The organism is Chryseobacterium populi, from assembly GCF_000282115.1.
Taxonomy (GTDB): Bacteria; Bacteroidota; Bacteroidia; order Flavobacteriales; family Weeksellaceae; genus Chryseobacterium; species Chryseobacterium populi.
Genome location: NZ_AKJY01000021.1, coordinates 57,672 through 113,092 on the forward strand (window position 1 = coordinate 57,672; position 55,421 = coordinate 113,092).

The following is a 55,421-nucleotide window of genomic DNA, read 5'->3' on the forward strand; positions in this document are numbered from 1 at the left end:
TGAATAAGCTGATGCAGATAAAAGGCACACCAATCCCAGCATGATAATTTTCTTGATCATATTATTTAATTTTTTATTGTTAAAAGCTTAATTATTTATTTTCCGTTCAGATCTATCGTTGCAACGTTGCTTTCTTTTGTTTTTTCAATAACATCTTTATGCTCTACTGAAAAAAGCAGTGTGGAAGGATCTACATATTTTTTCTTCTTTGCAGGAATCTTTGAAGAATCCGATTGAGCAATGATTTTCTCGGCAGGAATCTGAGAAATATCGTGACCAATCACCGATGCGGTTTCTTTTTTGGAAAGCTTCTCGGTTTGTTCTGTCAAAACTTTTTCACTGGAAACCTCATTTATAATTTTAGCCGGAGCTTTAATATTTTCCTGAATGATTTCTTGCTTTTGATTCGCATAAACAGGTTTGGATTCTTCATCTGAACTTTCCGGAATATCTTTTTGAGGAATTTTAATATGGGTTTCTGTCACTTTAGGTTCCTGAATAGTCTCTTTTTCAGAATTAAAAAACAAAACAAATCCTAAAGAAAGGGCAAGCACAATACATGCTGCCGTCAAAACCCAGCTTATACGGGATTTTGATTGGGTATTCTCCGTGTGCAATTCAATCTCAGACCAGAGATCTCTTGAAGGAGCAATCTCTCTTTCCTCGATCTGTTTTTTTATCTGATGTTCTAAATTATCTTTGAATGTGTTCATTTCTCATTGTTTTTTGTTGTTGAAGGTAAAGTACTCTCAGCTTCTCTTTTGCCCGAAACAGCTGGGTCTTACTCACCGAAGTTGAAATATGCAGGGCTTCGGAAATTTCCTGATGAGAATAGCCTTCCAAAACATACAGGTTGAAAACCATTCTGTACGCATCCGGAAGCTGGTCTAACAGTTCCTGGGCATTAAAATCAAAAACGGCTTCTTCTTCCTGAACCTCAACGATAAAAGCCGGATTGATGTCATCAATATAAAAAACGGTTTTATGGCTTTTTATAAAGTTGAGACATTCATTAACGACAATTCTTCTTGCCCAGCCTTCAAGATTTCCCTCGCCCCGGAAGCTTTCAATGTGTTTGAAGATTTTGCAGAAAGCTTTGATCACACAATCTTCTGCTTGGTACAAATCGCTGATATAGCTTTTCCCTACACTCAGAAATTTCTTAACGTTCTGCTCATAAAAAATTTTCTGAGCAACCGGATCCTGTTTTTTAAGACGGCTCAGCAAATCTTCTTTTTTATTTCCGAACAAAAGTTTCATTCTTAATCTGTTTCTATTGTAAAGACAACAAAAGTTTAAAAAGGTTACACAAAAAAAAAGATTTTTAAAAAAAAAGATAATTTATACTAAAAAAGACAGAGATATATTCTGCCTTTATATTTTTTATCCTGAAAATTCATCAAGCATATTCCGGGTAGGAACAAAGAAAAGAGTTCCCGTCATTGCCGTGCTGAAATCTAAAATACGGTCATAATTTCCGGGCGGATCGCCAATGAACATATTGGTCAGCATTTTTTTAACTGTTGTAAATGTGCTTGCGTAAGCGATAAAATAAGTTCCGAATTCATTTGTTGAAGGGTTCCCGAAAGGCATATTATCCCTCACAATTTTTAATTCTTCTCCGTTTTCCCCTTCAATATTAGCTAAGGCGATATGCGAATTGGAAGGTTTCACCTCATCAGACATTTCAATATCATTTTCTTTTGATCTTCCGATCACTTTTTCCTGCTCATCGGTTGAAAGCCCTTTCCATGCATCCATGTTGTGAAGGTATTTCTGAACAAAAAGATAGCTTCCGCCTTTATATTGCTTATCTTCGTCCCCGATCTTTGCAAAATAATCTCTATCGCTTCCATGAGGGTTTTCAGTACCATCTACAAATCCTAAAATAGAACGGGCATCCCAGTATTTAAATCCATGAACCTCTAAAATACTTTCGGCTACAGAACTTATCAGCTTTGAAATTTCAACGGCCATATCAAAAATCAGGCTTTGATTATCGGCTCTCAAATGAAAGTGCAAGTCTCCGGGGGTAGATACTGCTGTATGCTTTACTCCTTTGATCTCTTCAAATTCTGCCAGCTCTTTGGGTAATGGCTTTGGAAGCTCCAGCTTTTTCCATGCATCATATCCGATTCCCATCACACAGCTTACCCTGCTGTCCGGAAACCGGTTAAAAGCAGAATTATTAAGATTTAAAATCAAAGCACAAAGTTGCTGAAATATGGTTTTCAATTGAGGATCATCTTTAAATGTCCACACCATAAAAATGGTATTGGTATTCGGATAATCTGTAACGTTTTGAGATTCTATGCTCATGAATTCGTTTTTAACTTAATTTACTCCGCCAAAGACACCTGATCCGCAAAATACTGCTCCAGGTCTTTTAACGTTTCCGGGTTGGTCTGGATATCTTTAACCATCGTTCCTTTATTGACCACCACTATTCTGTTGCATACTTCTGTTGTATGGGAAAGGTCATGGCTTGAAATAAGAAATGTCACTCCATCCTGTTTTGATAATTCTTTGATTAAATTTTTCAGTTTAATCTGGGTTGACGGATCAAGATTGGCAAAAGGTTCATCAAGGATAATAATATCCGGATTTCCGATCATTGCTCCTACGATTCCCACTTTCTTCTGGTTTCCTTTTGACAGATCACGAACATACTTCCCTGCATTAAGGATTTCACCGTTAAACAAATCATGGAAAGGTTTCAGGAACTCATCTACAGATGCTTTATTCTGCCCTCTCAGCTCACCGATAAAATAGAAATATTCTTCCGGCGTAAGGTAGCCGATCAGAAATGTATCGTCTACAAAAGCGGAAACTTTGCTTTTCCAGGCTTCAGATTCGTTGACTTTAATCCCATCAATGCTTACATATCCTGTAGTAGCCTGAATCAGATCAAGCATGAGACTGAAAAGAGTGGTTTTTCCTGCACCATTATTTCCTACCAAACCGAAAGTTTCTCCTTTCGGTATTTCAAGGTTCTCGATATTAAGAACTGTAGCTGTTCCATATGTTTTGGATAAATTATGTATCGTAATCATTGTATTAATCTTTTGATTTGAATGCATCTAATGTGCTGTATTTTTCTCTTTTATAGTGCTTCACAATAGTGTCGAAAATCTTTTCTCTGAACAAAAAGCCTATTAAGCCCAGAATGGCAATACTCATCACTCCTGCCGTCATTCCGAACAGGTATTTTGTCAATCCGAAAACCACCATTGGTAAAAACATCTTCGGAATCAGCAGCAACAAAGCTTTAAAATTAAAACTGGTTTTCTGCCCGATTCTTTTTTCTTTGGAATTCAAATCGATCTGAGCTTTATTAAAAGCCCCTGACCAAAGCGTAAACTGAGAATTTACCCCAATATTATACAATCCTGCAGCAAAAAAAGTAATATACATTTCCCAACCGAAATAGACATAAAATAAAGCAAGCAGCATAGAAACTGCAGTTACGATATTCATCAGCCACCATTTTGCTTTCAGGTATTCTTTATACGGAACATTGAGAGTCATCATTAAAGAATAGTAGGAACTATCGAATGCAGGAACCCGCTGCCCAAACATAAACTGAAAACCACCTGTCACGAATAATCCCATAAACATCATCATCGTCGGTGTTTTGTAAATCGGTGACGTAAACATCAGCAATCCATAAAAAAGAAACATGAAGCTTCCCAGCAAAATTCCTTTTGTCACCTTATTTCTCCGCAGCATTTTAATATCATTGTTAATGAAACTTCCAATCGCTCCGTATTTATTTAAGAAGGCAATATTTTCGGTCTTTCCTACATCTTTTTTGGCTTCCAGACCCTGATCAAGATAGAATTCTTTACGGATATATCTGAAGCAGATCCACCATAGTCCCACAAACAGAATCACCGGTAATATCACCAGATATGGCTTATTGTAAAAAGCATAAAAAAACGACTCTGAGTAGGACAGTAACGGTATAACTTTATAATACGTCAAAGCTCCCAACGCCGCAAAAACACAACCAATAATTATAACAACCGTTTCTTTGCTATTAAAAAGGATGTTGATAAAGTTATTGAGATAGAATAGCAGCGAGATTCCGATCAGCCATGATAAAATTCCGAAAAAGCCATATCCGTTAAACAGGCAGATAATGGAAAATGTAATCAAAAAGAAGGAATTCAGCCAGCTGAAAGCTGATAAAAAGGTTTTCGACAGCATGTAGTTGATCAGGGTTTTCTTAGGAATATTCAGCGTAAGGAAAGGCTTGATATTCTGTGTAGGCATTTCCTGCCAGATATATTTGCAGATCAGGTCTATAGCCCAGGCAGCAAGAAGAAATCTTGAAACGAGCTTTAACGGATCTTCTCCGGGCATTTCTTTCGTTACGTAGAAAAAAGCCAGGAAAGCACCACCTACCAAACATCCTGTAAAATAAAGAATTCCCATAAAACGGAAAATCTTCATAGCTAGATTAATTCCAACAGAAGAACCACGGAAAAAACTTTTGATTTCCAGTCTCAGGAATTTTAAAAACATAGTTTATTTTTTTACATTAGTAAATATAATGCAAAATATGTTACAAAATTTTATCCTATAAGCTCTTTTGCTTGTGCCAAAGCCGCTTCGGTGATTTTACTTCCGGAAAGCAACTGGGCAATTTCGTTGAGTTTTTCCTCGGTGTTTAATGTGATGATTGTGGATTGTGTTTTTCCTGAAACGTCTTCTTTTACCACTTTATAATTGTTATTTCCTTTTGCCGCGACCTGGGCAAGATGAGAGATCACAATAAGCTGCATATCTTCCGACATTTCACGCATCAGATTTCCGATTTCTTCGGCCACCTTTCCGGAGACCCCGGTATCGATTTCGTCTAAAATAAGGGTAGGAAGCTCATCGCTTTCGGCAATGATTTTTTTTACAGCCAGCATTACCCTTGACCTCTCTCCTCCGGAAATAGCAGTCTGGATCGGCTTTAAAGGAAAGCCCGAATTGGCCTGGAATAAAAGCTGTATATTTTCTTTTCCGAATGGATTAAATTCCGGGGTTGTCTGTAGCTCTATATCTACTTTAGCTTTTTCAAGCCCCAGTTTTTTCAGCAGTCCTTCAGCTTTTTTTACAAAAACAGGAATACTTTCTCCCCTGTTCTCAGAAAGCTTTACGGAGAGTGACTGAAGTGTTTTTTCTTTTTGGGAAATGCTTTCTCCGATTTCAGCAATATTAGATTCAAGCTCTGATGCATCTTTCTGCTCACCGGCCAGCTGATCCCTGATTTCCTTTAATTCAGCAATATCCGAAACATTATGCTTTAGAAAAAGAGCATTGATCCGGTTGTTCAGCTCTGACAATAATTCTAAGTTTTCAGGATTAATTTCAATTTTTTCCGCTTCATTTTCCAGTTCGGAGATAATATCTTTCACTTCAACGAAGGATTCTTCCAACCTTTGATCAAGCTCAGAAAAGCTACCAGAAACCTCTGAAATTTTCGAAAGCTTATTTTTAGCTTCATTAAAGAAAGACAGAATTCCGATTTCTTCCTGATGAAACCGGGATAAAACCTGGCTCAGGTTTTCAGAAATCATTCCTGCATTTTCCTGAATAGAAAGCTGGTTCTGCAATTCTTCATAATCTACATCATCCAGGTGCAGTTCTTCCAGCTCACCCAATAAAAATAATTTATAGTCGCTTTCTTTATTATTTTCGGAAAGCTGGGTCTGAAGTTTTTTAAGCTGGGTTTTCAGGTTCTGGAATTCTGAAAATTCATATTGGTATTCTTCTATGATCTGTTTATTTTCAGAGAGCCCGTCAATAATTTTAAACTGATATTCTGAGGTAAAAAGGTTTGAAGTTTCAAACTGGGAATGAATGTCGATGAGTTGGGAAGACAGTTCTTTTAAAACATCCAGTGTTACAGGAACATCATTTATAAAAGCCCTTGATTTTCCTGATGGCAGGATTTCTCTCCGGATAATTGTCTGATGCTCATAATCCAGGTCATTTTCAATAAAGAATTTTTTGAACCTGTTATTTAAAGCAAATTCTGTTTCTACAATACTTTTTTCTTCGGCATTTGAGATCGATTTTGCATCAGCCCTTTCGCCTAAAATAAGCCTGAGGGCTCCTAAAATAATAGATTTTCCCGCTCCGGTCTCACCGGTAATTACCTGCAGACCATTATGAAGCGATACATCAAGCGTATCGATTAAGGCAAAATTTTTAATATAGATTCTCGAGAGCATGGATCAATAGCTGATTACTTTAGTACTGCAAATATAGAACTTTAGAAGTCAGAATTCAATAGCAGGGAAATTAAGCTTTTACTATTTCCATTTGCTCCACTTGGACTCACTGTTTTTCGGGGATAAAACCATCAGAAGCTGTCTGAGGTCATTCATAACAAGCCCGCCATTGTTATTTGAATCGAAAATGCTGAAAATTTCGCTGCTTTTATTATCTATAAAAAGGTTGAAGAAATAATTCTGCTGGAATGAGTTTTCATACATTTTCAACTGCATCAGAGCATCAAAAATGATTTTCTTCCCGGCTGACTGATCCTGATTAAACAAATTATCTAATCCGGCTCTGTGGTAAGTATAAAATGTAGAACGCAGCTGTGCCATATTAGGATTTAAAATTTCCCCTATTAAGATCATCCTGCTTTTCGGCTCATTAAGCGGAGCCCAACCTTCATATCCTCTGTTTTGTGAATTCTGGGCAATCTGCTGTGCTTTTGAAAACCACTGCGTTCCTCCCATAGATTGAAAGCTGTCAGCATCATAACCCAATATCAGATAAACATAGAAGCTGATAACATCAATCAGGTTTTTTCCTGAAAACTGTCTTTCATTAAAAATCAGATTTTCATTTTCAACATATTCAAAGGCGAATCTCTGATCCTGCAGGTTGATCAAAGGAGATTCGTAGGTTGTATTATAAACCGGGCGAACGGCCTGAACAACAATAGTACCTTTGTATTTGTTTCCATCTTTTTCAGAGATGACAATTGCAAAATTCGATTTGACCTTTTCAAAATTCTGAAGTTTTTTTCCAGTCCAGCTTGTAGTATTGATGAAATCTTTAAGACTTTTTTCCAAAGCTTTGTAGGCCTGCTGATTGCTTCCGCCCAGCTGTTGTGAGTTGACCTGAACAGTGGCCAACAATTCCTGTGAAAAGCTAAGGGTATATATAAAAAGCAGTAAGAATAAGCTTATTGTTTTTTTCATTATCTATTAAAAATTGAGAACGGAAATTTATTAAATTTATTTTAAAAGTTGGTGTTCAACAAAGTCGAGAATATCTTTTGCCACTTCATCTTTAGATTTCAGGTCAAATTCTTTTTTCCCGGTCCTGGTGAATATCCTTATTTTATTGGTGTCATTTTTAAATCCTGCCCCTTCATCGCGGAGAGAATTCAGAACGATCATATCCAGATTTTTCTTTTCGAGCTTGGCTTTTGCATTTTCCTCTTCATTTTGTGTTTCCAGGGCGAATCCTACTAAAAACTGGTGTGTTTTTTTCTCACCCATTGTTTTGAGAATATCAGGATTTTTAACCAGTTCCAGTGTCAGCTGATCTTCATTTTTTTTGATTTTCTCCTTCGCAATTTCTTTGGGAGCATAATCTGCAACGGCCGCACTCGCGATACCTATATCTATTTTATCATAAAACTGAAATACTTTCTCCAACATTTCTTTTGCAGAAGTAATCCTATGTAAATCAATATTTCCACGATGGATGGTTTGGGAGCTTGGACCGGAAATCAAGATCACTTTTGCCCCTCTTTTTGCCGCTTCTTCTGCTAATGAAAATCCCATTTTTCCGGAAGAATGATTTCCGATAAACCTCACCGGATCAAGGGCTTCATAAGTTGGACCGGCTGTAATTAAAACAGTTTTTCCATCCAATGTTTTCTCCTGATCCTGGGTTTTAAAAAATGTTTCGACCGATTTTAAAATGGTTTCGGGTTCTGCCATTCTTCCCTGCCCGATCAGTCCGCTTGCCAGCTCTCCGTTTTCAGCAGGAATAATAAGGTGTCCGAAATCTTCAGCAAGTTCTAAATTCTGTTTTGTGGACGGATGCTGATACATATCCAGATCCATCGCAGGAGCAATAAAAACAGGGCATTTTGCGGACATATAAGTTGCCAGCACAAGATTATCACACATGCCATGTGTCATTTTAGCCAATGTATTGGCCGTGCATGGAGCAACAATCATGACATCTGCCCATAATGCTAATTCTACATGGCTGTTCCATGTTCCGTTATCGCCATAAAAGCCGGTATATACAGGCTTTTTTGATAAGGTGGAAATACTTAGCCTGGTTACAAAATCTTCTGCATCGGGAGTCATTATTACCTGTACTTCCGCACCTTTCTTCACAAAATCCCTGATCAGAAAATGAATTTTATAGGCCGCAATTCCTCCAGAAATCGCAATAAGAATTTTTTTCCCGGAAAGGCTCATCTAGTTTTAATTTTTTAAAATACTAAATTACTTATTTTTTCTCACAAAAGAGGAGATGAAATAGCAAAGGTCATAAAAGAACTGATTCCTTTATGACCTTTGCATATATAAAAAACACAAATGGTTTTTATTTTCTTTCTTCAGTTTTTCTGAAGTAAATATCTTCATTCAACCATTCTTCGATTGCAATAGAAGTTGGTTTTGGAAGTTTTTCGTAATGTTTAGAGATTTCTATCTGCTCTCTGTTTTCGAAAACTTCTTCTAAGGTAGAATTGTGAACAGCAAATTCGTCTAATTTATTGTGCAATTCTGTACGAATTTCTGCGTTGATCTGCTCTGCTCTCTTTCCCATGATAACAATAGCTTCATAGATTGAGGCTACTTTATCTTCAATCTTATCTTTATCGTAAGTAATGGTATTTACTTCTGCTTTTGTATCTTTTACACTCATTTTGAGAAAATTATTTATTTATAAGATGGCAAATTTACGAATTATCTTTGAATTTTGAAAGTCGCTGCCGGAGGAGGTGTCTGTAACGCAGCACTATCCCTCTGGATCTGCATTGCTTTCTTTTCTACATTTACCTGATCCTGGATCTGCTGCTCCGTTTTATTTTTTTCTGCAAGCTTATCAGCCTCTTTCTTTTGCCTTGCCGTGAAAACAGCTATTCTTGCTTCTGTCTGCTTTTTAATAACTGCAAAATCCTTCTTTTCTTTCTCCAGCTTCTCTCTTATGTCTACTGCAGTTTTAGAATATTCGGTATTAGGAAGTTCTTTTTCTACCTGTCTGGTAAATGCAAGAGCACTTTCTATACGTTCTTCTTTAAGGTCATAAACCGAATTCTGCGCCAACAACTGACGGGATTTCATGATATAATCATAGATTTTCGGACGGAGCTTGGTACTTGGAAAATCATCCAACACATTTTCTAAAGCCACATTAGCCGATTTATAATCTCCCATTTTGAAATATTGCCTTGCATTTTCGTAAGCTTTAAATTCTAACTTATAAGACAATTCATCAATAAGCTGGCTGATATTTTTCGATCTTTCGGAATTAGGATAGTTATTCAGGAAATCCTGTAACTCGTTAACGGCAAGTTCTGTACTCGACTGATCCAGGTTATAATCCATAGATCCTTCATAATAACATAAAGCTGACATATAAGCTGCTTCTTCCGCTCTCGGATCTTTTGGAAAGCTGACTGCAAAGTTTTTAAACTGATGTCCTGCCAACTTATAATTTTTATCATAATAGTTAGCATAGGCAGTATTGAACCCCACATTCGGAAAATCATCTGTACCCGCCACCAGGTTAGCAAGCCTGTCATAAAGAGCTAACGCATTTTTCCATTTTTTCTTAGCAAAATTTTCGTTGGCTGCTTTTAGGATAAAGTTTTTATCAGCACTCTTCATGGCTTTTTCCTGCTGGCTCACACATGATGAAAGTACAGCTAGCGCAAAAAGACCTAAAATATATTTTTTCATATAAAAATTCAACAGTTCCCGGGAAATACCCATCTATTAATTTGCAAAAATATAACTTTTTTGCCAATACATTTTTTTTTATGATTATTTAACGTAATTTTAGTCTGCAGCGTATCCCAAAATTGCAAAAACACTGAGTAAGAGATTCATTCTTACTTTTTTTTCGGCTTCTCTGGTATAGGTTTCTTCATTCTTACTTGGAACATATAATTCGTAAAAGTTTTTATTACGGATTACAAATAAGGTAGAACCAATAATGGTTGTAAGGATATCTTCAGGTTTTGGGGTAAAGGTAAATACACCGGAAGCTACTCCTTTCTTTATTACATCGTCAAGTTTCTTTACGAATAACTGGTAAAAATCCAGAAGCTCTCCTTTTAAATTATCTGTATGTCTGAGCTCCTGAGTAACAAACCCATGAAAATAATTATATTTAAACAGTTGGGAAACAATATATTTAATGATCTCTTTCAACTGCATTTCAGGTTTCCCGTCTTTAATTGTATCTGCAAATTCGGAGAAATTCTCCCTGGTTTTCAATACCCTGTACTGATAGAGATAAGACATCATTTTTTCTTTGGATCCGAAATAATAGGAGATCATAGCTACATTGATATTGGCTTTGGAGCAGATATCCCTTACCGAAGTTCCTTCATATCCTTTTTTTGCAATTAATTCTTCTGCAATATCCAGAATATGGATCTGTTTTTCTGTAAATTTTTTTCTCATGGAGTGTCGCTTTCAGTAAAGTTAAGAAATTTTTAACACAATTATAAACGTTTGTTTAAGAATTTACATTAATTCTAAATTAATAGTATTTTTGACCATGGATTATTTTGATTTTCACCATCATAAAAAAAATCTTCCTTACGGAATCTATAATGTAGATACAGAAGGTATTCCGCCGGATTTCTTATATTCTGTCGGCATTCACCCAAAAGACATCCGACCGGGGTTTATTGACAATCAACTGTGCTGGTTAACATCCAATATTTCCGAAAACTGTTTCGCAATCGGAGAATGCGGCCTGGATTCATTGGTTTCCATTGATCCGAAAATACAGGAAGATGTTTTTTTAAGACAGATCGAAATTTCCAACGAAGTGAAAAAGCCTTTAATTATTCATTGTGTAAGAAAATTCTATGAGGTAATTTCTTTCAGAAAAAAAGCGGAACAGGCTATGATTATTCATGGTTTTAATAAGAAACAAAATATTGCTGAAGATCTCCTTAGAAATAATTTTTATTTGAGTTTTGGGAAAGCTGTTTTGTATAATTTATCTTTGCAAAATATTTTAAAAACAGTTCCTTCAGATAAATTCTTTTTAGAAACTGATAATGATGACTTTACCCTTAAAGAATTGTATCAGAAAGTTTCGGAAATAAAAGGAATTTCTTTGGAACAGCTTAATAAACAAATTTCAGAAAATTTAGAGACGATAAAAAATGGATAAAAACTGGTTGGAAAGAACGGAGCTCCTGATCAAGGAAGATGGAATTGATAAATTGAATACAGCTTCTGTTCTGGTTGTCGGTTTAGGTGGAGTTGGCTCTTTTGCAGCAGAGTTTCTGGCCAGGGCCGGAGTGGGAAATATGACAATCGTAGATGGTGACACTGTGGATATTACGAACATCAACAGGCAGCTTCCTGCCTTGCATTCCACAGTAGGAAAACATAAGGTAGAAGTCGTAGCTGAAAGGCTTTTAGATATAAATCCCAACCTTAATTTAATTAAAATCAATGAATTTCTAAATCCGGAACGGATGAATGAGGTTCTGGATGAGGGAAAATTTGATTATATTCTCGACTGCATCGACAGTGTGACCCCAAAACTTAAATTGTTAATTGCAGCAAAAAGAAAAAAAATAAAGGTGGTAAGCTCTATGGGCGCCGGAGGAAAGTCTGACCCGAGTAAAGTGATGGTAAGGGATATCAGTAAATCTCAAAACTGCTTTCTGGCGAAACAGGTGAGAAAAAGACTTAAAAAAGAGAAAATTAATAAGGGTATCAGATGTGTATTTTCTAATGAGCTGCAAAGTGAAGACAGCCTGAAAATGACTGACGGAACCAATTACAAGAGGTCATTCTACGGAACAATAAGTTATATTCCTGCTATTTTCGGTCTTTATGCTGCTGCAGAAGTGATTAATTATTTAGTGAAAAAAGATTCAAAAAGTGTTTCAGCGCTGTAAAAATGGGATGATCAGACTCAATAGAGTCAAAGCATTCATAAAAATATACACTATATTTACGTCCTGTAAATGAATAATTTCAAATATTCCAAAGAAGAAAAACTCAAAAAAAACAATGAGATTACTTTACTTTTTGAAAAAGGTAAATGGAGAACCTGCGGACATTTGAGAATCATTATCCTTAAAAATAAGCCAACACTTCCTGTGGAAAACACTAAGTTCGGGGTTTCGGTATCTAAAAAATATTTCAAAAGAGCTGTACACAGAAACAGGATCAAGAGATTATTACGGGAGTGTTTCCGGCTTCATAAAGATGTATTCAAAGAGGCTTTCGGAGATAAAACTATTGTGATGCTGTTTTGGGCTTCTCCTGAGATGCCTGCAAAATTTCAGGATGTGGAAACTGAGTTTATTAAGCTTTGTCAGGCTCAGAAAAAACCTTAGGATTTTACTTTAGCTTTGGATAGCTGTCAAGATTATTGACCACAGACTTCTCAGGTTGACACAGATGATTGTGGATATTTTTTGTTTGGGCATTACTGCAATTGATCCAAATTCCGGGTGAATAAATTTCAGAAAAATCTTTGTCTATTTTTTGTAACTTTAAGGAAACAATAAATCTGAGAATTAAAATGTTAGACCATGTTCCTTATCTTCCCTATATCCTGAGTGCATTTATCGGCATTGGCCTGGCTGCTGCATCGGGATTCAGAGTATTTCTTCCGATGTTTGCCGTAAGTTTAGCTTCTTATCTTCACTGGATTCCTATGAATGAGCAGTTTGAGTGGCTTGCAGGGCTTCCGACACTTATTACAACAGGTATTGCAACGATCGCTGAAATTTTAGCCTATTATATTCCTTTTATTGATCATATTCTGGATACTCTTTGTGTCCCGATGGCTACTGTTGCCGGATCGATATTATTTGCCAGCCAGTTTGCTGATCTAGGGACTTTTCCGCAGTGGGCATTGGCTTTAATTGCCGGTGGAGGTACTGCCGCAACCATAAGCTCAGGATTTGCAGGAATAAGGGCTGCTTCAACGGCAACGACGGGCGGACTTGGTAATTCTGTTGTAGGAACCACCGAAACTGCCGGAGCAGGAATCATGTCAGTTTTAGCAATGGCTGTACCTGTTGTGGCCGCAATTTGCGCAGTTGTTTTAGTAATCCTTGTGTTGGTTTTAGGACGAAAAGCATGGAGAAAGCTGAGACGAAGTAAAGATGTTGTTTCATAATTTAAATTTTATTCCATCTAACTTTTAAAAACTATATTATTATAAAATCTGAGCGGCTGAAAATACATTTTCAGCCGCCCAGATTTATTTTATTTTCTTCATATAATTTCCAAAAACAATTCCCAGAGGCCCTAATATTGGAAATAGAATAAGCACAAGATAAGGTAAAATGCCTGATTTATTTTTAAACAATGTAGAAATCGCTACAATATATAACACAGCATGCAATAACTATAAATAAAATTTCAACCGGAGTGATTACAAGTAAGCTCATACAAAATCTAGTTTTTACTGCGGAATTCTTTTATTTCCTGAATTTTCTGTTCAAAATAATCTTTCTTTTCAGGATGTTTATTGATTAATATTTCGAAAGCCTTTATTGCTTTGGTATATAATTTTTGCTCGAAATACAGATTGGCAAGCGTTTCAGTCATCAGATGTGAAATATCATCTGTCTTCTCCTTCACTACAAAGCTGCTTTCTTCTTTCAACTGGGAAATCTTTGGATTATTCTCGATAAAAGAATCAATAACTTTAGTCTTGTTTTCCGGTTTTGCTTTGCCATTTTCTTCTGTGCGGTCGATCTTAAGCCAGCTTTGCCATGTATTGATAAATCCGGGCACATTGCTGTCGGCAGGATGAGTGGCGGCTGTTGTTTCTGCTGAAGCTTCAGACTCTTCAATTTTTTCTTCAGCAGATTTTTCCTCTGTTTTATTTTCTTTAAGATTCCATTGTGAAATATCTGAGCCAAAGAAGGAAACATTCAATATCGGAGCTTCTCCGTGATTTTTTTTATCCGTGACATCCGGCTCCTGGTTATCTGTTACAAGTTCTTCATCAACTGTTTCAATTGCTTCAGGTTGAACTTCAGCCGCCATTTTTTCAACTTCCGGTAAAACTTCTTCTTTTAGGGTTTCTTGTTGTACAACTTCAGATTTCAATGGAGGAGTTTCCGCAGGCGTATTAATCAATGAATCCGGAACGTAGGACTCAAAACTCATCGGTTTCCACGAAGATTTAACTTCTGCAACCGGCTCCTCTGGCTTTGCTTCGTTAGGTATTTCTGCTTCAGGCAGTTCCGGTTGTTTTATTTCTTCTTCTTTTATATCAATCTCAGGATTTTCTTCTTCAATTTTCTCATCAGCCAGTGCAGTATGGAAATGTTGAGTTTCAGCAAAGCTGATATCATGGCTTACAATTTCAGGCTCTTCTTCTGTTTTTTCAACAGATTTTTCCTTAGCTGCCTTCATTTTTTTCTCAACTTCTTCAATCAGGCGTCGCATTTCATCTTCATGCTTGTTGAGATTGGGCTGAACTTTGGGTTGAGCCTGCTCTTCAGTATTTCCCGATTGAATTTTAACATCAGGCATGAATGAATCCATCCCATGGAAACTCAACTCTGCACCATCATCAGCCAAATCCGATTCTTCAATCGGAGAAACCTCATTTTCGTCAAGGATCTTTTCAGGAGTAAATTCCGCAGCTGCCTGATTTTCGTCTGTTTTGACATCTTCTGCAACCTCTTCCACTTCTTTCTTTTCCTCAACCGGATCAAGAGACTGAACACTTACCTCAGGCACAAAAGCTTCTGTTTCATGGAAGCCGACATTTTCTGAAGCTTTTATTTCTTCCTTTTCCTCTTTTGATGAATTTCCTTCTTTATTTACAATAATTTCTGGGGTAAAACCAGATCCATCAGCAACATTGTCCTTTTCTACATTTGAAGTTGTTTCTGCCTGATTGTTCTCTTCCTCTTTAACAGGCTCTTTCACCTCTGTCTTTTGGGTAACCAGAGTTCCTGACTCAAGAGTAGATTCAATGTCTATCTTTTCTGCATTTTCCTCATCAAGAAAATTTTCTTCGTCTTCAAACAGAATTCTGTTTCTTTCTCCGTTCACATAAACAGGTTGGGTTTCCGGAGCAGAGGTTGGTAATGGATATGAGAATACGATTTTATTTTCTACTCCATTCTCCTGCTTATCTTCTCTTTTTAAAGGAAAGCTTTGGGTCTGATAAACATATTTGGTAACTCTTTCTATACCTTCAGCAGGTTTTTCATTCCTGAATTCGGGTTTTGGTATTTGCTGGATTTTACCGTTTATCAGCTGATAAAGAATCTTTTTATCTGTAGTGTAAGCTGCCGTAATAGAAAGCTCTTTCTGATAGTTTTCTTTATCAAAAAGATGAATTCCATACAAATGCAGAGCTCTGATATTTTGAATATAGGGAAAAGAATTAATTTCCTCTTTCAAAAGACTTAAGTCTTCTGACTGAATATTTTTTGGATTTTTTAATAATTCTAAAACTCTAGCATTCATCATCTTACCAATTCGCTACAATATCGTTAAATATCTTATTAATAATTCTTTCGTTTACAATCTTCACCTGGGAAGCTTCTATATCACTTTGTGAGAGGCTGCTGTTGAATACAGCTTCATCAGAATAGGTTCTGTCAAAACTTATATCAGGATGAACCTTATTCTCATAATGCACTTTAACTGTAATGGTTAATTTATTTTGAGATTCCTGCACTACTCCGCCTGTTGTGGTAGTTTGTGTATTGGAACTAATGGTGGTAGGCGTAATGGAGTAATCTGTGATTTCACCTTCTATCAGGATATCCGGATTTTCTTTAGTTCCTTTCAAAGTTGTTCTCTGTAAAAAACGGTTCTGAATATCTGTTGAAAACTGCTGTGATAAGGTAGGATTTACTAAAGCCGCATTGTTCGGGAACTCATTGATCTGTACTGTTTTTTCATCTTTCAGAGACGAGCCTGTAAAACTGTAGCATGAGTTCAGCATTCCTAAACAAAGGAATAACAAACCGATCAGCCCTGATTTCTTTATGGTGATATTTTCGATTTTAAAATTCATTTTTTATTCCTATTTCTTTTATTTCGTCGTATTCTATCTGCTGAATGGCATCTTCAAAAGCAAAATAATGGGTTGTATAAAAATAAGGCATTGTGATCAGAATTCCAATACCGCAAAGAAGTATTCCGAGCTGGGAAAGAAAACCTACCACAATGGCAAATAAGAAAATGGACAGCAAATTGTTTTTTGTCATTATTCTGGACATCTTCCAAAGCGTTTTCAGGTCATAAATCTTTTTCAGTGAGATCAATCCCGGAATATAAAAACCTATTAAAGCAATAATTAAAATAGCAACTGCAATCATAAACACATAAGGTACAAAAAATATCATAAAGGCTGGTGAAGGATCATCTCCGCCCACTATTGCTGCAAAAGGGATGACAAAAGCCATCGGAATATAAATTGCAAATACCGCAGCAAAAATGATTAATTGTATCACAAAATAAGGCACAAAATCATCAAAATTAAAAATCTCTCCTATACTGGCAGGTTCACCTTTATTTACTTTTCTGCAGTATCTGTAAAAGTTTCCCATTGCTAAAAAGCCGCAGAAAGGGATAATTGACATGATCATGCAAAAGAGATAGGCTACTAAAAAATTACCGAAGTCTTTTTTTAAAAGCTCTAATCCCTTACTAAGATATTCATTGAGTTTAAAATCGATTGATTTTGCTTTGATATTCATAAATTTTAGTCTTCCAGGTTATATTGCTTTATTTTTCTGTATAAAGTTCTTTGTGAAATTCCCAGTTCATCAGCAGCTTTGTTCCTGCGTCCCTTGTGCTTCTCCAACGCTTTGATAATCAGATCTTTTTCATTATTCTGCAATGATAAAGATTCCGGTTTGTCTTCTTCTATTTCAATATCCTCGATGTCTTCATAACTCTCATCCGGATTGGAAATGATAGTTGGGGTCTGAACCTGATTATTATCTTCAAAATACAATAAAGAGCCCGGAGCTGCATTCTGCTGTGGTTCCGGAGTATATATTCTGTTGATCAGATTTTTCTCCTGATTGCTTAATTCTGCAGTTCCCCGGTTTTTTATCAACTCTGAAGTTAACGATTTTAAATCATTGATATCATTTCTCATATCGAAGAGAATTTTATACATGATTTCCCTTTCGTTTCCGAAATCACTTTGCTTTTGAGTATTCGGAGTATTGACTACCATTGGCAAATGCGTCTCCATTGGAATATACTCTGCAAGCTTTTCAACGGTGACATTTCGGTCTCTTTCAACAACGGTCATCTGCTCCACCAGATTTCTCAGCTGACGCACATTTCCCGGAAATGTGTAATTTTCTATATAATGGACAGCTCCCGGCTCCAACTCCAATTCAGGCATTCTGTATTTCTCAGCAAAATCTATTGCAAATTTTCTGAACAGTAAATGAATATCTCCTTTTCTTTCTCTTAAAGGCGGCATATCGATCTGCACGGTATTCAAACGATAATACAAATCCTCACGGAATCTGTTATCATGAATTGCCTTCATCATATTCACATTGGTAGCAGCAACGATTCTTACATTGGTTTTCTGTACCTGTGAAGAACCTACTTTCATGAACTCACCGCTTTCCAGCACCCTTAGTAAACGTACCTGTGTCTGCAAAGGAAGCTCTCCTACTTCATCTAAGAAAATGGTTCCGCCATCTGCCACTTCAAAATACCCTTTCCTGGTAGCCGTTGCTCCTGTAAAAGCTCCTTTTTCATGCCCGAATAGCTCGGAATCAATGGTTCCTTCAGGGATTGCCCCACAGTTAACAACAATATAAGGCTGATGTTTTCTTCTGGATTCTGAATGAATAATTTTAGGGATAAATTCTTTTCCTACTCCACTTTCCCCTATTACCAAAACGGAAATATCGGTAGGCGCTACCTGAATTGATTTTTCCAGGGCACGGTTTAAAGCCGGAAAATTTCCAATGATTCCAAAGCGGTTTTTTATATTTTGTAACTCGACACTCATAAGTAAAATTTAGATTATTGATTTAGACCATCTACGGTTTCAGATTTTTTTCCGTAGATTTTGTTAATTTGAAATAATGAATATTAACTTTTGCTTGATATTCATGTGATTTAATTCTAACTTTTTAAATCTAAATAATCTTTGTTTCTGATTTTTGAAACTTTACTTTTAAAATATATATTTCCGGCAAAGCTGTATTTTTTGCCTTGTCTTTCAAAATTTTTTAAAACTATATTGTACTTTTCAGTCTCAGGATAGTTTTCTCCGGATTTGTCATCAGGAGAAGCGGTCTTATGCCCTGTCTCAGAAAAAGCTTTTCCTATTACATGAATAGCTTTTTGTTTCTGATTTACGGTACAATAATGATCAGAATTTTTGCAGACTGAAAATACCAGTGATTGCTGACACTGTTGAGATCCCAGAAATTTACTGTATACTTCACACAGTTTTTTGCAATCTTCACTTTCGAGAGTACCGTTGCTTACATGTGCTGAAATATTGTTGTAAATGATTACCAATAAAATACTAAGGCAATATTTCTGAAATTTTTCCATTGTCTGTTTTATTGTTTATTACTGATAATAATCGGTTTCTAATATCTGTTTTTTACTCTGAAGAGCAAATTTAGTTCATTGTATGTTCTGATTTTCTCCCTAAAAGTGTGCCTTGCGTGTTATCATAAACAAAAACATCCACAATGTCACCTATTTTCTGTCCTTCCTGCTGATCAAAGACACAAACTGCATTCTGGGAATTCCTTCCTTTCCACTGATTTTTATTTTTTTTGGAGATTCCTTCAATCAAAACCTGATGTATTCTTCCTACATAGGATTTCATACGGTTTCTTGATAGCTCCCCCTGAAGTGCAATAACCTCAGCCAGACGTCTTTGCTTAACATCTGCAGGAATATTGTCTTCCATTTTTTTATGAGCCGGAGTTCCCGGTCTTTCCGAATAAGCGAACATATAGCCGTAGTCATATTCCACCTCTTTCATGAGACTCAGTGTATCTTGGTGATCTTCTTCTGTTTCGTTACAGAAACCGACAATCATATCCTGAGAAAAAGCAATTTCCGGAACGATTTCCTTCGCTTTTTTAATTAAATCTAAATATTCTTCGCGGGTATGTTGTCTGTTCATCGCCTGCAACATATTATTGCTTCCGCTCTGAACGGGAAGGTGTACATATTTACAGATATTATCATGTTTCGCCATCGTTCTGAATACATCCAGGCTCATATCCTGAGGATTGGAAGTAGAGAATCTGATTCTCATTTCAGGAACGGCTTTAGCAACCTGGTCCAGCAATTGCGAGAAGTCAACAGCAGTAGCTTTCTGCATTTCTGATGCTTTTGTAAAGTCTTTTTTAGGCCCCCCACCATACCAAAGATAAGAATCTACGTTTTGACCTAATAAAGTAATTTCTTTATAGCCACTGTTCCAAAGGTCTTTACATTCTTCAAGAATAGAATGCGGGTCACGGCTTCTTTCTCTACCTCTGGTAAACGGAACTACACAGAACGTACACATATTATCACATCCCCTTGTAATGGTAACAAAAGCTGTAACACCATTTCCACCTAAACGTACAGGATTGATATCTGCATAAGTTTCTTCTTTTGAAAGAATTACATTGATGGCATCTCTTCCGTCTTCTGTTTCTTTTAAAAGGTTGGGTAGATCTCTGTAAGCATCTGGTCCTACCACTAAATCAACCAGCTGCTCTTCTTCTAAAAACTTTGTTTTTAACCTTTCAGCCATACATCCCAGAACACCTACCGTCATATTCGGCCTTTCTTTTTTAAGATTTTTAAATTGGGAAAGACGCATTCTTACGGTCTGCTCAGCTTTCTCACGGATTGAGCAGGTATTTAAAAGAATAAGGTCGGCTTCTTCTACTTTCAAAGTAGTATTGTAACCTTGTTCATTAAGAATAGAGGCAACGATTTCAGAATCAGAGAAATTCATCTGACAGCCATAGCTTTCTAAAAACAGTTTTTTAGAATTCCCGGCTTTCTCAGCAATAGCAAAAGCTTCTCCTTGTTTGGTTTCGTCAATATATTTTTCTTGCACGATTGTCTGTTTAAGGTTCAAATGTTAAAGTTCAAGGTTTTCGACTTTGAATTTTAAACGCTGAACTTTTGAATTAATTTGCAAAGATACAAAATCTTGTGACAGAATGGCAGGAGTTTAATGAGATCTGTAAAATCCGTTTTGATTCAAGGGATTATTTAATTTATTGTGTTCAGTTTTTATATCAAACTGTTGAGTTACACTTTGTCTAAGTGTATATTTTCTTGGAATTCCATTATAACTTGCGGGATTCCATTCTCCTTTTATCTTTGAAAGATCGGAAGCAAGTTGTTTTTTCTCCTGATCGGTATATTCTCCTTCAACTTTAATATCCTCCATAATACCCTTTTCATTAATTGTAAAACTGAACGAACCATACCTATCTTCATTTTTTCTTATTTTCTGTTCAAAAATTCTTCTGACTTCGTACGAAAAAGCAGGCAGCCCTTTTTTAAATTCGGGATATGTAAATATATTATCTTTAGGATCATCCTTCGAATAATATAATAAAAATGGATTAATTTCCACATTGGCTATTGCTCCAACAAATTTATCATCTTCTTTAGCAGGTACCCAACGCTTTAAATAAGGAATCAATTTACGCCCAAAATCAAAGGCACATTTCTTTTTTTCAATATTTAATGAATCAAAATCTTTGACATAACTAATTGATGCATCTGCATAAACCAGAATCTTCATAAAATATTTCTCGTCGTGATCCGGGCATGGCAACAACCCCTTCTTTTTTACAATCTGAATCATCTCCATTGTCATAATTCTTTCTCCTCCTGCATAAAAGTGTTGCTTTGGAGGATAATGATCTAACACCTCTAATTGTGAATAAAAAATATTAAATAGAGAAATAAAAGCTAAAAGTAAAAATTTCTGAAACATGGTAAAAACACTTGAGATAAATTATAAATCAGCAGCGATAGATGAAAAACTCATTTTCAGTTTCATTTCAGACGGTATGGGTTGTCCGTTGCATGTTGCAGGAGCCCAGTTTTTTTTAATCCTTCTCACCACATACTGCATATCATCAAAAAACACTTCGCTGTTTAATACTTTGGGAGAGCCTTCAGTATCAGTCACTTTCCCTGTTGCGTCAATCGTTAAGGTAAAAGTAAAATCTCCGGTTAGTGTATAAAAATCTGAATTAAGAAAAGTATACATGTATTTTTTAAGGGTTTCTTTATAGGCAGCAACTCCACCTTCAAAATTTGCAGCTTTAAAATCATTACAGTTCTTGGCGGCAACCTGTAAGAACGGTTCTTTGATGTCTATTTTCAGGAGGTTTTTATTATTTTCTACAATAAATGAATCATCCCTGTCTTCAAGGTCCTGTGCAAACGAAAAATTCGCTGCAAAAAATCCTATAAAAAGCAATATTATTTTCATGAATGTATGCTTTACATTATTATGAAGCAAAATTACATCAAAAAGAAAAAAAACTTTACACAAAAGTGCAAAGTTTAATGGTTATTTGACTGAAAAGATCATAAGAATCTCCTGATATTTGTTACAGCAATCCTTTAATATGCTTATAATTGGTTTTTACAGTTTCCAGCACTTCATCCATTTTACCACCTAACATCAGCTGAGCCATAGACTTTGTCATTCCTAATACCTGGTCAAAGTCAATTTTCGGAGGTAAGGCTAAAGCATTTGGATTGGTGAAGATATTCAACAGATAGGGGCCGTCGTGATTAAGACATTCTGTAATTGCGTCAGCAACTTCTTCCGGTTTATGAACATTCTTTCCCGGATACCCCATTGCCTGAGCTACCATGGCAAAATCCGGATTAATCATATCTGTTTCATTATCTGGCATTCCACCCACTTCCATTTCCAGCTTTACCATTCCCAATGTTCTATTATTGAAGACAATTAGCTTTACAGGAAGTTTGTATTGAAAAATGGTTGCCATATCTCCCAGCAGCATGGAAAGTCCACCATCCCCACACATGGCAATAACCTGACGCCCCGGATATGCTAATGACGCTCCAATAGCCATTGGCATAGCATTCGCCATAGAGCCATGATTAAATGAGCCCAACATTTTACGTTCTCCGGTTCCGGTGATAAACCTTGCTCCCCAAACACAGCACATTCCGGTGTCTACTGTGAAAATAGCATCTTTCTTGGCCAGCCTGTCGAGTGTATGTGCCACATATTCCGGCTGAATTGCGTTTTCTTTTCCAAAATCCTTTACATAAGCCAGCTGCTGTTCTTTTACTTTTTCGTAAAACTCTAATTGCTGATTCAAAAAATGTGCATCAGTCTTTTCTTTGAGGAGTGGGAGCAGAGCTTTGATTGTTTCTTTCACATCACCGGTAAGTCCAAGCTCTAATTTGGCCCTTCTTCCCAATCTTTCAGGACTTTCATCAATCTGAACGATCTTATTTTTTACCGGCATAAATTTTTCGTAAGGAAAGTCTGTCCCCAAAAGAATGACCAAATCAGCATCGTGCATGGCATGATAGGCAGAAGGAAAACCTAACAGACCCGTTAATCCCACCTCATTCGGATTATTGGGCTGAAGAGCCATTTTCCCACGGAATGAGTATCCTACGGGAGCTTTCAAATGTTTTGATAACTGAACAATTTCCGCATTCGCTTCTCCGGCTCCTACTCCTCCATAAATTGTTACTTTTTCACTTTTGTTGATAAGATCCGCCAGCTGGTTTAGCTCATCATCTGAAGGACGGATAACCGGATTGGTTCTAAATATCCGGGCAGAAGTACCTGTATCTTCAGCATTCAGTTCAGAAACATCTCCGGGAAGTCCGATTACAGCGACTCCCTTTTTAGATATGGCATGCTGAATAGCAGTCTGAAGAATTCTCTGTACCTGTTCTGGTCTTGTGATCATCTGATTATAATAGCTGCAGTCGTCAAATAATTTAATGGTATTCGTTTCCTGAAAATAATCCATCCCCATTTCATTACTCGGGATAGTGGAAGCAATAACCAACATGGGAACATGGGAACGATGGGCTTCATATACCCCATTGATCAGATGCACATGGCCCGGGCCGCAGCTTCCGGCACATACCGCAAAACCATCCAGCTCAGCTTCTGCAGCAGCAGCGTATGCACCTACTTCTTCATGTCTTACATGAATCCATTTTATACTGCTTTTTTTAACGGCAATATTCAGATGGTTAAGGCTGTCACCGGTAAGTGCATAAATTCTTTTCACATTTGCTTTTTCAAGCATTTCAACAATCTGTTCGGCTATATTTTTCGCCATAATTAATATTTTTTTGGTATTTATAGAAAGAGATAGGAGATCAGGTGGCACTTGTATAAAAATATTCATCCCTCTATCAAATTTAATTAATAATTCAGGATTTCCGGCCAGTCACAAGATTAAAATTTTATTATATCTGGATTTACACTACAAAAAAGACCCTACATTACTGCAAGGCCTCATTATTTTAAGATTTAAATAATCTATCTTATATTAGCATATGGTTTAGAGCAGGTAAGAAAAGCTCTGCCATCATGATCCGGTATGTCTCTTGAAAAACTTAAACTGACAGAAACATTTTGCTTTTGATTGCTCACAAAATGTTTTTTAATTCTACCAAGATCTCTTTTAACTTCTCTTTCAAATGATTTGTCAAAAAGTTCAGGTAAAAGCTTCACCTCGGAAATTTTTCCATCTTCATCAATATTAAAATTCAGTTTAAAGTCTCCGTTTACCTGGAATGCATTTCCTGTATACTGTAAGTTATCGGATAAATCAGTATTGAATTTTTGTTGCCCTCCTGCATAAACCGTTTCCAATTGATTTTTATCAGAAGTAACTTTTACATAAGTCTGTGAATAAGATAATGTAAAAACCGAAATAGTGATGACTGAAAATATTTTTTTCATAAAATTAATATTGGGTCTTATAAAGTTACAGCTTTCAATCAAACCTTACAATATCTCAATCTGATTTCTCAGTAAATCTTCAAACTCATCTCTTTTACGGATCAGATGGGCTTTTCCATCTAAAAATAAAACTTCTGCAGGCTTTAATCTTGAGTTGAAATTTGAGCTCATCTCGAAACCGTAGGCTCCCGCATTATGGAAAGCCAGAATATCACCTTCCCTTACTTCGTGCAGTTTTCTGTCCCATGCGAAAGTATCTGTTTCACAGATATTTCCTACGACCGTATAAATTCTCTCCGCTCCTTTCGGGTTAGATAAATTTTCGATAACGTGGTAAGAATCATAAAACATCGGGCGGATCAGGTGATTAAATCCTGAATTTACTCCAACAAAAACGGTTGCTGTAGTCTGCTTGATCACATTAGCTTTCACTAATAAATATCCGCTTTTTCCTACTAAAAATTTTCCGGGCTCGAACCATAACTCAAATTTTCTGCCTGTTGACTTAGAAAACTCAGAAAGCACTTTTTCCACTTTCTTACCTAATGTTTTCACATCCGTTTCTTCTTCACTGTCCTGGTAAGGAATTTTGAAACCACTTCCCATATCCAGGTATTTCAGATTAGGGAAGTGCTCTGCAAGTTCCAGCATGATATCTAAAGCCTGTAAAAAAACTTCCGGATCTTTGATCTCACTTCCGGTATGCATGTGAAGTCCCTCAACATTGAGGTTGGTGCTTTTCATTACCCTTTCGATGTGACGAACCTGATGAATTGAAATTCCAAACTTGCTATCGATATGACCAGTTGAAATTTTATAGTTCCCACCTGCGAAAATATGCGGGTTGATCCTTACGAGAATCGGATACGTATTTCCGTATTTATTCCCGAACTGCTCAAGAATGGAAATATTATCAATATTAATATGAACTCCATGCTGCATCGCTTCTTCAATTTCAGCCAGGTCGACACAATTCGGGGTGAATAATATTTTCTCTTTTGGAAATCCTGCTTTTAATCCCAGTTTAACTTCATTAATTGATACACAATCCAAAGAAGCCCCCAGGTTCCTGACGTATTTTAAAATATTTATGTTGGTTAATGCTTTAGCAGCATAAAAGAACTTCGTGTGTTTTAAAAAAGAAGATGTAAGTTTCTCGTATTGGGTTTTGATAGATTCAGCGTCGTAAACATACACCGGCGTGCCATATTCATTGGCAATCTTTAATAATTCTTTTGAATTCATAATTTCATTTTAACATAAAAAATGGCAGATTCTTCCAAAAAGAGTCCGCCACAATAATTATTTTTTATGCAAGACAACTTTTAAATATTCCAAACCTTAGAGAACCTAACAGCTCCCTTTTTTCCGGTTTTCATTTGTTTAAAATTTTGCATTGCTTCCTTTTATTTTTTGCAAAAATACTATTTATTTTTTATTTTTATATGAATTTCCCTCTTTAACATCTATTTTCACTTTGGTTCATTCGCAGGCACCAGATCTATATAGGGCTCATACATTTCCGGGCTTCTTTTCTTAATTTTTCCCATGGATATCCCATCCATAAAATATATTGGGTAGAATTCATGAATTTTTATTTCGGCAATGGCAGTGTCTCAAAATCACCACGAAGCAGGGCCAACTGCAATTCATTGTTGAGATCTGTGGAAGATAACGGCAGATCAATTTTTAGTTTTGAAAGTTTATTCAATGTCTGAATCTGGGTAAATAATTCATAAAAACCATATGAAATTACTTTTCCGTTTTCAATAATAAGGAACATTTTTTCACCCAATTTCCTTCCCTGGCCAAGCCAAAGTTCATTTCTTTTCCTGAAATCAATCTTTTTCATGAAAACATCAACGTCATTATACTCTTCCTTCAGGCTGATAAACTGAACTGCTTTTGTTCCCTGGGTAAATGACCTGAATTTTAGAATAGGTTTCTCTGCTTTGTTAAGTTTGTTCTTCTCAACAATGTATTTATTATTTCTGAAATAAAGCCCATACGGAAACACTTCTCTTTTCTTTATATTTTTGGAGTTCAATATCAGTTTGGCAATGACATCCGTCCCCGTAAGTTCAAAATTGATCTGTTCAACATCATTTTGAATGATCTCCCATTTTTTAGATTTTGAATTAAAAACTTTTTTGGAAAACTTATTGATATCCTGTACATGATCTGAAAAAATAATTTTCCCGGCTTCATTCTGGAAGTAAACAAAACCTTTTTCGTTAGGCAAATCCTGAGTTAACTGTTTGATTTTATTGATGTAAGACTTAGAATTTGTTTCCTCATGCTGTTTCTGAATAATCTCATTCTCTGTATCCTTGGATATTAAAAGCCTGAAAAGCTCTAACGTCGCTCTTGCATCTCCTTCCGCCCTATGATGGTTGGTTAAAGGAATTCCTAAAGATTTAACCAATTTTCCCAAAGAATAACTTACCTCGTCCGGAATCAGTTTTTTTGCTAAAGGAATTGTATCTAAAGTATTGATTTTAAAATCATAACCAAGCCTGCTGAACGACTGGCGAAGCATCCGGTAGTCAAAATCAATATTATGACCTACTAAAGTTGTATTTTGGGTAATTTCAATAATTCTGCGGGCAATTTCATGAAATTTCGGAGCTGTTTTTACCATTTTCGGGGTAATGCTCGTCAGTTTCTGCACAAAAGGAGTGATATCACTTTCAGGATTGACAAGGGAAATAAACTGATCAATAATTTTCTGCCCGTCATACCTGTAAATAGCAACATCTATAATGCATTCTTTTCTATAACCTGCACCATTACTTTCTATATCTATAATTGAATACATCTAAACTTTTCTGTTATACAACACGTTTTTATGATTATTAATAATACCTGTCATAAGAAGGCCAAAACATAATGTTAATAAGCTAAATACATAACCCATGCCATAAGTCCAGACTGCCTGTAGCTGATTTTGCTGTAAGTCTTTTACATTGGACAAAAAAACGGCAAACATAATATACAGACTAATCAAAGAAACCAGGCCTCCGAAAAACCGGTACATCCATTTTTTGTTGACCAGTAGAGGTAGTGCTGCTAAAATAACAAAAATTATATCAAAAAAACTAAACCGGCCGTTGATACTGTCCATTATTAAGTTCAGAACAGCTAATCCTATAAAGTAGAAAGACGATAGTTTTTTCATTTTTATATGTTTTGACGTTATTTTTTAAGTTTATCTTCTTCGTCCACCCAATCCGAACATCCCCAGAATGGCTTTCGCCCCTTCACGCATTAAAGTACTGGTAAAAGTTCTTCCCGCCTTACTTTGTAAAACCTGTTCAAACATTCCCGGTTCCTCTTTTACCGGCCTTGTTTTTTGTGTTGGAGCTGCTGTCTGGGCTGCCTGCTCCATTCTGTTGGCCAGCATTTCGTATGCAGATTCCTTATTCACATCTTCCTGATATTTAGTCACTAAAGCCGATCTGCTAACCAGATCAGAAACTTCGGCATCATTTAAAACATCCATTCTGGATTCAGGAGAAATCAGGTAAGTGTGTACCAATGGCGTAGGAATACCTTTTTCATCCAAAGCAGTCACAAACGCCTCACCGATTCCTAAATTCTGAATTAAAGTTGAAGCATCATAAAATTCTGTCGTCGGGTAATTTTCGACAGCCTTGCTGATTTCTTTTTTATCTTTTGCCGTAAAACCTCTTAATGCATGCTGAATTTTCAACCCCAATTGTGAAAGTACACTTTCGGGAACATCTCCCGGAATCTGTGTAATGAAATAAATCCCGACTCCTTTGGAACGGATCAGCTTCACCATTGTTTCAATCTGCGAAACCAAAGCTTTGGAAGATTCATCAAAAATCAAATGGGCTTCATCGATAAACAATACCAGCTTCGGCCTTCCGCTGTCCCCTTCTTCAGGAAAGGTCATATAAATTTCCGCAAAAAGAGAAAGCATAAATGTAGAAAACAATTGCGGTTTATTCTGGATATCGGCAACTCTTAAAATATTTACCACTCCTTTTCCATCTCTTGTTTGAAGCAGATCGTGAACATCAAAACTCAACTCACCAAAGAAACCGGCGGCTCCCTGCTGCTCCAAAGCAACAATTGATCTTAAAATAGCTCCTAAAGAAGCAGAAGCAATGGAACCATAATTGGCAGCAAGCTCAGTTTTTCCCTGCGGATTATCTGTCACATACTGAAGTACTTTTTTCAAATCATTCAGGTCAATTAAAGGAAGCCCTTTATCATCACAATATTTGAAAACAATAGACATGATACTTTGTTGGGTATCATTCAGCTCTAAAATCTTACTTAATAATATCGGTCCGAATTCAGTAACCGTCGCCCTTAATTTTACTCCTTTACCTCCGGAAATGCTCATCAGCTCTACCGGAAAAGACTGCGGATTATAGGGAAGCTGTGTTTTTGCATACCTCTCTTCAATGATAGAGTTCATCTCACCGGCCTCTGCAATTCCGGAAAAATCACCTTTAATATCCAAAACTAAAGACGGAATCCCTGCATGCGAAAGCTGTTCAGCAAAAACCTGTAATGTTTTGGTTTTTCCTGTTCCTGTTGCGCCCGCAATAAGGCCATGTCGGTTAATCGTTTTTAAAGGGATCGTTACATTCACTTCCGGCACCACTTCACCATCCAGCATTCCTTTCCCTAATATAATATGTTCTCCTTTGGGAGTATATCTTGCATTTAATTCTTCTGTAAATTGTGCTTTGTTTGCCATTTAACTTTTTTAACTTATAAATATAAAAGTTTTTGTAAAATATCTCTTCATTAAAGTCATATTCTTCATCAAGTTTTTGTTATTAATTTAACCGTAATATTACAGGCAAAATGAAAAACTACAGAATAACTCATGAAAAAAGGATATTAAAGAGAAAATGACTGCTGCACAATTATTTAAACATGACATAAAACAGTCTACCAATTTAGTGCTCTTTTAAAAACTCATTATTGACTGAAAGCTAACAGCTTGCAATAATTAAAAGCCTATAAAATTTCTAAAATTGACAGAAACTATTAGTCATATTTAACATTTCATTTACAATTCATCTAATACTTTGTATCTTTATCTAAAATTTTTAAAACAGAACCAATGAAAGTTGAACAAATATATACGGGCTGTCTGGCTCAGGGCGCCTATTATATTGTATCAGAAAATGAAGCTGCAATTATAGATCCGCTCAGAGAAGTAAAACCTTATCTGGATCGTCTGGAAAAAGACAATGTAAGTTTAAAATATATTTTTGAGACTCATTTCCATGCAGATTTTGTTTCAGGACACTTAGATTTAAGTAAAAAAACCGGAGCTCCTATTGTTTACGGCCCCACTGCCAATCCTGAATTTGAAGCCATTATTGCTGAAGACAACCAGATTTTCGAAATCGGAAAACTCAAAATAAAAGTTCTGCATACTCCCGGTCACACCATGGAAAGCTCTACTTTCCTTTTAATTGATGAAAATGGCATCGAAACAGCTATTTTCACTGGTGACACCTTATTTTTGGGTGATGTAGGAAGACCGGATCTTGCTCAGAAAGCGACCAGCCTTACCCAGGAAGATTTAGCCGGGATTTTATACGAAAGCCTTCATTCCAAAATAATACCTTTGGATGACAATATCACTGTTTACCCCGCTCATGGAGCCGGCTCTGCATGTGGAAAAAATATGCAGAAAGAAACAGTAGATACTTTGGGAAATCAGAAAAAGAGCAATTATGCATTAAATCAGCCTGATAAAGAATCTTTCATAAGAGAAGTTCTTGATGGACTGACTGCTCCGCCAAAATATTTCGGGATGAATGTTGCCCTTAATAAAGGAGGCTATGAAAGCCTTGATCTTGTAATGAATAAAGGATTAAATCCGGTCTCAGTTAAAGATTTTGAAGCTTTTGCCGAAGAAACCGGAGCCTTGATCTTAGACACAAGAAGCCCGGGTGAATTCCATAAAGGATTTATTCCCAATTCAATCAATATAGGATTAAAAGGTGATTTTGCACCTTGGGTAGGGACATTAATCATCGATGTGAAACATCCCATTTTATTGGTTTCAGATGAAGGAACGGAAGAGGAAACCATTACAAGGCTAAGCAGAGTGGGATTTGACAATGTTTTAGGCTATTTAAAAGGAAGCTTTGAGGCATGGAAAAATTCAGGTAAAGAAACTGATGAAGTGAAGAGAATATCTCCATCTGAATTTGCAGAACAGTTTGACGGAAACTCTAAAGTGATAGATGTCAGAAAACTGACAGAATATTCTGCTGAACATATTGATAATGCTTACAACAAACCTCTGGACGGAATCAGTGACTGGGTAGGATCTATTGACGATTCAGAACATTTTTTCCTGCATTGTGCAGGAGGTTACAGAAGCATGATTGCAGCAAGTATTCTTAACGCACACGGTATCAGGAACTTCACAGAAATAGAAGGTGGATTTAACGGAATTAAAAAAACTGAAAAATTCCCGATTTCTGATTTTGTCTGCCAGTCAAAAACGATATAAATGAAAAATCAGTTTTTTGGACTTATTATTGCAGCTTCCTTTATATTAAGTGCATGTAAAACAGCAGACACAACCCAGGTTTTTCAGACGAATATCAGGGAAGTGGTGAACAGTTCTGATGCTACTCTGATAGATGTCAGAATCCCGGAACAATATGCCGAGGGTACCGCAAAGAATGCCATCAATATACCTTTAGCAGAAATTCCAAATAATATTGAAGCGCTTAAAGGTAAAAAAGTAGTGGTCTTCTGCAATAAAGGGATACAGGCTGACCAGGCGTTGGAAATTTTAAAGAAAAATGGTGTGGAAGCTTATGACGGTACATCCTGGAAAAACGTAAAAGCCATTCAGGAAGAGCAATCGGCCACAAAACAATAATGTTTAATTGAATAAGATTAAAGGTATGTCACAAAAATTTCAGGAAATCATAGATTCCGAAAGACCGGTCCTGATTGACTTTTTTGCAACGTGGTGCCAACCTTGTAAAGTACAGTCTTCGGTTTTAACGACAGTAAAGGAAAATGTGGGTGAAAGTGCCCGGATTATAAAAGTAGATGTCGACCAATATCCTGCTATTGCATCACAATACGGGGTACGCGGAGTTCCCACTTTAGCAATCTTCAAAAAAGGAGAATTACTCTGGAAGGAAAGCGGTGTGCATGATGTAAATACCCTGACCCAACTTTTAAAACAATACGAATAAAACTGTGATCTCTCACAGTTTTTTTTATTATTTAACTATTGATCTTACCAGATGGTTATGGCTAATTTTAAGCTTAATTAATAGTTCAAATTTCAATTGAAAACCGGTCTCTGTCATTTAAGAACTGAAAATGGTTTCTGAAATCTTTTAATTCATGCAAATCCAGCTCAGCAGAAATGATATTTCCGTTTTTCTGAGAAATTTCTTTTCCGTCTGCAAAAAAACAATGGGAACTTTCCTGGTAAAATAAGTTATTTCCATCGGTCCCGATCCTGTTTAAGCCAAAAACAAAAGATAAGTTTTCAATGGCTCTCGCCTTCAGAAGATGCTCCCAGGCTCCGACTCTTTTTTCAGGCCAGTTGGCAACATATAAAACAGCATCATAATCATTATTATTTCTTGCAAAACCCGGAAAACGGAGATCATAACATACCTGCAATAAAAAACGGATTCCTTTGTATTCAACAATCATCCTTTCTTTTCCGGGAGCATACACTTTATCTTCTCCTGAAAAAGAAAACAAATGGCGTTTATCGTAAAAACTGATTTTTGAATCTGCTTGTACGAAGTACATTCTGTTATAAAATTTACCGCCGTCCTCTACAGGAGCACTTCCGCAAAATGCTGCATTTTTTTCTTTTGAAAGTTTTTTTAAAAACTCCAGAGACTCTTCATTCCGGTCCGAAACTTCCGAAGCATCCATGCAAAAACCTGTTGAAAACATTTCCGGCAGAAGGAAAAGGTCTGCCTCCTCATTTTTCAGCTGCTCTTCGATCAATTGAAAGTTTCCATATTTATTTTTCCAGATAATATCTAAATTCAGTCCTGTAATTTTCATAAATCTCATTTCAAAAACTCTATAAAAATACGGTTTTTAATTCATTTCGGTTCTATTTTTGATGTTGATAATTTTTTCAAATAACGATATCAAAATTAAAAAATTTATGAAGAAATTGGTTTTTATGTTCATGGTTATCTTTTTGGGAGCTACTGCAAATGCCCAGGCATGGACAGGAAAGGGAGATCAGAAAATACAGCTTGGTCTTAGTGCGTGGGGATACGGAACCGGAGTGACGGGAACTTATGACTATGGGCTGAACAAGCTCATTTCTGTTGGAGGCGGATTAAATGCTTACTTTGACGATTACAAGGATAATGATAAAGACAACCGGGTTTTTATTTTCGGGAGACTGAATTTCCATTTACAGGAAGCATTACAATTACCGGAAAAATGGGACATTTATCCTGGTGTTGATGTAGGTGTTCTCGGAAAAGATTTCGGGATTGGAGCCCACATCGGCGCGCGTTACTTTTTCACAGAGAAATTCGGGGTATTTGCTGAAGTAGGAAACAATGGCAGCCTCGGGGTTTCTTTCAATTTGTAAAAATCAGTCCAATATATGACAAAGCTTCTCATTTCGAGGAGCTTTTTTATTTGGCATAGTTTTGATAATTGTTACCTTTGCAAATTAAAATCTAAAATTTATTAATGGAATTAGCAATCAAACTCTTTCAATTTATATTAAGCATTTCTATCTTAGTAATTCTTCACGAGCTTGGCCACTTTTTACCTGCAAAATGGTTTAAAACTAAAGTTGAAAAGTTTTATCTGTTTTTCGACCCGTGGTTTTCTGTGGTAAAGAAAAAAATAGGTGAAACAGAATACGGAATCGGCTGGCTTCCTTTTGGAGGTTATGTAAAGATCGCCGGAATGGTAGATGAAAGCATGGATACCGAACAACTGAAGCAACCCGCTCAACCTTGGGAATTCAGGGCAAAACCGGCTTGGCAGAGACTAATTATTATGCTTGGAGGGGTTACGGTTAACTTTTTCCTGGCTTGGTTGATCTACAGCTGTCTTTCTTTATTCAATGGAGAAACCTATACTGACCTTACCAAATTCGAAAATGGAATCGGACTAAGTGATGCGGGTAAAAAAATGGGTTTCCAGAATGGGGATAAGATCGTTAGCATTGATGGGAAACCTGCTGAAAGATTAGAAAATTCTTCCATCAACATTCTTTTCAGTAATCATGTTACTGTTTTAAGAAACGGAAAAGAAGTTACTTTTAAAGTTAATGAGGATGGTATTGCTGATGTAATCAAACAAAGAGAAGCCAAATTATATATTACTCCAAGAATCCCTATGGTGATCGACTCTCTTGCAACTCCGGCTTCTAAAGCTTCCGGTTTAACGGTAGGAGATAAAGTTGTCGGGATTAATGGAAAAAAAGTTCAGTTCTTCGATGAAGTAAGTACTGAACTTAATCAGAACAAAAACAAAACGGTGGTTTTAGAGGTTGTAAGAGATGGTGTTAACCAGACATTATCAGTTCCTGTAGATAAAAACGGAAAATTAGGTGTTCAGATTGACACCAAGAATCTTAAGAACCTTGTTACAGATAAAAAATATTCTTTCGGAGAAGCAATTCCAAGAGGTTTTGTAAGAACAATTGAAGCGTTAACCATGCAGGTGAAACAGTTCAAAATTATGTTTAACTCTAAGATACAAGGGTACAAAAACGTGGGTGGTCCAATTGCAATCGTAAAATCTATGCCTGTGGATAAGAGTGCTGACGGAAGCTTTGCCATCAACTGGCCTGCGTTCTGGAGTTTTACCGCAATGTTCTCAGTATGGCTGGCATTTTTAAATTTAATTCCTATTCCGGGGCTTGACGGTGGGCATGTTATTTTTACCCTATATGAAATGATTGTAGGAAAACCTGTTCCACAGAAAATTTTAGAGAATGCCCAAATGGTCGGAGTTATCTTCCTGTTAGGCTTGATGTTACTGATTTTCGGAAGTGATATTTTCAAAATTATTACTGACAAACTGTAATTTTTGAAAAAATTTCCATAAAATATTTGTCCGGTATAAATATTCGTCCTATATTTGCACCACTTAAAAACAAAGGACATTCCTCCTTAGCTCAGTTGGTTAGAGCATCTGACTGTTAATCAGAGGGTCGCTGGTTCGAGCCCAGCAGGAGGAGCAAAAAGACTTACAGAAATGTAGGTCTTTTTTTTATAATTTTGCTTGATAAGAATTGATCATATTTAATTCACTAGATATAATGCCTTTATCCCGGATTTATTTAAAGAATAACCATCCGCAGGATTTCCCCCCAACCTTCCTTTTTTTTGAGCAATGGTTTAGATTTAAGACTTAAAAGCAATGTCACGCTTTTCGTTGGTGAAAACGACATCGCAAGTCTACGCTCTTAGAAGCTATTGCTGAGAAATGTGGTTTTAATGTAGCCGGAGGAAATCGAAATTATAATTATAATTTTTATAAAACGGAATCAGAATTCTCAGAATATCTTACACTTTCCTGAAATACTAAAATATCCAGGATTTTTCATGCGGGCAGAAAGTTTTACAACATACATTGATGAGACAGTTACCTTTACTATTCCTAATTCATAAATTAGAAAAAGCAGGAAAAGCTCAGTTCATTATTTCAAACCATTCGCCAATTTTGATGAGCTATCCAAGCACTGAAATTTATTTATTGGATGGTAAAATTCAACGAATCCATTACAAGAAACAGAGCATTATCAATTAACAAAGAATTTTTTGGAATCCTTGGAACTGTATTTTCCGGCATTTATTTGAAGATATTTAAGTTTAAACAAAAAACATTGAAATATTTCTTATTGAATTTCAATATATTTGGTCTAAAATTATCGGCAATCAGGGATAAAACTTGTTTGTTATAGATATTCATATTATATTTGCACCACATAAAAAACAAAGGACATTCCTCCTTAGCTCAGTTGGTTAGAGCATCTGACTGTTAATCAGAGGGTCGCTGGTTCGAGCCCAGCAGGAGGAGCAAAAAGACTTACAGAAATGTAGGTCTTTTTTATGGTATTTATGATGCAATATTTCTCCCAAAGCCCGAAAATCTTTTATCGTTAAAAAAACACACGAACTTATTCAAATAATTTTTCAAATTTCGCATTATTTTAACAAATCTATAACTATAACTCTATCATTTTGATGGAGTTATTTCATTACATTTGCATTTTTGTAGATCGACATGAAATTTTTTTAAATTTTATCCGTTTTAAAAATAAACAGCATACTTTTTGTTTATGCTAAATGCTTGAAGAAAACAACAAATGTTAACAAATAATTCCAGATACTGCCCTCTCTTTTTTCTTATATTCTTTTCCAATTTTATCTGCGCTCAAAATACAGCCAACGGAAAAATAATTGACACTAAAACCAATAAAGAAATCACAGGTGTAGATATTTTTATCAATGATAGTAATAAGCCTGTTTTCACGACCTCTACAGGAAGCTTCAGTGTTCAGTCTGACAGTATTATCTATAAATTAAAATTTTTACGGAAAAGCTATGCTTTACAAAGCGTAACCATTACCCCGGAAAATGCCAGTAATTTAATCATTAAGCTTTCTCAGGAGAAAGTAAGCAATATTGAAGAAGTGGTTATCCACAACGAAAAGCCCAAATATAAAAATAAAAAAGAAAATCCGGCTTATGCTATTATGCAGGAGGTATGGAAAAGAAAAAGAAATAACGGGCTAGACAAGTTTGATACCTATACTTACAAAGAGTACGAAAAAATTCAGTTTGATGCCAATAATCTGGACAGTGCCTTTATGAAGAAAAAAATCTTCAACAAGCTTGATTTCATCTTTGATTATGCAGACTCTACAGCAAGCGGAAAAATGGGGCTTCCTATTTTCCTGAATGAGGCTATTTATGAAAATTACGGGGAAAACAAGCCCTCAAAAAAGACAAAAAAACTGTTGGTTGCACAGAAAACTTCTGGCTTCCAGGATAATCAGATCGTCACGCTTACTGCAAAAAATCTCTATCGTGACATCAATATTTATGACAACACTTTAAATTATTTTGATATAGGCTTCCCAAGCCCTGTAGGAACAGATGGTTTCAGCACCTATGATTACAATCTGATTGACACCATATCAATGCGGGGAGAAAATGCCTACAAAATAAGGTATCAGCCTAAAAGGACTGAAGTTTTAGCTTTTCAGGGATATCTTTTTATAGATACCGATACCTATGCTGTTTTGGGAGCCACCTTAAAATCGACCCAAAGGATCAATGTAAACTTTATTAATGCCATCTCTACAGAACTGGAATATGATAATCCTGATGAAAATACTTTTTTACCTAAAAAGTTTGTCACAGAAATCGAAATGACTCTTTTTTCCAAGAAGAAAACATCAAAGAGCATTATTGCCAAAAGATCCGTCGATTATTCACAGTATGACTTCAACAAACCTTTGGATGCTAAAATTTTCACCCGGAAGGAAGAAGAGTATGATGATAAGTTTGTTGATAAGGATGATGCCTATTGGGTAAAAGCAAGGCCGGATTCTCTTTCAAAAACCGAACAGGGTGTTTATGATATGCTTGATAAGCTGCAGCAAACCCCAAAATTCAACAGAATTGTAAAGTTATATGAAACCCTGGGTTCAGGATATTACAATATTACAAAGGGGATCGATCTGGGCCCTATCTTCTCTGTTTACGGAACCAATGAGGTGGAAGGAGACAGAATCAGATTAGGCGCAAGAACATATTTTACAAGAAATGACCCCTGGAGAGTACAATTTTATACCGCTTACGGTTTCAAAGACCAGCAATTAAAATATGGTGTTGAAGCAAAATATATGTTTAACAGGGTTAACCGATTTATGATTGGTGCAGGAACCCGGAGAGATGTAATGCAGCTGGGAGTACAGTTAACCAATGATGATGGAATTATGTCCCGTTCATTTGCATCTTCCACCGTTTTTGCAAGAGGAGAAAACGCTTCATTAAGCTCTGTTAACCAAACTAATATATTCACTTCCATCGAACCCTGGAAAAATTTTCAGATAAGGGTTGACGGCACCATGCAGAGCATTAAATCTGCCAATCCCGACGGGTTTAGCCTGATGTACTACCGCAATGGTGATTTAAGAAAAACACTCAATGATTCGCATGTTACCGTAAGTTTGATCGCAAGGCCGGGAGCCAAGTTTTCTCAAACAGGGATAGACCGGTACGAACACGGAACTTTAGCCCCTACAATTGTTTTAAAATATACACGTGGTATTGAGGGCTTATTCAATGGAGACTTCAACTATAATAAGCTTCAGTTCATGTTTTATAAGCCTGTTTTAATCGGAAGCTGGGGCAAGACCTTAATTAATTTTGAAGCGGGGAAAAACTTTGACACCGTACCATTGGCTTTACAAAATGTAATTCCGGGGAACCAGTCTTACAGTTTGGCAACCAATACTTTTGCTCAGCTTAATTATTATGAATTTGTTGCCGATACTTACACAACATTGCATTTAGAGCATCATTTTAACGGAAAAATCCTTTCTTACATTCCTTTGATTAAAAAATTGAAACTCAGAGAGGTTACTTTTATCAGAGGTGCTTACGGAACATTAAGTGATGCGTCTAAAAAGATCAATGTAGAAGGATTCAAATATTCTGCGCCGAACGAACATATTTATTATGAGTACGGATTCGGAATTGAAAATATAGGATTTGGAAATTTAAGAATTTTCAGAGTAGACTTCAATTGGCGTGGAAATTATTTAGACCGCCCTGATATTTCTACATTTGGAATAAAAGCCGGCTTTCAGGTTGGTTTTTAAAAAAGTAAATCTCCTTATGAAAAGGAGATTTTTTATTTTTAGTCATAAATCTTATCTGTCATTACATCCGCCACAGATCGGAACTAATTAATGTCTGCGGAGAAAGGCAAACCGGACGATTTTCTGCCGGCAAACCGCAATACCAGTCACAGGATATTCCCTCACACTTAAAACCACCACTTACAGTTCTAAGTTTATTTCTTGTAAGCTTTTTTAATTGTTTCATATTATTTTGATTTTTGATTGGTTTACAAACAACAGTAAAAAATTTAAAACAGTATTTTTCACATACAAACCCAAAACCCTAACAGTGTTGAGGTTGTAGTTCATTAGACAATTACCACTAGCAAGGGCATGGGTCCGGATCTATAATCATGTTTCTGCAACGCAATCTGTCCCAGGCTGACCAGGTGCACCATTCCGCACATGTTGTTGCAGGAGGAGGACAGGCTGAGGCACCTCCTTCAATTACTCTTAATTGTCTCTTGGTCAATTTTCTTAGATTTTTCATAGTATCTTGTTTTGGTTTTTAAATTTCATTCAGGATTTTAATTAGCAATCGCAGGGCATCACATCTATCACTGCATTTATACAATGTTCTTTCTGCCAATCTGACCATGTGCACCATTCTGAGCACCATGTTGCAGGAACCGGGCATCTTTCTGAACCGCCTGCAATTGATTTCAACTCTTTCTTCGTCAGTTTTTTCAAGTTTTTCATAAAATAGTTTGTTTAAATTTGTCGCCTACTCTGTATGCTTTTCGGCTGCCGCAATTGGTATTTGATTCTACACAAATATAAAAATATTTCACCTTGAAATGAATATAAATGAATAATTTACACTTTAAAACAAAAAAAAGCCTCAACTTTCGCTGAGGCTTTGAATTTTTATAAAACGCTGATTATGCGTTTGGCTCTACAGATACAAAAGATCTGTTATTTGCTTTTTTTCTGAAAACTACTTTACCGTCTACCAGAGCAAACAAAGTGTGGTCTTTACCCATTCCCACGTTTTCACCCGGGTGGTGTTGTGTACCTCTCTGTCTGATAATAATGTTTCCGGCAATAGCTTCTTGTCCTCCGAAAATCTTCACACCTAATCTTTTAGAGTGAGATTCTCTACCGTTCTTGGAACTACCGACTCCTTTCTTGTGTGCCATTTTATATGTGGATTATTATTTATTAAGTGCTTTAAATTGATCGATATTCTTAATGATAGCAGCATCTACTTCTTCATGAGTAAGAATATTCTTTTCTAATTCAACTTTAACTGCTTTACCTAAAGTAATTAAAGTTTCTCTGTTTTCTTTAGACTGAGACAAACCGTTTTTCTTTAAGTGGTAGTTCAGTTCGTGATCTTCACCGAAGTTAACAGTTGCGTTGTCAGAAAGAACTTCAGCTTTTACTGTTTCTTTCTTAGCAGCCGTTTTCTTAGCTCCGCCTTCAAAACCTGTAATTCCAGTGATTTGAATTTGAGTTAAAGATTGTCTGTGACCGTTTTTCACTTTGTAACCTTTTCTTCTTTTCTTTTTGAAAACGATTACTTTATCAGCTTTTACGTGGTCTAGGATCTCTGCATCTACAGTGATACCATTTACAGCTGGGGCGCCTACAGTGATTGTTCCGTTTACAGTAAGAAGAACTTTATCGAAAGATACTTTTTCTCCTTTTTCTCCTTTCAAACGGTTTACAAACAACTTCTGGTCTTGCTCAACTTTATATTGAAGCCCTGCTATTTCTACAATTGCAAACATTGTTTATAGATTTTTAGTTATTTCGAGGTGCAAATATAAGAATTATTTTCTAATTAACTTGCAATCAATCAATGTTTTTTTATTTGACAACATTTCACTATGCGATGAATAATTTTAACATTTAAAATGCCGTTACATATTATATTATTTTATACCTTCGTTTTCACCAAAAAATATTTTATATGAAAAGAAACTTTAAGTTCTGCTTTTTAGCAGGAGCAGTTGCTGTATTCTCATTAACAGCATGTAATGACGACAAACTGGAAGACTCTGCATTACCGGAGCAACAATCTGAAAACTTAAAAATCGAACAACCCGGGGAGAAAGAAAAGATCTGTTATTATGTAGACCAAAACTGGAGTTCAACGGCAGTTTTAACAACAAGTCTTCAGAATTCCACGGATACCAATTTTATGAATTCTCAAATGACTAAAATTGCAAGTATGTGGGGAAGAAGCAATCCTACATTACGGTTCGTTAATGACCCGTCAAATTATAATTCAACTTATAATGCGATTTCTTATTCATCCGGGAAAATCTATTACGGATATGCCATTTATTATGATGCAAAAAGTAAAGGCGGAGATATTGTAAATGCAATGATTCTTGCACATGAGTACGGCCATCAGCTGCAGTACATCTTCGGGCTTCCTTCTGTAAACGAATCTACAGCAAGGCCAAACGAACTGGAAGCTGACGGTTTTGCAGGATATTATCTAAGGAGACCAAACGGCTACAACAAAACCCAGTTCTCTGAAATTGCAGCAGCTTACGAATTTGCCCAGGCTATCGGAGACTACCAAACATCCAGCCCTAATCACCACGGAACTCCCCCTCAGAGAAGATCTGCCGTTCGTCTGGGATTCCTTTTAGGACAATACAGCCTTTCTGCAGCTGATTTCGATTATAACTTCTTCTATTATTATCAGGGAGTTTTAAACGGAACTTATAAAATGGGTAAAAACAGCCGAAATCCTGAAATTGATGCTTATATGAGCCAATACATGGATGAGCTAAGAAAAATTCAGACCGGAGAAATTTCTGCCGAAGAATTCAAGAATCTTTAAACATTCATTTCTTGATATATTAATAAAGGAGGTAAGCCACGGTTTACCTCTTTTCATTTATTTGCAATATCTACTAAAGTTAATTACTTTTGATGCATATCCAGTATTATAATGAATAGAGACCTCTACATTGATTTTGCAAAAGGCCTGGCAACCCTTTCCATTATATTTATCCATACGGCTTTCTGGTCCGGGCAGTTTTATATTCCGGCTGAAGTACGGGTATTTTCACTGGTATTCGATGTGGCCCTGTTCTACGCATTAAGCGGAATCACTTCCGGTGCGAATATTGAAAAAACATTTTACAGGCTATTAAAATTGCAAATCACTTATATGATCTTTGTAACATTCCTGTTTTTCTTCGATTATTTTTTTAAAGTTTTCGGACTTACTTTTTTTTCACTGGAATCATTACAAAACTTCTATGCAACATTTGGTTCAAAATATGCCACAACAGGAATTTCCACAGAACCCCAGTGGCAGAATCTCGGAAACTGGTATCTGCACCAATATACCAATGCTGATACTTTTCCTGTGGTCATGGGAAGTTTCTGGTATCTGAAAGTCTACTTTATTTTGACCGTTTTCGGAGTTTTAATTTTGAAGTTTTTCCCAAAACATATCAATTGGTTTATTGGACTCTGCATTGCCTTAACATTAATTTTTAATATTTTTCCATGGTTTTACCCGACAGGCCAGGTAGGATATGTAGCATTTTATCTTGCCGTTTTCCTGATTGCCAACCGAATGCGGGGTAAAAAAATTCAGGCAGGAATGATTTCTGTACTTTATGGAACAGTTGGTGTAGCATTAATATGGATGTTTTGGTACTACGGAAGTGAAATATTTTATACAATCAACAGAAACAAATTTCCTCCAAAAATTCCGTATATCATATGGACTTTATTTTCTCTGGTAACATTATTTATCTTCTATAACAGACTGAAAATTACAAAAGAAAATTTCATTACCTATATCGGAAAAAATGCGATTTTCTTCTATTTCGCCCAGGGAATAAGCTCTTCCATCGTTTATTTCATTGTCGTTCCTTTGAAAGAAAATATGCCCTGGTGGATATTAATGATCCTCATTTACATCATTAATATCATTTTAGCTTCAGTCATTGCTGAAGGTTTGAAAAAAATTGATGCATCCGGTTGGAAGATCCTTGAACTTCTGCGAAGAAAAACAGCTGCTGAATAAAAGCTAGTCTTTACGTCTTCCCCGCATGCTTAAAAGCGCAACAATAATAATCAGAACTACCGCTCCGATAATTAAATAGATGGGATCTGCATACCATTCTGTAGTAGTGATGGTCTTGGTAGAATTAACTACTTCTCCGGATTCCTGAGCAAGGATTACAGGACCGGTAAACAACATGAAAACAAAGACTAAAAGTCAGCTCAACTGATTTTTTAAATATGCAATTGTTTTCATTGTTAAAAATTTAAGTGATTTTTATAATAAATATCAAAACAAATTACCAGTAATTAATTAACAATACAATAACTTCATCATTATAATATCAATAAAGCTTCTGATTTATCGCAATTTATTTTAATTTTACAGAAAATTTATAACATGTTTAAGTTGAAACTTCCTACTGATCCAAGGTGGGCAAATATTGCAGAAGGAAACATTGAAGAAATTTTGACCGATCATGCGTGGTGCGAACAGAAAGCTGCGACCAATGCAATCGGATTGATTACCATGCTTCCTGAATATACGGAAATCGTTACTGAACTTCTCGCCATCGCGCAGGAAGAGCTTGATCATTTCAACCAGGTACATGAGATCATTAAAAAAAGAGGCTATACTTTTGGGAGGGCAAGAAAAGATGATTATGTCAATCTGCTGGCCAAATTTATTGTGCAGGGCAGCAGGGAAGATTTAATTGTTGATAAAATGCTTTTTGCAGCTATGATTGAAGCAAGAAGCTGTGAAAGGTTTAAAGTACTTACAGAAAACATTAAGGATGAAGAGCTGAAAGTATTTTACAAAGAGCTCATGATATCAGAAGCCAATCACTACACAACTTTCATTGGATTTGCAAGACAATTAGGAAATCCTGAAAAGGTAAATGCCCGTTGGGAAGAATGGCTGGAATATGAAGCCGGCATCATCCAATCTTTCGGAAATAAAGAAACCATACACGGCTAAAATAATAAACAGTAAAAATTCAAATTGAAAAAGCTGACTTTCGAAAATATCGCTAATTTTTTTCTGAAAAACTTCTTTCAGGGATTAGTGATCATTGGGCCAATCGGGCTTACTATTTTTGTGATCTGGTATATTGTCACGTCTGTTGACAATATTATTCCGTCAATCGCAAAAGAGATCCCGGGGTTAGTTTTTGTTTCGACAATATTGATCACTGCACTTCTTGGGTATTTAGGAAATAAGTTTGTTGTCGGAAGATTTTTCTTCGATACAATGGATAGCTTATTGGAAAAAACTCCCGGAGTAAAACATATTTATACCCCCACAAAAGACGTGATGTCTTCATTTGTGGGTGACAAAAAAAAATTCAATAATCCTGTTTGGGTAAAAACCAACGAAAATCCGGAAATCTGGAGAATCGGGTTTTTAACCCAGAAAGAAATGGCCGATGTTGATAAGCACAATTATGTGGCTGTTTATCTTCCGCATTCTTATGCCATTTCAGGCTGGGTAATTGTTACTGAAGAAAAAAACATCAAACCGGTAGTGGGAATGACTGCTGCTTCTGCAATGAAATTTGCGGTAAGCGGAGGTGTCGCAGGCTTCCACTCTGATGATAATATATTTAAAGCTCCCGAGTAGATTTCCTTCTGCTTTTAAATATACTTGATGAATTTGAATGTATTTCAAATAAATTTTCTTTAAAAACAATTAAATATTTTAACTCATGAATTTACCGTACGCGGAACCTTTCCGCATTAAAATGGTGGAAGAAATCCGTCAATCAACAAGAGAAGAGAGAGAACAATGGCTTAAAGACGCCAATTACAATTTATTCAACTTAAAATCTTCACAGGTTTTTATTGACCTATTAACAGATTCCGGAACCGGAGCAATGTCTGACAGACAATGGGGAGCATTGATGACCGGAGATGAAAGCTATGCCGGATCCCGCTCATTCGAACAGCTACACCAGACTGTACAAAATATTACCGGTTTCAAATACCTTTTGCCAACCCACCAGGGAAGAGCTGCTGAAAACGTTTTGTTCTCAGTATTGGTAAAAGACGGTGATGTTGTTCCCGGAAACTCTCATTTTGACACCACAAAAGGACATATTGAATTCAGAAAAGCACATGCTATAGACTGTACTATTGATGAGGCTTTTGATATTAATGACTTACACCCTTTCAAAGGAAATATCAACCTTGAAAAGCTTGAGGAGGTTTATAAAAGCCACCCTAAAGAAAAAATCCCTTTTTGTTTAATTACCATTACCTGTAATTCTTCAGGAGGGCAGCCTGTATCTTTAGAAAATATGAAGGCGGTAAAAGAGCTTTCCGATCAGTATGGAATTCCTGTTTATTTCGATTCAGCGAGATTTGCTGAAAATGCATACTTTATTAAAAAGAGAGAAAAAGGACAGGAAAACAGAAGCATTAAAGAAATCTGTAAAGAAATTTTCTCTTATGGAGAAGGGATGACGATGAGCTCTAAAAAAGACGGATTAGTAAACATCGGTGGCTTTATTGCCCTGAATAATGAAGAAATTTTCAGAAAAGCCTCCAACTTCACTATTATTTATGAAGGTTTCATTACTTATGGAGGAATGGCCGGAAGAGATATGGCTGCTTTAGCTGTTGGTCTTGATGAAGCAACAGAATTTGCTTACCTGGAAAGCAGAATTTCTCAGGTTGAATATCTTGGAAATAAATTAATAGAATACGGAATTCCTGTTCAGAAACCAATTGGAGGGCACGCTGTTTTCATCGATTCCTTAAATTTTTTACCAAAAGTTTCCCGTGCAGAATATCCGGCACAGACTTTAGGTCTTGAAATTTATAAGGAAGCAGGAATCAGAACCGTGGAGATCGGAACTTTACTCGCCGACAGAGATCCTGAAACCAGAGAAAACCGTTATCCTAAGCTTGAATTAGTTCGTTTAGCAATTCCCAGAAGAACTTACACCAACAATCATATGGATTATATCGCTGCTGCCATCAAAAATGTTTATGAAAGACGCGATGAAATTACAAAAGGGTATAAAATCACATGGGAACCTGATCTTCTGAGACACTTTACGGTTAAACTGGAAGAGGCATAAAGAAAAACCGAGTAATCCTCGGTTTTTTTCATTTTAAATAAGGCACATCTTTAATGCATGCATTTTATAGATCCCTAACCAAAGAGTATTATTGTTTAGAAAAACTCTTATTTTTTTTACTTTAAATTTGTAATATTTCAAATAAAATTCAAAAAAACAATATAAACACTAACTTGAAAATCCCCCTATTCCCCAAATGAAAAATATTGCTATCGTTGGCGCAGGAATTTCCGGCTTAAGCATGGCGAATTACTTAGAAAAACACAATATTGATTACCATATTTACGAAAGAAGAAAGGAAAATGATTTAGCAGGTCACGGTTTTTTACTGCCGCAAGAGGGCATTGAATTCCTGTCTCATATCATTGATAAAAACACTCTTTTTAAACAGGGTAATTTTTTAAAAAAGTACATTCAGTATTCGCATACAGGAAAAGTAATCGCAGAAAAAGACCTCAATGATGTTTTTGTGATCTCCAGAGGAGCATTGATTGAAATTCTGACCCGAAATATTCCATCCTCAAAAATCACTTATGAAAAAACGATCTCTTTTTCTGATCAGGAAAAAGGCGGATTAAAATATCCTGACGGATCCGATATTGAATCCGATATCATTATTGTTTCGGATGGCTCCAGAAGCAGGATCAGAAAAGAAATATTCAAAGATGAAATCCTCAGATCCGTACGTGAAAATGAAATGGTAAATATCATTAAAAATAAAGATATCGCTGCCAGGATCGAAAATAATTTCATGAAATTTCACCATCTTGACGGTGGATTAACGTTTGGAATTCTTAAGCTTTCAGATGACAAGATTTTATGGTATTCGCAGTTTGATAATGAGAGGTATAAAACTGACAAAGAATGTTCAATAGAAAATATTAAAGATTATATGTTTGAAGTTTTTAAAGAATGGGATCCCTTGGTTTCAACTATCGTAAGGGAATCAAGCTATAAAAACATTCACTTATGGCCGGTTTACGAGTTAGAAACACTAAATCCGTTTTACAGAGACAATATTGTATTTATCGGGGATGCTGCACATCCCTTGATCCCATTTACAAGTCAGGGAGTCACTTCTGCCCTTAAAGATTCTTTTACGCTGACCCGATATTTAACTGAAGAAAAAAATACGACTGAAGCCTTCAGAAAATATGAAAGAGAGAGAAAACCCGAAATACAAGTACATATACAAAACGGAAGAATTTTATTGGATCAATTCTTATTACCCCTCGATCAGCAAAAGAAAAATACTTTACCCATATCTTATAAATAAAATATGTTTACCAATAACGATATCAACTTTGAAGCTTTAAAAAGAAAAGCATATAACGGAAGATGGGCTGTTCAGGAAGAAGGGATTATACCGCTGACTGCCGCAGATCCTGATTTCAGAATGGCCCCGGAAATCGAGCAGGGAATTATTGAATATATAAAAGACGGGTATTTGAGTTATGGCCCGTTTTCAGGGCTTCCCGAATTCAAGAAAAATGTAGCCAAGCATTTTAATTCAGAGAAAAATGGAAGCTTCTGTGCTGAAAATGTTCTTGCAGTCAACAGTGCAGCACAGGGGATGTATTTGGTTGCAAAATATACTTTAAACCCCGGAGATGAGGCAATCATCCTGGATCCCGTAGATTTTCTTTTTAAAAAATCGGTGGAAACTGTAGGTGGAGTGATAAAATTATGTCCGGTAGATCATAAAACCGGAGATATTGATTTTGAAAAACTGGTTTCGCTCATTAATCCGAAAACAAAATTAATCAGCATCTGTAATCCTCACAATCCACTTGGAAAAGTCTATTCCAAAGAGATTTTAATTAAAATATCAGAAATTGCTTCCGCCCATGATTTATGGATAATGAGTGATGAAATATGGAGTGATATTATTTATGATAACAAACAGTTCCACACCTACTCCTCTGTTTCAGATAAAGCTAAAAATAAAAGCTTTACCGTGTATGGCTTTTCAAAATCATTTGGAATTGCAGGGTTGAGAATCGGCGCAGTTTTATGCAATGACCCTGAAATCCTTGAGGACTTTACAGAAAAATCGAATTTCAATTCTACCATCGAAGGGGTTTCCACATTATCCCAAATTGCCGGAAGCGTTGCTATAGAAAACGCAGAACCATGGCTGAAAAAGTTTTTAGCCCATTTACAAAACAATCGCAATTTAGCCTATGAGATTCTTAATCAATCCCAAATTTTAACATGTAATCTACCGGAAGCCACTTTTGTGATATTTCCAAAAATTGAAAACGGATTATCCAGTGAAGAATTTACAGAATATGTTTTGCATCACGGAAAAGTAGCAGTAGTACCCGGCTCAGAAAGATGGTTCGGGAAGGGAGCTGAAGGACATATCAGAATATGCTTTTCTACATCACAGGAAATCCTCGAGGAAGGTCTGAACAGAATTATTAAATGTTTTTAATTTTATTGCTAATAAAGTTAAAAATATAAATCATTTTGAACAAATAGCAGAGATACACATAACAAACCATTATTTTTATATCAAAATGTTGTGAAAATTTAATATTTTTGATAGAATCATCAACAAAACCACCATTAATATGAAAATAAAATATGCAAGTGTGCTTTTTCTTGTTTCTACTACATTTTTATATGCTCAGGAAATAAGGGATACCCTATCTAAAGAATCTAAAATAGAGGAAGTAGCGATTACAGGAAGTAGAAATAAAAAAAGAACGGTAACCAATACCCCGGTTCCCATTGATGTAATAGACATTAAACAGGTCAGCCAATCTACAGGGCAAATAGAGGTCAATCAGCTTTTACAGTTTGCTGCCCCTTCTTTTAATTCCAATAAGCAATCAGGATCCGATGGTGCTGATGCCGTAGATCCTGCCACTTTAAGAGGACTTGGGCCTGATCAGACTTTATTACTCCTCAATGGAAAGAGGTACCACCAGTCTTCACTGATCAACCTTTTCGGGACGAAAGGGCGTGGTAATACAGGTTATGACATGAATACCATCCCGATTGGCGCAATCAAAAGAGTAGAGGTATTGAGAGACGGGGCTGCCGCACAATACGGATCAGATGCTATTGCCGGAGTAATCAATGTTATTCTGAACGATCGCGACAAGGGATTTGAAGGCAATGCTTTTTACGGAATGAATCTTTTTAAAAGTCCCGGAGACAATGATGTCGTTTCAGATCGTAAAATCGATGGAAATACTTTTGATTTTAATGGGAATTACGGTATTAAAATAGGCCCGAAAGGCGGATTCGGAAATTTCACAGCAGAATTTGTAAATAAAGAATATGCCATCAGAAATGCAAATCCAGCCAAATATGATGCCCCGAGACAACGATTTGGTGATGCAAAATCTCAGAATTTTTATTTCTTCGGAAATATTGAAGTCCCATTATCGGATAATCTGAAATTTTATTCCCGACAAGGGTTTTCGCAAAGAAACACGGATGCCTATGCCTGGACAAGAAGTGCTGATGCCGACGGAAATATTCCGGAGGTTTATCCAAATGGATTCAACCCGGTACAGGATACAAGCATAACCGATTTTACTTTTGATAATGGCTTAAAGTTTAAAGTAGCAAGCTGGGATGTAGATGTTTATAATGCTTTTGGAAGCAATCGGTTTACATACCAGATTGATAACACAATCAATGCTACTTTAGGTACAAAATCACCGACAGGTTTCAATGCCGGCGGACATTTTTTATTACAGAATACAACGGGATTTAATGCTTCAAAACAATTTGGTGTCTTAGAGGGATTAAATATTGCTTTCGGCTCTGAATTCAGGTATGAAAAATTCAATGTGATTAAAGGAGAGGAAGCTTCATACGCCATGTATGATGTGAACGGAAATATTGTAACAGCTGATACAGATCCAAGTTTATTGGTAGAAAACCCTCTAAGTGGAAATGTAAGACCAGGCGGTTCACAGGGTTTTCCCGGATATTCACAGGAAGTTGATAAAAACAGGAATAATTTTGCTGCTTATGTAGATACCGAGCTGGATGTTACCAAAGACTGGATGGTAAGCGTGGCCGGAAGATTTGAAAATTACAGTGATTTTGGGAGCACCATGAATGGAAAATTTGCTACAAGATATGCTATTATACCACAATTGGCTATCCGGGGATCTGTTTCTACAGGATTCAGGGCTCCTTCATTGGCTCAAAAATATTACAGCTTACAGTTTACAAATTTTCAGGGTGGAGATCTGGTAACCATTCAGCTTGCATCGAATGACAGTGATCTGGCAAAAGCAGTCGGAATTCCTCAACTCAAACAGGAAACTTCTTTAAATGGTAGCTTAGGGTTCACGTTCAACACCGGTAAATTCACAGCAACCGTTGACGGCTATTATATCAAGGTGAAGAACAGGATTGTACTTACCGGTAATTTCTCAAGAGACGATTTACCGGAAGATGTTCAGGATGCTTATCCGTATATTGACCAGGCACAGTTTTTCACCAATGCTATTGATACGAGAACAAAGGGTATTGATGTTATTTTGAGTTATTCCGAAAATATCGGTTCCGGAAAACTTTCGGCCACCTTGGCCGGAAACTATAATGAAATGGAGATCACCTCAGTCAATACTTCCGAAAAATTAAAAGGAAAAGAAGAAATCTATTTAAGTCCGAGAGAAAGGGCCTTTATTCTTGCATCTGCACCAAAAACAAAGATCAACTTAAATTTAAACTATAAAATCAATAAATTCAACGCAAATTTACAGCTCGTAAGGTTTGATAAAGTACAGTTGATCGGCTATGGAGGCGCTGATGATTTTCAGACTTACAATCCAAAAGTAACAACAGATTTGTCTTTTGGTTATGATTTCAGCAAAAACATCAGCTTAACAATTGGAAGTAAAAATTTATTCAACCGATACCCTACTTTACAAAAAAACCATGTTTCAGATGGAAATACAGAATCTGGCGGGATTTTCGATCCTGTACAGATGGGGTTCTCCGGAAGACAGGCTTTTGCAAGATTTAATTTCAGATTTTAAGATAATCAAAGCCTCCTGAAAATTCCGGGAGGCTCTTGTATTTATTTTTTTGAAATCTTATAAAGTTTTCCACTGTCTGTCACGGCATATAAATTCCCGTCTGATCCATCCAGAACATCCCGGAATCTTTCTTTCTGGTCTGCTAACAGTCGTTCTTCTCCAACAACTTTATTATCTTTCATAACGATTCTGTTGATATGCTCTCCACTTAAGCATCCGATAAATAAATTTCCTTTCCATTCTTCAATATTTCCGGTATAGAAAGTAGCTCCACTCGGGGAAATTACCGGATCCCAATAATAAACAGGTTGTTCTGTTCCTTCCTTTTGAGTAATCCCCTCACCTACTTTCTGCCCCGAATATTCAATTCCATAAGTAACATCGCCCCAGCCGTAGTTTTTCCCGGGTTGGATAAAATTAATCTCATCTCCCCCTCTCGGTCCCATTTCTACGTCCCAAAGATTACCATTAGGATCAATGGCCATTCCCTGAGGATTTCTGACCCCGTATGCATAAATTTCCGGTTTATATCCTGCTTTTCCGATAAAAGGATTTCCGGGTGCAGGTTTTCCATCCTTCGTTATTTTAAGGATTTTCCCTAAATAATTATCCGTTTTCTGTGCATAGACACGGGTTTCTTTATCTGATCTTTCTCCGGTACTTACAAACAGGTTTCCATCTTTGTCGAATGCCAGCCTGCTTCCATAATGTTTATCTCCATCATAAGAAGGTTCCGCCCGGAATATAACTTTTACATCACTTATGCTCTTAAAATCTGCAGAAAGTTTTCCTTTAGCTACAGAAGTCAGGTTTCCTTTCCCGAAAGGCTCTGAGAAACTAAAGTAAATCAAATTATTTGTTTTAAAATCCGGATCCAGTGCCACATCAAGCATTCCACCCTGACCTTTTGAGTCTACTTTAGGAAATCCTGATATTTTAGAAACTGTTTTTCCATCAGCAGATACTACATTCATAAAACCTGTTTTTTCGGTGATTAAAAATCGGCCGTCCGGCAAATTGATAATTCCCCAGGGCTTTCCAAGATCTTTGTTAAGTATTTCTACATGATAAGCTGTAGAAGACTTGACGGCTTTAATTCTTGTCTGTCCCTCAAAAGCAGGTTTGTAATTCGAATTCGGTTTCCCGGTTTCCACGCTCCCATCCGTCCCTGTTTGCTGGGCATGGGCATTGTTTTTTTTACACGACGATAAAACTAAGAAAAGACTTAAAGCCGGAATATAAAAATTATTGAATCTCATAGTCTTGTGATTAAGTGGTTTACATAACGAATGGAAAAATAATGCCATAAAAATTTGGTGGTTAAATATTTTACTCTACATTTGTAGAATAAAATTTCAAAACGTAGAACATGAAAGAAATAAAGTTAACAGATTCTGAAAAAGATCTCATGGAAATTATCTGGGTCAGGAAAAATGTTTTCATGAAGGATATTCTAGAATCATATCCTGAACCCAAGCCGGCAACAACTACTATTGCAACCTTACTGAAAAGAATGCAAAATAAAGATCTGGTAGGTTATAAATTGTATGGAAATTCCCGTGAATACTATCCAAAGGTGGAGAAAGGGGAATATTTTAAGGAAGAAATGACTTCCATGATTGACCGTTTTTTCAACAGCTCAGTGACTCAATTTGCATCGTTTTTCACTTCCAACACTCAATTGAGCCAAAAGCAGCTGAAAGAACTTCGTGAAATAATTGATCAACAAATAAATGAATAAAAATGGGTTTCATTATTCTAAAAATAGTTTTGTGCTCTTCATTATTGATCACGTTATATTATTTTTTTCTGGAAAAGGAAAAAATGTACCGGTTTAACAGGTCATTTCTAATTTTTTCATTAATATTTTCTTATGCTGTTCCTTTTATTTCCATTACAACAGAACTTCCGGAACCAAAAACCAATTCGAAATTAATATTTGAAGAAACCGCACAGCAGATTACCGTATTATCTCCAAACCAGGAAAGTTTCAACTGGATAAATCTTATCTGGATAATATACGGAGCAGTAACCTTATTCTTTCTGATAAAAGCAGTTATCTCTATTGTAAGGATTAAAAAACTAAAAGGAAAAAGAGTTAATTACTTGAATTACAACACCGTAATAACTGAAAAAAGTCTCTCGCCATTCAGTTTCTGGAATACTATTTATATTGGAAAAAGCTACCTGAAAAATAATGAGATAGACTCAAGAATATTTCTGCATGAAAAAAGCCATTTAGACCAGAAACACAGTTTAGACCTTATTTTCATTGAAGTTTTCAAAATTGTCACATGGTTTAATCCTGCTATTTATTTCTATAAAAAAGCCATGATCACCAATCATGAGTTTCTTGCGGATGAATCAGTTTTGAAAACAAATTCAAATGTTAAGGATTATCAGAAACTGATACTTCAGGAGATTATTTCAACTCAAAAACATCTCTTTACTCACTCATTTAATTTTAATAATACCAAAAAACGATTTATTATGATGAACACTAAAAAATCAAATCTTACCGGAATAAAAAAAGCGGTGAGCATTCCGGTTTTAGTTATCGCCTTTGGACTATTCGTCCAAAAAACATATGCCTCCAATCCGGGATTAAGCCTGGATGATTCTGAAAAAAGCTTAAATGAACTAAAAGAAAGTATTTCACCACTGAAGATTATCCAGACGAATGATCATCAAATAATCTCAGACACAATTCCTAAGAAAAATAAAAAGGCAGCAACAAAATCGGAAATAAAAAATAAAAACGAAGAAAAATCCCCACCTCCCCCCCCGCCACCAACAGAAACTAAAAAGGTGAATAATAAAAATGATGCCGATGTTCCGCCTCCACCTCCGCCATCTGTTTCCCGTACTGCAGGTCTTACACCGGCTGAATATCCGGGAGGAGCTAATCAGTTGAGAAGTAATGTTGCAAATAATTTTAACAGTTCTATTTTTACAGGAAAAGAAAAAGGAATTTTAAAATCGGAAGCCCTTATTTCGATTGATAAAAACGGGAAGGTAACCGACATTAAAACTGCAGGATCATCGGAAAAATTTAACAATGAAACCTACAGAGTATTAAAGCAGGCTACAGATAATATTGTATGGACTCCTGCACAGAAAGACGGAGAGCCCACTGCTTATCAATACAGATTACCATTGACCATGAGTTTTTAATTGCAAAATAAATATTTTTCATAAGAGTCCGCTTCAGGACTCTTTTTTATTTATTAAATTTGATATATGAATTTCAAACTTCAATCAGAATATCAACCCACCGGAGACCAACCGCTAGCTATTGAAAAACTTACCGAAGGAATAGAAATCGGTGAGAAATATCAGACTTTATTGGGGGTTACCGGATCCGGGAAAACTTTTACGGTTGCCAATGTGGTACAAAATGTTCAAAGGCCGACGCTGGTTTTGGCCCATAACAAAACATTAGCGGCACAACTCTTCATGGAGTTTAAAGAGTTCTTTCCGGAAAATGCCGTAGAGTATTTTGTAAGTTACTATGACTACTATCAGCCTGAAGCTTACATAGCAACTACCGGAACTTACATTGAAAAAGATTTAAGTATCAATGAAGAAGTAGAGAAGCTTCGTCTTTCTGCAACTGCAAGTTTACTTTCGGGAAGAAGAGATGTACTGATCGTAGCTTCTGTATCATGTATCTATGGTATCGGAAATCCTACAGAGTTTCATAAATCATTGATTTCAATTGAGATCGGTGAAAAACTAACCAGAACCTCTCTTCTACACTCCTTAGTTAACGCATTATATGCCAGAACATTAAATGAATTTCAAAGAGGTACATTCCGTGTAAAAGGAGATGTAATTGATATTTTCCCGGCTTATGCTGATAATGCCATCAGAATTCAGTTTTTTGGAGATGAAATTGAGAAGATACAGAGTTTTGATCCTGTAACAGGAAATGTGATCTCTAATTTTGAGCAGATTCAAATCTATCCTGCCAATCTTTTTGTAACATCAAAAGAAACCCTGAACGGAGCCATCAGGGAGATTCAGGATGACATGGTAAAACAGGTTGATTTTTTCAACTCTGTTGAAAAGCCTTTAGAAGCCAAACGATTACAGGAAAGAACTGAACTTGACCTTGAAATGATCAAAGAATTGGGGTACTGTTCTGGTATTGAGAATTATTCGAGATATCTTGACGGGAGACTACCCGGTTCGAGGCCTTTCTGCCTGATCGATTATTTTCCTAAAGATTTTTTAATGGTCATTGATGAGAGCCACGTTACTGTTCCTCAGGTTCATGCTATGTACGGCGGTGACCGGAGCAGGAAAGAGGCTTTAGTAGAATATGGCTTCAGGCTCCCCGCTGCAATGGATAACAGACCCTTAAAATTTGCCGAGTTTGAAACCATGCAGAATCAGGTGATCTATGTTTCTGCAACTCCCGCTGATTATGAATTAGAAAAAACCGGCGGGACTTATATTGAGCAGATTATCCGCCCGACCGGACTTTTAGATCCTGTTATTGAAGTAAGACCTACCCTTAACCAGATTGATGATTTAATGGAGGAAATCCATAAAAGATCTGATGCGGATGAAAGGGTTTTAGTGACTACGTTAACGAAAAAAATGGCTGAAGAGCTTACCAAATATTTTACTAAATTCGGTATCAGAACAAGATACATACACTCTGATGTAGAAACGCTGGAACGTATTCAGATTATGCAGGATTTGCGAGTCGGACTTTTTGATGTTTTAATTGGGGTCAACCTTTTAAGAGAAGGGCTTGATTTACCCGAAGTTTCTCTTGTTGCTATTCTGGATGCAGACAAAGAAGGAATGTTAAGAAGCAGAAGATCGATGATTCAGACGGTAGGCCGTGCTGCAAGGAATATCAATGGAAAAGCCATTATGTATGCTGACAAGATAACAAAATCTATGCAGGCTACCTTGGATGAAACTGCATACCGCCGTGAAAAGCAGATGCAGTATAACAAGGAACATGGCAAGGTTCCCCAGGCTTTAAATAAAAAGATTTCAGAAAATCTGGTAGGCAGAAGTAAAGATTTCCCTGATGAGAAATATACCCAGAAGCAAATCCTTCAAAAAGTTGCAGAAACTAAAGCAACTTATGCCAGTGAAGATATAGAAAAAATGATTGTACAAAAGCAGAAAGAAATGGAAGCTGCAGCTAAAAACCTTGATTTTATAAAGGCAGCCAAGCTTCGTGATGAAATTGAAGCTTTAAAAGCATAGAGTATTATTGCTATATTTAGATACAGTTTCGGCGGCATCTTCGATGCCGCCGAA

At 36.3% G+C, this 55,421-nt stretch carries 54 protein-coding genes and 2 tRNA genes (1 of these 56 only partly in view); 23 read left to right on the plus strand and 33 right to left on the minus strand.

Going from position 1 to position 55,421, the window contains the following annotated elements:
- The 12 genes from PMI13_RS06980 to PMI13_RS07035 form a co-directional block, all read right to left on the minus strand.
- Window positions 1-60: the beginning of an outer membrane beta-barrel protein gene (locus PMI13_RS06980; protein WP_007842132.1), read on the minus strand. It extends 981 nt beyond the left edge of the window; only the first 60 of its 1,041 coding nucleotides appear in the window; it begins with the start codon at window positions 58-60; its stop codon lies beyond the left edge, outside the window.
- Window positions 61-95: 35 nt separating this feature from the next.
- Window positions 96-713 (minus strand): hypothetical protein, encoded by a 618-nt coding sequence (locus tag PMI13_RS06985; RefSeq protein WP_007842134.1) that lies wholly within the window; start codon window positions 711-713, stop codon window positions 96-98.
- Window positions 694-1,260, minus strand: coding sequence for an RNA polymerase sigma factor (locus PMI13_RS06990; RefSeq protein ID WP_007842135.1), 567 nt, complete (start codon window positions 1,258-1,260; stop codon window positions 694-696). The genes PMI13_RS06985 and PMI13_RS06990 overlap by 20 nt, the downstream gene beginning before the upstream one ends.
- A gap of 123 nt (window positions 1,261-1,383) precedes the next feature.
- On the minus strand, window positions 1,384-2,319 hold the full coding sequence (locus tag PMI13_RS06995) for a Dyp-type peroxidase (RefSeq protein ID WP_007842136.1): 936 nt from the start codon (window positions 2,317-2,319) through the stop codon (window positions 1,384-1,386).
- A gap of 20 nt (window positions 2,320-2,339) precedes the next feature.
- The gene (locus tag PMI13_RS07000) at window positions 2,340-3,053 is read right to left on the minus strand and encodes an ABC transporter ATP-binding protein (RefSeq protein WP_007842137.1); all 714 of its coding nucleotides are present in this window, start codon (window positions 3,051-3,053) and stop codon (window positions 2,340-2,342) included.
- Between the two features lie 4 nt (window positions 3,054-3,057).
- On the minus strand, window positions 3,058-4,527 hold the full coding sequence (locus PMI13_RS07005; protein ID WP_007842139.1) for a DUF5687 family protein: 1,470 nt from the start codon (window positions 4,525-4,527) through the stop codon (window positions 3,058-3,060).
- A gap of 50 nt (window positions 4,528-4,577) precedes the next feature.
- The gene (locus PMI13_RS07010; protein WP_007842140.1) at window positions 4,578-6,227 is read right to left on the minus strand and encodes a DNA repair protein RecN; all 1,650 of its coding nucleotides are present in this window, start codon (window positions 6,225-6,227) and stop codon (window positions 4,578-4,580) included.
- A gap of 81 nt (window positions 6,228-6,308) precedes the next feature.
- On the minus strand, window positions 6,309-7,211 hold the full coding sequence (gene porD, locus PMI13_RS07015; protein WP_007842148.1) for a type IX secretion system protein PorD: 903 nt from the start codon (window positions 7,209-7,211) through the stop codon (window positions 6,309-6,311).
- Window positions 7,212-7,247: 36 nt separating this feature from the next.
- Window positions 7,248-8,453, minus strand: a complete 1,206-nt coding sequence (gene coaBC, locus PMI13_RS07020; protein WP_007842150.1) for a bifunctional phosphopantothenoylcysteine decarboxylase/phosphopantothenate--cysteine ligase CoaBC — start codon at window positions 8,451-8,453, stop codon at window positions 7,248-7,250.
- Between the two features lie 127 nt (window positions 8,454-8,580).
- The gene (locus tag PMI13_RS07025; RefSeq protein WP_007842152.1) at window positions 8,581-8,904 is read right to left on the minus strand and encodes a DNA-directed RNA polymerase subunit omega; all 324 of its coding nucleotides are present in this window, start codon (window positions 8,902-8,904) and stop codon (window positions 8,581-8,583) included.
- Window positions 8,905-8,945: 41 nt separating this feature from the next.
- Entirely contained in the window at window positions 8,946-9,941 is a 996-nt protein-coding gene (locus PMI13_RS07030; RefSeq protein ID WP_034669983.1) for an outer membrane protein assembly factor BamD, read from the minus strand.
- A gap of 99 nt (window positions 9,942-10,040) precedes the next feature.
- Window positions 10,041-10,670 carry a TetR/AcrR family transcriptional regulator gene (locus tag PMI13_RS07035; protein ID WP_007842157.1) on the minus strand — a complete coding sequence of 210 codons (630 nt, stop codon included), beginning with the start codon at window positions 10,668-10,670 and terminating at the stop codon, window positions 10,041-10,043.
- Between the two features lie 97 nt (window positions 10,671-10,767).
- Between PMI13_RS07035 and PMI13_RS07040 the strand changes: the two genes are divergently transcribed.
- The 4 genes from PMI13_RS07040 (at window position 10,768) to PMI13_RS07055 (ending at window position 13,368) form a co-directional block, all read left to right on the plus strand.
- A complete protein-coding gene (locus PMI13_RS07040; protein WP_007842159.1) occupies window positions 10,768-11,394 on the plus strand; it encodes a TatD family hydrolase in 627 nt (208 codons plus the stop codon).
- Window positions 11,387-12,133 (plus strand): tRNA threonylcarbamoyladenosine dehydratase, encoded by a 747-nt coding sequence (locus PMI13_RS07045; protein ID WP_007842165.1) that lies wholly within the window; start codon window positions 11,387-11,389, stop codon window positions 12,131-12,133. The genes PMI13_RS07040 and PMI13_RS07045 overlap by 8 nt, the downstream gene beginning before the upstream one ends.
- A gap of 69 nt (window positions 12,134-12,202) precedes the next feature.
- Window positions 12,203-12,577: a ribonuclease P protein component gene (gene rnpA, locus PMI13_RS07050; protein WP_007842166.1), complete on the plus strand. Its 375-nt coding sequence runs from the start codon at window positions 12,203-12,205 to the stop codon at window positions 12,575-12,577.
- Window positions 12,578-12,765: 188 nt separating this feature from the next.
- Window positions 12,766-13,368 (plus strand): DUF4126 domain-containing protein, encoded by a 603-nt coding sequence (locus PMI13_RS07055; protein WP_007842168.1) that lies wholly within the window; start codon window positions 12,766-12,768, stop codon window positions 13,366-13,368.
- A 281-nt stretch (window positions 13,369-13,649) separates the two neighbouring features.
- On the opposite strand, the gene PMI13_RS20595 is transcribed toward PMI13_RS07055, so the two are convergent.
- The 14 genes from PMI13_RS20595 to PMI13_RS07125 all read right to left on the minus strand — a co-directional run bounded on the left by PMI13_RS20595 (window position 13,650) and on the right by PMI13_RS07125 (window position 28,903).
- Window positions 13,650-15,689 carry a tetratricopeptide repeat protein gene (locus PMI13_RS20595; protein WP_034669970.1) on the minus strand — a complete coding sequence of 680 codons (2,040 nt, stop codon included), beginning with the start codon at window positions 15,687-15,689 and terminating at the stop codon, window positions 13,650-13,652.
- 1 nt (window position 15,690) lies between these two features.
- Window positions 15,691-16,242 (minus strand): LptE family protein, encoded by a 552-nt coding sequence (locus PMI13_RS07065; RefSeq protein ID WP_007842173.1) that lies wholly within the window; start codon window positions 16,240-16,242, stop codon window positions 15,691-15,693.
- Entirely contained in the window at window positions 16,232-16,927 is a 696-nt protein-coding gene (locus PMI13_RS07070; protein ID WP_007842174.1) for a hypothetical protein, read from the minus strand. Before PMI13_RS07070 ends, PMI13_RS07065 begins: the two co-directional genes overlap by 11 nt.
- Before the next feature lie 5 nt (window positions 16,928-16,932).
- Window positions 16,933-18,213 (minus strand): sigma-54 interaction domain-containing protein, encoded by a 1,281-nt coding sequence (locus PMI13_RS07075; RefSeq protein ID WP_007842175.1) that lies wholly within the window; start codon window positions 18,211-18,213, stop codon window positions 16,933-16,935.
- Between the two features lie 116 nt (window positions 18,214-18,329).
- The gene (locus tag PMI13_RS07080; RefSeq protein ID WP_007842176.1) at window positions 18,330-18,767 is read right to left on the minus strand and encodes a hypothetical protein; all 438 of its coding nucleotides are present in this window, start codon (window positions 18,765-18,767) and stop codon (window positions 18,330-18,332) included.
- Between the two features lie 70 nt (window positions 18,768-18,837).
- Window positions 18,838-20,286, minus strand: coding sequence for a tRNA (N6-isopentenyl adenosine(37)-C2)-methylthiotransferase MiaB (miaB, locus tag PMI13_RS07085; RefSeq protein ID WP_034669968.1), 1,449 nt, complete (start codon window positions 20,284-20,286; stop codon window positions 18,838-18,840).
- A 117-nt stretch (window positions 20,287-20,403) separates the two neighbouring features.
- A complete protein-coding gene (locus PMI13_RS07090) occupies window positions 20,404-20,985 on the minus strand; it encodes a hypothetical protein (protein WP_156104429.1) in 582 nt (193 codons plus the stop codon).
- A 216-nt stretch (window positions 20,986-21,201) separates the two neighbouring features.
- Window positions 21,202-21,684 carry a hypothetical protein gene (locus tag PMI13_RS07095; RefSeq protein WP_007842184.1) on the minus strand — a complete coding sequence of 161 codons (483 nt, stop codon included), beginning with the start codon at window positions 21,682-21,684 and terminating at the stop codon, window positions 21,202-21,204.
- A gap of 121 nt (window positions 21,685-21,805) precedes the next feature.
- A complete protein-coding gene (locus PMI13_RS07100) occupies window positions 21,806-23,539 on the minus strand; it encodes a thiamine pyrophosphate-dependent enzyme (RefSeq protein WP_007842186.1) in 1,734 nt (577 codons plus the stop codon).
- A 203-nt stretch (window positions 23,540-23,742) separates the two neighbouring features.
- Window positions 23,743-24,168 (minus strand): hypothetical protein, encoded by a 426-nt coding sequence (locus tag PMI13_RS07105; protein ID WP_007842188.1) that lies wholly within the window; start codon window positions 24,166-24,168, stop codon window positions 23,743-23,745.
- A 45-nt stretch (window positions 24,169-24,213) separates the two neighbouring features.
- Entirely contained in the window at window positions 24,214-25,413 is a 1,200-nt protein-coding gene (lysA, locus tag PMI13_RS07110) for a diaminopimelate decarboxylase (RefSeq protein WP_007842189.1), read from the minus strand.
- A gap of 349 nt (window positions 25,414-25,762) precedes the next feature.
- Window positions 25,763-26,986 (minus strand): 3'-5' exonuclease, encoded by a 1,224-nt coding sequence (locus tag PMI13_RS07115; RefSeq protein ID WP_007842191.1) that lies wholly within the window; start codon window positions 26,984-26,986, stop codon window positions 25,763-25,765.
- Window positions 26,987-27,346 (minus strand): hypothetical protein, encoded by a 360-nt coding sequence (locus tag PMI13_RS07120; protein ID WP_007842193.1) that lies wholly within the window; start codon window positions 27,344-27,346, stop codon window positions 26,987-26,989.
- Between the two features lie 30 nt (window positions 27,347-27,376).
- Window positions 27,377-28,903: a helicase HerA-like domain-containing protein gene (locus tag PMI13_RS07125; RefSeq protein ID WP_007842194.1), complete on the minus strand. Its 1,527-nt coding sequence runs from the start codon at window positions 28,901-28,903 to the stop codon at window positions 27,377-27,379.
- Between the two features lie 372 nt (window positions 28,904-29,275).
- Between PMI13_RS07125 and PMI13_RS07130 the strand changes: the two genes are divergently transcribed.
- Genes PMI13_RS07130 through PMI13_RS07140 form a run of 3 tightly spaced genes read left to right on the plus strand, consistent with a single transcriptional unit; the run spans window position 29,276 to window position 31,388 of the window.
- Window positions 29,276-30,685: an MBL fold metallo-hydrolase gene (locus PMI13_RS07130; RefSeq protein WP_007842196.1), complete on the plus strand. Its 1,410-nt coding sequence runs from the start codon at window positions 29,276-29,278 to the stop codon at window positions 30,683-30,685.
- Window positions 30,686-31,063: a rhodanese-like domain-containing protein gene (locus PMI13_RS07135; protein ID WP_007842197.1), complete on the plus strand. Its 378-nt coding sequence runs from the start codon at window positions 30,686-30,688 to the stop codon at window positions 31,061-31,063.
- A 25-nt stretch (window positions 31,064-31,088) separates the two neighbouring features.
- Entirely contained in the window at window positions 31,089-31,388 is a 300-nt protein-coding gene (locus PMI13_RS07140; RefSeq protein ID WP_007842199.1) for a thioredoxin family protein, read from the plus strand.
- Between the two features lie 85 nt (window positions 31,389-31,473).
- Here the strand turns inward: PMI13_RS07140 and PMI13_RS07145 are convergent, their stop codons facing one another.
- Window positions 31,474-32,226, minus strand: coding sequence for a nitrilase-related carbon-nitrogen hydrolase (locus PMI13_RS07145; protein ID WP_007842201.1), 753 nt, complete (start codon window positions 32,224-32,226; stop codon window positions 31,474-31,476).
- Window positions 32,227-32,332: 106 nt separating this feature from the next.
- Between PMI13_RS07145 and PMI13_RS07150 the strand changes: the two genes are divergently transcribed.
- The 5 genes from PMI13_RS07150 (at window position 32,333) to PMI13_RS07175 (ending at window position 38,038) form a co-directional block, all read left to right on the plus strand.
- Window positions 32,333-32,773 carry a DUF6646 family protein gene (locus PMI13_RS07150; RefSeq protein WP_007842203.1) on the plus strand — a complete coding sequence of 147 codons (441 nt, stop codon included), beginning with the start codon at window positions 32,333-32,335 and terminating at the stop codon, window positions 32,771-32,773.
- A gap of 104 nt (window positions 32,774-32,877) precedes the next feature.
- On the plus strand, window positions 32,878-34,227 hold the full coding sequence (gene rseP / locus PMI13_RS07155; protein ID WP_007842204.1) for an RIP metalloprotease RseP: 1,350 nt from the start codon (window positions 32,878-32,880) through the stop codon (window positions 34,225-34,227).
- An 80-nt stretch (window positions 34,228-34,307) separates the two neighbouring features.
- Window positions 34,308-34,381, plus strand: a tRNA-Asn gene (locus PMI13_RS07160).
- 768 nt (window positions 34,382-35,149) lie between these two features.
- Window positions 35,150-35,223, plus strand: a tRNA-Asn gene (locus PMI13_RS07170).
- A 289-nt stretch (window positions 35,224-35,512) separates the two neighbouring features.
- Window positions 35,513-38,038 carry a DUF5686 family protein gene (locus PMI13_RS07175; RefSeq protein ID WP_007842206.1) on the plus strand — a complete coding sequence of 842 codons (2,526 nt, stop codon included), beginning with the start codon at window positions 35,513-35,515 and terminating at the stop codon, window positions 38,036-38,038.
- Window positions 38,039-38,381: 343 nt separating this feature from the next.
- Here PMI13_RS07175 and PMI13_RS21120 read toward each other — a convergent pair whose 3' ends face one another.
- The 4 genes from PMI13_RS21120 to rplU form a co-directional block, all read right to left on the minus strand.
- A complete protein-coding gene (locus PMI13_RS21120) occupies window positions 38,382-38,549 on the minus strand; it encodes a hypothetical protein (RefSeq protein ID WP_007842214.1) in 168 nt (55 codons plus the stop codon).
- 41 nt (window positions 38,550-38,590) lie between these two features.
- Window positions 38,591-38,758 (minus strand): bacteriocin-like protein, encoded by a 168-nt coding sequence (locus tag PMI13_RS21125; protein ID WP_156104430.1) that lies wholly within the window; start codon window positions 38,756-38,758, stop codon window positions 38,591-38,593.
- Window positions 38,759-38,940: 182 nt separating this feature from the next.
- Window positions 38,941-39,198: a 50S ribosomal protein L27 gene (gene rpmA, locus PMI13_RS07180; RefSeq protein WP_007842221.1), complete on the minus strand. Its 258-nt coding sequence runs from the start codon at window positions 39,196-39,198 to the stop codon at window positions 38,941-38,943.
- 15 nt (window positions 39,199-39,213) lie between these two features.
- Entirely contained in the window at window positions 39,214-39,792 is a 579-nt protein-coding gene (rplU, locus tag PMI13_RS21305) for a 50S ribosomal protein L21 (protein ID WP_007842223.1), read from the minus strand.
- 182 nt (window positions 39,793-39,974) lie between these two features.
- Between rplU and PMI13_RS07190 the strand changes: the two genes are divergently transcribed.
- Both PMI13_RS07190 and PMI13_RS07195 read left to right on the plus strand, forming a co-directional pair.
- Window positions 39,975-40,859: a neutral zinc metallopeptidase gene (locus tag PMI13_RS07190; RefSeq protein WP_007842225.1), complete on the plus strand. Its 885-nt coding sequence runs from the start codon at window positions 39,975-39,977 to the stop codon at window positions 40,857-40,859.
- Window positions 40,860-40,970: 111 nt separating this feature from the next.
- A complete protein-coding gene (locus PMI13_RS07195) occupies window positions 40,971-42,062 on the plus strand; it encodes an acyltransferase family protein (RefSeq protein WP_007842227.1) in 1,092 nt (363 codons plus the stop codon).
- Between the two features lie 3 nt (window positions 42,063-42,065).
- Here PMI13_RS07195 and PMI13_RS21130 read toward each other — a convergent pair whose 3' ends face one another.
- Window positions 42,066-42,239, minus strand: coding sequence for a hypothetical protein (locus tag PMI13_RS21130; protein WP_007842234.1), 174 nt, complete (start codon window positions 42,237-42,239; stop codon window positions 42,066-42,068).
- Window positions 42,240-42,440: 201 nt separating this feature from the next.
- On the opposite strand from PMI13_RS21130, the gene miaE reads away from it, so the two are divergent.
- From miaE to PMI13_RS07225, 6 genes are all read left to right on the plus strand, one after another.
- Window positions 42,441-43,019, plus strand: a complete 579-nt coding sequence (gene miaE, locus PMI13_RS07200; protein WP_007842236.1) for a tRNA-(ms[2]io[6]A)-hydroxylase — start codon at window positions 42,441-42,443, stop codon at window positions 43,017-43,019.
- Between the two features lie 24 nt (window positions 43,020-43,043).
- A complete protein-coding gene (locus PMI13_RS07205; RefSeq protein ID WP_007842238.1) occupies window positions 43,044-43,661 on the plus strand; it encodes a DUF502 domain-containing protein in 618 nt (205 codons plus the stop codon).
- A gap of 85 nt (window positions 43,662-43,746) precedes the next feature.
- Entirely contained in the window at window positions 43,747-45,123 is a 1,377-nt protein-coding gene (locus PMI13_RS07210; protein WP_007842240.1) for a tryptophanase, read from the plus strand.
- A 196-nt stretch (window positions 45,124-45,319) separates the two neighbouring features.
- Window positions 45,320-46,399, plus strand: a complete 1,080-nt coding sequence (locus PMI13_RS07215; RefSeq protein ID WP_007842242.1) for an FAD-dependent oxidoreductase — start codon at window positions 45,320-45,322, stop codon at window positions 46,397-46,399.
- Window positions 46,400-46,402: 3 nt separating this feature from the next.
- On the plus strand, window positions 46,403-47,560 hold the full coding sequence (locus tag PMI13_RS07220; RefSeq protein WP_007842244.1) for a pyridoxal phosphate-dependent aminotransferase: 1,158 nt from the start codon (window positions 46,403-46,405) through the stop codon (window positions 47,558-47,560).
- 139 nt (window positions 47,561-47,699) lie between these two features.
- Window positions 47,700-50,135 carry a TonB-dependent receptor plug domain-containing protein gene (locus PMI13_RS07225; RefSeq protein WP_007842246.1) on the plus strand — a complete coding sequence of 812 codons (2,436 nt, stop codon included), beginning with the start codon at window positions 47,700-47,702 and terminating at the stop codon, window positions 50,133-50,135.
- 41 nt (window positions 50,136-50,176) lie between these two features.
- On the opposite strand, the gene PMI13_RS07230 is transcribed toward PMI13_RS07225, so the two are convergent.
- A complete protein-coding gene (locus tag PMI13_RS07230) occupies window positions 50,177-51,394 on the minus strand; it encodes a PQQ-dependent sugar dehydrogenase (RefSeq protein ID WP_007842247.1) in 1,218 nt (405 codons plus the stop codon).
- Window positions 51,395-51,504: 110 nt separating this feature from the next.
- On the opposite strand from PMI13_RS07230, the gene PMI13_RS07235 reads away from it, so the two are divergent.
- The 3 genes from PMI13_RS07235 (at window position 51,505) to uvrB (ending at window position 55,367) form a co-directional block, all read left to right on the plus strand.
- Window positions 51,505-51,876, plus strand: coding sequence for a BlaI/MecI/CopY family transcriptional regulator (locus PMI13_RS07235; RefSeq protein ID WP_007842250.1), 372 nt, complete (start codon window positions 51,505-51,507; stop codon window positions 51,874-51,876).
- Window positions 51,877-51,878: 2 nt separating this feature from the next.
- The gene (locus tag PMI13_RS07240) at window positions 51,879-53,309 is read left to right on the plus strand and encodes a M56 family metallopeptidase (RefSeq protein WP_007842251.1); all 1,431 of its coding nucleotides are present in this window, start codon (window positions 51,879-51,881) and stop codon (window positions 53,307-53,309) included.
- Window positions 53,310-53,375: 66 nt separating this feature from the next.
- Window positions 53,376-55,367, plus strand: a complete 1,992-nt coding sequence (uvrB, locus tag PMI13_RS07245; RefSeq protein ID WP_007842252.1) for an excinuclease ABC subunit UvrB — start codon at window positions 53,376-53,378, stop codon at window positions 55,365-55,367.
- Window positions 55,368-55,421 lie beyond the last annotated feature (54 nt).

Excerpts from the sequence above, each read along its gene's own strand:
- PMI13_RS06985 (WP_007842134.1), bottom strand. The coding sequence starts at position 713 with ATGAACACATTCAAAGATAATTTAGAACATCAGATAAAAAAACAGATC.
- PMI13_RS06990 (WP_007842135.1), bottom strand. The coding sequence starts at position 1,260 with ATGAAACTTTTGTTCGGAAATAAAAAAGAAGATTTGCTGAGCCGTCTT.
- PMI13_RS06995 (WP_007842136.1), bottom strand. The coding sequence starts at position 2,319 with ATGAGCATAGAATCTCAAAACGTTACAGATTATCCGAATACCAATACC.
- PMI13_RS07000 (WP_007842137.1), bottom strand. The coding sequence starts at position 3,053 with ATGATTACGATACATAATTTATCCAAAACATATGGAACAGCTACAGTT.
- PMI13_RS07005 (WP_007842139.1), bottom strand. The coding sequence starts at position 4,527 with ATGTTTTTAAAATTCCTGAGACTGGAAATCAAAAGTTTTTTCCGTGGT.
- PMI13_RS07010 (WP_007842140.1), bottom strand. The coding sequence starts at position 6,227 with ATGCTCTCGAGAATCTATATTAAAAATTTTGCCTTAATCGATACGCTT.
- porD (WP_007842148.1), bottom strand. The coding sequence starts at position 7,211 with ATGAAAAAAACAATAAGCTTATTCTTACTGCTTTTTATATATACCCTT.
- coaBC (WP_007842150.1), bottom strand. The coding sequence starts at position 8,453 with ATGAGCCTTTCCGGGAAAAAAATTCTTATTGCGATTTCTGGAGGAATT.
- PMI13_RS07025 (WP_007842152.1), bottom strand. The coding sequence starts at position 8,904 with ATGAGTGTAAAAGATACAAAAGCAGAAGTAAATACCATTACTTACGAT.
- PMI13_RS07030 (WP_034669983.1), bottom strand. The coding sequence starts at position 9,941 with ATGAAAAAATATATTTTAGGTCTTTTTGCGCTAGCTGTACTTTCATCA.
- PMI13_RS07035 (WP_007842157.1), bottom strand. The coding sequence starts at position 10,670 with ATGAGAAAAAAATTTACAGAAAAACAGATCCATATTCTGGATATTGCA.
- PMI13_RS07040 (WP_007842159.1), top strand. The coding sequence starts at position 10,768 with ATGGATTATTTTGATTTTCACCATCATAAAAAAAATCTTCCTTACGGA.
- PMI13_RS07045 (WP_007842165.1), top strand. The coding sequence starts at position 11,387 with ATGGATAAAAACTGGTTGGAAAGAACGGAGCTCCTGATCAAGGAAGAT.
- rnpA (WP_007842166.1), top strand. The coding sequence starts at position 12,203 with ATGAATAATTTCAAATATTCCAAAGAAGAAAAACTCAAAAAAAACAAT.
- PMI13_RS07055 (WP_007842168.1), top strand. The coding sequence starts at position 12,766 with ATGTTAGACCATGTTCCTTATCTTCCCTATATCCTGAGTGCATTTATC.
- PMI13_RS20595 (WP_034669970.1), bottom strand. The coding sequence starts at position 15,689 with ATGATGAATGCTAGAGTTTTAGAATTATTAAAAAATCCAAAAAATATT.
- PMI13_RS07065 (WP_007842173.1), bottom strand. The coding sequence starts at position 16,242 with ATGAATTTTAAAATCGAAAATATCACCATAAAGAAATCAGGGCTGATC.
- PMI13_RS07070 (WP_007842174.1), bottom strand. The coding sequence starts at position 16,927 with ATGAATATCAAAGCAAAATCAATCGATTTTAAACTCAATGAATATCTT.
- PMI13_RS07075 (WP_007842175.1), bottom strand. The coding sequence starts at position 18,213 with ATGAGTGTCGAGTTACAAAATATAAAAAACCGCTTTGGAATCATTGGA.
- PMI13_RS07080 (WP_007842176.1), bottom strand. The coding sequence starts at position 18,767 with ATGGAAAAATTTCAGAAATATTGCCTTAGTATTTTATTGGTAATCATT.
- PMI13_RS07090 (WP_156104429.1), bottom strand. The coding sequence starts at position 20,985 with ATGAAGATTCTGGTTTATGCAGATGCATCAATTAGTTATGTCAAAGAT.
- PMI13_RS07095 (WP_007842184.1), bottom strand. The coding sequence starts at position 21,684 with ATGAAAATAATATTGCTTTTTATAGGATTTTTTGCAGCGAATTTTTCG.
- PMI13_RS07100 (WP_007842186.1), bottom strand. The coding sequence starts at position 23,539 with ATGGCGAAAAATATAGCCGAACAGATTGTTGAAATGCTTGAAAAAGCA.
- PMI13_RS07105 (WP_007842188.1), bottom strand. The coding sequence starts at position 24,168 with ATGAAAAAAATATTTTCAGTCATCACTATTTCGGTTTTTACATTATCT.
- lysA (WP_007842189.1), bottom strand. The coding sequence starts at position 25,413 with ATGAATTCAAAAGAATTATTAAAGATTGCCAATGAATATGGCACGCCG.
- PMI13_RS07115 (WP_007842191.1), bottom strand. The coding sequence starts at position 26,986 with ATGTATTCAATTATAGATATAGAAAGTAATGGTGCAGGTTATAGAAAA.
- PMI13_RS07120 (WP_007842193.1), bottom strand. The coding sequence starts at position 27,346 with ATGAAAAAACTATCGTCTTTCTACTTTATAGGATTAGCTGTTCTGAAC.
- PMI13_RS07125 (WP_007842194.1), bottom strand. The coding sequence starts at position 28,903 with ATGGCAAACAAAGCACAATTTACAGAAGAATTAAATGCAAGATATACT.
- PMI13_RS07130 (WP_007842196.1), top strand. The coding sequence starts at position 29,276 with ATGAAAGTTGAACAAATATATACGGGCTGTCTGGCTCAGGGCGCCTAT.
- PMI13_RS07135 (WP_007842197.1), top strand. The coding sequence starts at position 30,686 with ATGAAAAATCAGTTTTTTGGACTTATTATTGCAGCTTCCTTTATATTA.
- PMI13_RS07140 (WP_007842199.1), top strand. The coding sequence starts at position 31,089 with ATGTCACAAAAATTTCAGGAAATCATAGATTCCGAAAGACCGGTCCTG.
- PMI13_RS07145 (WP_007842201.1), bottom strand. The coding sequence starts at position 32,226 with ATGAAAATTACAGGACTGAATTTAGATATTATCTGGAAAAATAAATAT.
- PMI13_RS07150 (WP_007842203.1), top strand. The coding sequence starts at position 32,333 with ATGAAGAAATTGGTTTTTATGTTCATGGTTATCTTTTTGGGAGCTACT.
- rseP (WP_007842204.1), top strand. The coding sequence starts at position 32,878 with ATGGAATTAGCAATCAAACTCTTTCAATTTATATTAAGCATTTCTATC.
- PMI13_RS07175 (WP_007842206.1), top strand. The coding sequence starts at position 35,513 with ATGTTAACAAATAATTCCAGATACTGCCCTCTCTTTTTTCTTATATTC.
- PMI13_RS21120 (WP_007842214.1), bottom strand. The coding sequence starts at position 38,549 with ATGAAAAATCTAAGAAAATTGACCAAGAGACAATTAAGAGTAATTGAA.
- PMI13_RS21125 (WP_156104430.1), bottom strand. The coding sequence starts at position 38,758 with ATGAAAAACTTGAAAAAACTGACGAAGAAAGAGTTGAAATCAATTGCA.
- rpmA (WP_007842221.1), bottom strand. The coding sequence starts at position 39,198 with ATGGCACACAAGAAAGGAGTCGGTAGTTCCAAGAACGGTAGAGAATCT.
- rplU (WP_007842223.1), bottom strand. The coding sequence starts at position 39,792 with ATGTTTGCAATTGTAGAAATAGCAGGGCTTCAATATAAAGTTGAGCAA.
- PMI13_RS07190 (WP_007842225.1), top strand. The coding sequence starts at position 39,975 with ATGAAAAGAAACTTTAAGTTCTGCTTTTTAGCAGGAGCAGTTGCTGTA.
- PMI13_RS07195 (WP_007842227.1), top strand. The coding sequence starts at position 40,971 with ATGAATAGAGACCTCTACATTGATTTTGCAAAAGGCCTGGCAACCCTT.
- PMI13_RS21130 (WP_007842234.1), bottom strand. The coding sequence starts at position 42,239 with ATGTTGTTTACCGGTCCTGTAATCCTTGCTCAGGAATCCGGAGAAGTA.
- miaE (WP_007842236.1), top strand. The coding sequence starts at position 42,441 with ATGTTTAAGTTGAAACTTCCTACTGATCCAAGGTGGGCAAATATTGCA.
- PMI13_RS07210 (WP_007842240.1), top strand. The coding sequence starts at position 43,747 with ATGAATTTACCGTACGCGGAACCTTTCCGCATTAAAATGGTGGAAGAA.
- PMI13_RS07215 (WP_007842242.1), top strand. The coding sequence starts at position 45,320 with ATGAAAAATATTGCTATCGTTGGCGCAGGAATTTCCGGCTTAAGCATG.
- PMI13_RS07220 (WP_007842244.1), top strand. The coding sequence starts at position 46,403 with ATGTTTACCAATAACGATATCAACTTTGAAGCTTTAAAAAGAAAAGCA.
- PMI13_RS07225 (WP_007842246.1), top strand. The coding sequence starts at position 47,700 with ATGAAAATAAAATATGCAAGTGTGCTTTTTCTTGTTTCTACTACATTT.
- PMI13_RS07230 (WP_007842247.1), bottom strand. The coding sequence starts at position 51,394 with ATGAGATTCAATAATTTTTATATTCCGGCTTTAAGTCTTTTCTTAGTT.
- PMI13_RS07235 (WP_007842250.1), top strand. The coding sequence starts at position 51,505 with ATGAAAGAAATAAAGTTAACAGATTCTGAAAAAGATCTCATGGAAATT.
- PMI13_RS07240 (WP_007842251.1), top strand. The coding sequence starts at position 51,879 with ATGGGTTTCATTATTCTAAAAATAGTTTTGTGCTCTTCATTATTGATC.
- uvrB (WP_007842252.1), top strand. The coding sequence starts at position 53,376 with ATGAATTTCAAACTTCAATCAGAATATCAACCCACCGGAGACCAACCG.